Raw genomic sequence first — 57,671 nt, forward strand, 5'->3', positions numbered from 1 at the left:
GGTTTTAAACCTGCGCGCAAAGGGAACCAACTGGCACAGAGTAAATAGCGTTCTAATCTAGACAATGGAAAATCTCTCAGCACATGACGATTGGACATCGTGCTCTCCACAAATTTTGCAGTTAATGAATGTAAATACGAGACAAATTCCGGATACGGCAGCGCGCACCCGGCTTAACGCTGGAAGGCGGGGGCAGAACTCTTAAAAATTAACCTGTGTACTGATAACACCTGGGCTTGACTCCAAACGAGAGATTGGTCGTTGTTCGCAACAACAGGGGCACCATAGCCAAAGTTACAGGCAAAAGCAAATGTATCTGCTTTGTTTAAAAATTGGACATATATTAAGGTTGATGATACTTTTTATTTAGCATGTTAAATGTAAGGAAATTGTTATGAATAAGGCTAAAGTTTTTATATCGGGTTGTTTTCTACTCGCTTCATTTGCAGCCTTCACACAGACAGAAAGTAGCAGTGACTTCTGTGAAGCTGCACAATGCCAATCTGATTTCGCTAAGCTGGAACGTTTTGCACGTTATGGTAGCGGCGAAGCGGCTACTTTTGTAGCGTTAGCTTATGCAACAGGAGAAGGTGTTGAGCAAGATTTAGCTAAAGCGCGGCGTAACATTCGACAGGCTGCCCGTTGGCGTGAACCCATGGGAATGCATCAACTCGCCATTTGGTTAAGAGCGGGTGTTGTGGTGCCGCAAGATGTTGCAAAAGCAGATGTATGGTTAGATCGAGCTGTTGCCGCGGGTTATACCCCTGCTATGTATGATAAAGCACGGTTATTATTGGCGCAAAATGACGTCGAACTAGATGCTATAGCGGTGGCATTGTTAGAGCAAGCCGTGACTAAGCATTATTTACCTGCAACTTACCTATTGGCTCAGCTTTATGTATCGGGGATTGGGGTAGACTCTGATCTGGCACGTGCAGCAGAACTCTACAAGGCGGCAGCGTTAAGAGACTACGAAGATGCTCGTGCGCAAGCGAATGGTATCTTGGCCATGTTAACCGAACTTGAAACAGAAGAGCCTGCTTTACAACAAGCGATTCAAAGTACCCTAATGAGTTTAAGGGAGTTAAATGATATTGAGGTCATTCAAGTTCATGGCCGGCAATTTAATCCTGGTAATGCCTTGAGTAATATTGTGACTTCTTTAGCTCAGTCAGGACGCTATTACCTTGGTAATACCGGTTCACGTATCCCAGGTAACCTTTGCGGTCGGGGCACAGCAATGTGCACAGTTGCATACGAATACAACAGAGAAGTGAATTCCGCTTCTGCTAATTCCGTTTCAGATGTAATTAGATTAAGTAATTTCTAGTAAGTTAATCGAGTTCTTAAATATTGCAAAAAAAGCTATTCAGCAAATGTGAGTAGCTTTTTTATTTTATAACGAAGTTGCTGGAGAATTATTAGCGTTTACTTGTATTTAGATGATCAGTAGCGAGGTTTAATAACCATCTAGGATCCGGCTAATGAATGCTATTAGCCTTTTAGTAGTTAATGCGTAGTTGGAGAAAGCACTTTCTAATAGTGTTGCTCACTAGAATTTTGTAGCTTTGTTACATTTTCTGGCTGTGTTAAATTTCCGTTTTAGTTAGGAAATATCATATCGGAGAGGTCTGCTTTTATTTATGCTTATGATTTTTAAGTGTTAAATTTTTTAGTTGCGTAATCTGGTTATAGGTGAATTTTATTAATTTATTCGATTATTTCTTCTCGTTTGTCACTTTATAACGAATCTTGTAAATTTATTACGTGGCCAGTGAGTAGCGGCGCACAGAAAATAATTTTGCAGGAGAGACCAGACATGACCAATTCAACTCGTAAATTCATTACCAGCTTGGCGGTAGTATTGTTGTCGTCAAGTCCATTGCTCGCTTCTGCTGCGGGTAGTGGTTATAAAATGGCGCTAATTGAGGATGCGCCGGGCGCTGAATATATCAAGGTCGGGCAATTCGCCGATGCGATAACCCTGGCACAAGGCGCGAATGCAACAAAGACTGAACCTTTTTACCGCCAGGTAAGCCTGTGTGTATCATACAGCAGCACGGCTCAGTTCGGCTTAGCAGAGACTGCGTGTAATGACGCTGTGCAGCTTGCCGCTGCGTTACAGGCTATACCTCGCTCGGCTAAACGTGAAATGCGTGCTCTGGCGTTAAACAATCGTGGTGTGATGAATTTGATAGCAGGTGACAAAGTTGCTGCGCTACAAGATTTTATGCAGGCGGTACGTTTGGATAATTCAGAACTGACACTGGCCAATCTTGAGCGTTTAACCGTGAGTATTAACGGCACTGAAGTACAGGAAATTGCGCTGCAAGCTGCAGAGTAATCGAATGTAATAGTAATTTAATAACAAAACGCCTGGCTTAGCTGGGCGTTTTTATTATTAATCTTGCCGCAACTTCTATGGAAAAGTCGGGTCACGTTCAATTCTACTAAGTTTGCCGGGCTAGGGTTACCTTGTTTAGACGAAAGCGGCACGTTAAGCTGGTGTACTAATCGACCGGAAAACGAAGTAGCGGCAAGATGATTGAATTAAAACACTTAAAAACGCTCAGTATGCTGGCGCAAAGTGGTAGCTTACAGGCAACGGCCGAACAGCTGTTTGTGACGCAATCAGCGTTATCACATCAGTTAAAGCAGCTAGAGCAACGTTTGGGTACCAGCCTATTTGAGCGTAAATCGCAGCCGGTGCGTTTTACTGCTGCCGGGCAAGAATTACTGGCCTTAGCGCAGCGGGTATTGCCAGATGTGGTCAACACCACCCGGCGCGTGCTGGCAGAGCAGCAAAGCCGGGCAGAGTTAGTGTTGTCGGTGGAATGTCATGCCTGTTTTCATTGGTTATTGCCAGCGGTGCGGGCCTTTAAACAACAATTCCCGGCACTGGATATGCAGTTTAGCGCTGACATTGAGCATGATGCGGTAACCGCCTTACTAAAGGGAGATTTGGATTTAGTACTCACCACCGATCTACGCAGTGAGGCACAATTGGTGGTGCAACCGTTGTTTGAACTGGAACTCGTGTTATTGCTTAGCCCGGAGCATCCTTTGGCGGCTGCCGACTATATTCAGCCGGCACAGCTAGAAAACGCCACCATATTGAGTTACCCAATACCAGAAGAGCGGCAGGATTTATTCCGCATTTTTTTAAAAGACACAGCCTTTCATGGCCGGGTGCGGCATGTGGCGCAAGGTAGTCAAATTGTGCAACTGGTTGCCGCCGGGCAGGGTATTGCTGCCTTACCACGTTGGATGGCGCAGCCTTATGATAGCCAGGGGCTATTGCTGACTAAGGCTTTGGGAGCAACAGGCTTATGGAGGCCGATGTACTTATTACACCGGCCTGACAGTAAACAACAGCATGCATTGCGCGATTTTGCCAAGCAGTTGCAACAAGCGGCTCCCTGCTCTACTCGGCTGTTATAGCAAATAGGTACTGCCATCTTTAGCGGTAAAGGTTTTATCACCGCGGCTGCGGCAACTTACCTGGCGGCCTGTGACTAAACTAAACCAGCTGCACTCTGGCTCGGTGGTTTGTAGTTGAATATCATCAATACCTGCCGCATCTCTGCTGCCTTGTTCACCGCCTTTGTTCAAAATCAGTTCTACATGCCGCCCCTGGTTTTGCAAAAGCAGCGCTTCAGGTGCTTCGCGATGGCCCGTTAAGCCAATAAATTGGCTGGGATCGGCCAAACCACTGGTGCTACCATCGGCAAAAAATGCCAGTAGCTGCTGGTAGTAAACGACATAACTGGCTACCGCCTGATGAGAACCCCGCGCTAACGGAAAGGTTTTATCTAAAAAGCCTTTGGAGTAATCCATAATTTGTCTTACATGGCTTTCGTTCAGCTGATTAATCATATTAATTTCGTGCTGAATCTGCAGTTGTTGTGGGTTCGCTAATGTCGTCATCTTATCTTCCTCATCGGGTAGGGTAATCAATGGCCTCTGATAAGGCTTCTTCCTCTATGCCTTTCGTCTTTCAAAATGCACGGGTGTTGGCTGCTCCCGTGAACTGGAGTGCCAGCTCAGCCCAATCACTTAGAACAACTAAGCTCATGTGGGTCGGACTGGCGTTCAAGTTCACGGTCTTGCCGCCTACGTGCATTTCGAAATCCATTGGGCATAAAAAGTGTTTGTGTGCATTTCCTTTGTCAGGTTTTCGGCGATAGCTTTTGCTATTGCTTGAAAACTAGTCTAGATTAAATTTCAGCATAATTTCACAATAAAAATTTTACAGTGTGAATTTTACAAAATGAAAATAAACAAAAGCCTGCTACGTAAGTCACATTTTCTTGGTACTAAGATAAGAAACCTGAGAAAACGTAATAACTTAACTATTGAAGACTTATCTACTCGCTGTGTGCGCCTCAACCCCGAAGCTGCACCCTCGGTGTCTTACTTATCGATGATCGAACGTGGCAAACGGGTACCCAGTGTCGAGATGTTGGAGGTGATTGCCCAGGTTTTTCAAAAAGAACTGGATTGGTTTTTAGATGCCGAAGCCGAAGAACAAGATTTAGTCTTACCGAAGAATAGCAAAGGTGGCCTAAACGGCATGCCGCTAGAACCTGGCTTTTTGTTTAGCACGGATATTTTACAAATTGCTATCCCGGAGTTGCTGGCGCAAACCGGCACCAGTGGTAGGCAGTTTGCCCAGTTATTAATTCGGGCGCATCAGGAGCATCATCAAAACCATTTTCCGGAATTGGAGCGAGCCGCTGAAGAGATCGGGTTAAAGCGCTTACCCTTATCGGTAGAAGATTTACTGCAAATCGCCAAACAGCTGGGTTTAACCATTCGCTGGTATGACGAGGCACCGCGGGAAATTTTAGATGAGTTAGGGGTAATATCACAAAATATTGGCACGTCCTATTTTACCCCGCCCAAAACACTGTATTTAAACCACATTTTGCAGCAGTGGCCAACGCGTTTGAAATATGAATTAGCGGTGCATATTGGTCATGCGGTACTGCACAATAAAGACGGGGTAAAAAGCTCGATGGCGGTAGGCGGCGCGCATGATGATATTTTTGCCGACACCGGTAATATGGCGCCGCAGGATATTTTGCATGCCTGGCGTGATTTTGAGTCCAGCTTTTTTGCTGGTGCCTTGCTTTGCCCAAAACAAGCGTTCCGACAGTTATTAGAGCGGCGTGGCTATGAAATCGCCAGCCATTTACAGGCTGAGGTTTCAGCATCTGTCGCAATGCGGCGAATGACCGCGGTATCGCCTTACCCACACTGGCATTATTTTGATGCTTATAGCCCCGGTAAACTAAAGGCGGTATACCGCGGTAATGGTATTCCACTGCCTTGGGGCAATATGCGGCAGGTGACTGATCCTTGTCAGCACTGGGCAGTATTTCGGATGTTCGATGTAAAAGATGCGGGCAGTTCAGCACAGCTTTCTTTACTGGATGTAAATGGTGAACCCAGAATTTATTGCTGTGAGTCGACTAAGGTCAAAGATTTAGCGGGTAATAACCATGTATTATGTGCCGGTATTGATTTAAATCCGGCTATAGCAGCGCAGGGCATTGATGCTGCCAGTCTGGCTATGGAGATGAAAGCGCGCTGTATTCAATACGGTGGCGCGGCGAGCGTGCCGCAAAGTATTCAAAGTACCTTAAAACGGGTAGCCAATATTTTAAATATTAATTGGGTGAGTCGCAGTATGAGTAAGCCTGCACAACTTATTTGTGCCAGAGGTGGTAGTTGTCCAAGATCGCCAAGCTGCTATAAATGTTCAGATTAACACCCAAGCGAATGATGGAGTAGGCATGAAAAGTAATGAGCAAAATAACGAGGTCATTATCCAGGATCCTGAACAAGAGCGTGTTTCCGAAAGACTCAGTGCCAGCCAACAAGCAAAGGTGGTGGCGATCGAAAATATTATCGCCGCGCAGGCCTCTGGCGATATGCATCAATTATCGGAGCACTTGCTGGCCATGCTGGATGGTTTATCACCGGATGATTTAGCACAGCTGAGTAAAGCCCTAAATAAAGGTGAATCCGCCCAAGCTGAAAAACGTCGGCAAAAGGCGGATCAACAACTGGCCGCTGACTGGCGAGATGGCGGCTACCCGTATAAGAACCGTTTAAGCCGCAAGAGCTATGAACAACAGAAATATCACCTGCAAGTAGAGCTATTAAAGCTGCAACGCTGGGTAAAAGAAACCGGGCAACGGGTGGTGATTTTATTTGAAGGCCGTGATGCCGCAGGCAAAGGCGGTACCATTAAACGTTTTATGGAACATTTAAATCCTCGTGGCGCCAGAGTTGTGGCCCTAGAGAAGCCGAGCGAGGCAGAAAAAGGCCAATGGTATTTTCAGCGCTATGTTGCCCAGCTGCCGACTAAGGGGGAAATTTTGCTGTTTGACCGCTCCTGGTACAACAGGGCCGGTGTTGAACGGGTAATGGGCTTTTGCTCTGATGAAGAATATCAAGAGTTTATGTTACAGGTGCCAGAGTTTGAACGCCATCTGGTACGAAGTGGTATCCATCTGATTAAACTTTGGTTTTCTGTTAGTCAGGATGAGCAGCGTCGTCGCTTTACCGAGCGCGAAGCGCATCCCTTAAAACAATGGAAATTAAGCCCGGTTGATTTAGCATCATTGGATAAATGGGATGCCTATACCCAAGCCAAAGAACAAATGTTTGCTTGCACTGATACCAGCTATGCCCCCTGGACCGTGATTAAATCAGACTGTAAAAAGCGCGCCCGGGTTAATGCTATGCGTTATGTTTTACAGCGGTTACCTTATACCAGTAAAGATCCTGTTGTCGTGGCGACGCCTGATCCTTTATTAGTGGGCAGGGCCAGTATTATTTTTGAACGTGGCGAGCATGGGTTTACCTTGGATTAAGCACATGACCTGAAACAACTGCAGCCCCTTAAGCGCTTGGTTTTCTGAGGGCTAAATACCTTGTTACAACTTTGCTTAACAGCGGGTTTGGCATGGCCTTGCCAAGGGCGTAAGATTGGCCATAACAGCTAACACCAACACGTATAATAGGAAATAATAATGAAAAAAATGACCCTGGTGGCAACAGCCGTTGCCATAGCACTGAGTTTGTCTGCCTGTAGTAAGCCAGAAACGAACTCTGCCACTAGCACTGCCGCAGAAAAACCTGCTGCAGCGCAGCAAGTCGCACTAGTTTCTGGTGTTGATACGCAGTATTTTGATCCAAGCGTGGCCTTTGGTCAGGACTTCTTTTTAGCAATTAATGGTAAATGGTTAGCTGAAACAGAAATCCCGGCAGATAAAGCGACCTATGGTTCTTTCCATTTATTGGCCGATCGCTCGCAGCAAGCGGTAAAAGATATTATTGATGAAGTAGCTGCCCGTACCGATTTAGTTGCAGGCTCTGATGAGCAGAAGCTGGGCAGTTTTTATAATAGCTTTATGGATGAAGCCACCATTGAGCAAAAAGGCTTAGCGCCCTTGTCGGCGCAGTTAGAAGCGATTACCGCATTAACAGATAAAGCACAGTTACCTGCGTTATTGGCACAGTTACAGCGCGATGGTATCGCTATTCCGTTCGGCTGGTTCGTCAATAATGATGCTAAAAACTCTACCGAATATGCAGTGTATCTGGGCCAGGGCGGCTTAGGCTTGCCAGACCGGGATTACTATTTTAAAGACGACGAAGCGTCGCTGAATATTATCAACGAATATAAAACCTATCTAGCTGATATGTTTACCTTGGCAGGGCATGCCGATGCTGCCGCTGCGGCAGAGCGGGTTTATAACCTGGAAAAAGCCTTAGCAGAGCACCATTGGACGCGCTTAGATAGCCGCAATGCCGACAAAACCTATAACAAAATCAGCACCGCAGCGTTAAATACCCTAGTGGGTGAGTTTGATTGGGCTGCATTCGCTACTGGTGTCAAGCTGGATCAGGTTACCGATATTATCGTGCGTCAGCCTAGCTATTTCGAGGGGTTTGCTAAGGTGGTTGCGGCAACGGATTTAGCCAGCTGGCAAGATTACTTAACCAGCAAAACCATTAACAGCTATGCCGATAAACTGAGCAGTAATTTTGCGGAGCGCCGCTTTGCTTTCTACGGTACCACCTTAAGTGGTATTCAAGAGCAACAACCGCGCTGGAAGCGCGCAGTAGATGCCTCTGATCAGGTGTTGGGTGAGCTTACCGGTAAACTTTATGTCGAGCGGCATTTTAGCCCCGCAGCTAAAGCGCGAATGGAAACCCTGGTTGCGAACCTAATTAAAGCCTATGAGATCTCAATTAAAGAATTAGAGTGGATGGGTGAAGAAACCAAAGTGGCTGCTTTGGAAAAATTAAGTAAGTTCAGCACCAAAATTGGCTACCCGGATAAATGGAAAGATTATTCGGCGTTAGAGATAAAAGCAGATGATTTAGTCGGTAACTTTATGCGGGCTAGCCACTGGGCCTACGATGAAATGGTCAACAAACTTGGCAAGCCAATTGATAAAGGCGAGTGGTTTATGACCCCACAAACGGTTAACGCCTACTACAATCCGGTAAACAACGAAATCGTGTTCCCGGCTGCCATTTTACAACCACCGTTCTTTAATATGGCTGCCGATGATGCAGTTAACTATGGCGGTATCGGCGCGGTAATCGGTCATGAGATAGGCCATGGTTTTGATGATCAGGGCGCGAAGTACGACGGTGATGGTAACTTGCGTAACTGGTGGACAGAGCAAGACAAAGCCCAATTCCAGGCTCGTGGTGGAAAACTTATTGGTCAATATAATCGCTTTGAGCCACTACCAGGCGTTAACGTTAATGGTGCTGTTGCCTTGGGTGAAAATATTGGTGACTTAGGCGGTATGACTGTCGCCCTTAAAGCTTATCAATTATCGCTGGCCGGTAAAGAGGCGCCTGTATTAGATGGCTTCACTGGCGAGCAACGTTTTTTTATTAGTTGGGCACAAATTTGGCGCACTAAGTTCCGTGAAGAGGCATTGCGCCGGCAGTTAAGTACTGGCCCACATTCGCCTGCACATTATCGGGTAATAGGTGTATTGCCAAATATTCCGGAGTTTTATAGCGCCTTTGATATTAAAGAAGGCGACGCTATGTATCTGCCAGTCGAGCAGCGGGTTAAAATTTGGTAATGGCAAGTAAGAGCAATCGTTAGTGCAGCAAGCAATAACGGCTTATTTCTGCTAAACTGCGGCTGCGGCGTAATTTTTACGTTGCAGCCTTTTTATTTGCTTTGGTCAGACCACTATAAATATAAATATCAAGTCTGGCGCTTTGTATTCAGCAAACTTATAACCACTATAAGCAGGTCAGTTATTATGCGCATAGGCTTTTAACGCGAACTTTCTTATAATTATCCACATTCATTCACCAGAATGACGTTGCAGTGACCAGACTGCAAGCAACGACCGAGAGGACATTACTGTGCTACAAGAATATCGTGAACACGTGGCTGAACGCGCCACCCAGGGTATCCCGGCAAAACCCTTAAATGCTGAGCAAGTTGCTGCCTTAGTTGAGCTGCTGAAAAACCCACCTAAAGGTGAAGAAGACGTTATCCTTGATCTGTTAGTTAACCGCGTACCGCCAGGTGTTGACGAAGCCGCTTATGTTAAAGCCGGTTTTCTTACTGCGCTGGCCAATGGCGAAGCGACCAGCAGCCTGATTAGCCCGGAATATGCGACTGAACTGTTAGGCACCATGATGGGTGGCTACAACATTCAGCCGTTAATCAGTCTGTTAGATAACGAGAAGTTGGCACCGATCGCTGCCAAAGCGTTATCGCATACCTTGCTGATTTTTGATGCTTTCCACGATGTGACGGAAAAAGCGGATGCCGGTAATGCGTTTGCCAAGCAAGTTGTACAAAGCTGGGCCGATGCCGAGTGGTTTGAAGCCAAACCTGCGCTGGCAGAGAAAATCACCGTTACCGTATTTAAAGTATCTGGTGAAACGAATACTGACGATTTATCACCAGCGCCAGATGCGTGGTCGCGTCCAGACATCCCACTGCATGCCTTAGCCATGCTGAAAAACAGCCGTGAAGGCATTAACCCAGATCAACCTGGTACTGTCGGCCCGATCAAGCAGTTAGAAGCGCTGAAAGAAAAAGGTTTCCCACTGGCTTATGTGGGCGATGTAGTAGGTACCGGTTCATCACGTAAATCAGCGACTAACTCTGTGCTGTGGTTTATGGGTGACGATATCCCATTTGTACCAAACAAGCGCGGTGGCGGCTTTGTACTGGGTGGCAAAATTGCCCCAATCTTCTTTAACACTATGGAAGACTCTGGCGCTTTACCTATCGAAGTTGACGTCAGCAAGCTGGAAATGGGCGATGTGATTGACATTCTGCCTTTCGAAGGCAAAGTCGTTCGTCACGGTACTGGCGAAGTGTTAGCTGAATTTACTTTAGCTACCGATGTATTAATCGACGAAGTCCGTGCCGGTGGCCGTATTCCACTGATTATCGGCCGTGGTTTAACCGACCGTGCCCGTGAGTTTTTAGGGTTGGGGCATTCAGACAAATTCCGTCGTCCGCAAGCCAAAGTAGACTCAGGCAAAGGCTATACCTTAGCGCAGAAGATGGTAGGTAAAGCTTGTGGCGTAAAAGGTGTTCGTCCTGGCACTTACTGTGAGCCAAAAATGACCACTGTGGGTTCGCAAGATACCACTGGCCCTATGACCCGTGATGAGTTAAAAGACTTAGCCTGTTTAGGTTTCTCTGCTGATTTAACCATGCAGTCTTTCTGTCACACTGCGGCTTATCCTAAGCCAGTAGACGTTGATACCCACCACACCCTGCCAGACTTTATTATGAACCGTGGCGGTGTCTCACTGCGTCCAGGCGATGGTATTATCCACAGCTGGTTAAACCGTATGTTACTGCCAGATACGGTAGGTACCGGTGGTGACTCGCACACTCGTTTCCCAATTGGTATCTCGTTCCCGGCAGGTTCTGGTTTAGTGGCTTTTGCTGCTGCAACTGGCGTCATGCCATTGGATATGCCAGAGTCAGTCTTAGTGCGCTTTAAAGGTGAAATGCAGCCAGGTATTACACTGCGCGACTTAGTGCATGCTATCCCTTATGTAGCCATTCAAAAAGGTTTGTTAACCGTTGATAAGAAAGGCAAGAAGAACATTTTCTCTGGCCGTATTCTGGAAATCGAAGGTTTACCAAACTTAACGGTAGAGCAGGCATTTGAGCTTTCTGATGCGTCTGCTGAGCGTTCTGCTGCGGGTTGTACTATTAAGCTATCAGAAGCGTCTATTGCTGAATATCTTGAATCTAACATCGTAATGTTAAAGTGGATGATTGCAGAAGGTTATGGCGATGTGCGCACTATTGAGCGTCGTATTAACGCTATGCAAGCCTGGCTGAAAGATCCTCAGTTGATGTCAGCTGATGCCGATGCTGAATACAGCGAAATCATCGAAATCGATTTAGCGGATATTAAAGAGCCAGTACTGTGTGCACCAAACGATCCGGATGATGCCCGTTTACTGTCTGAAGTGGCCGGCGACAAGATTGATGAAGTGTTCATTGGTTCTTGTATGACCAACATTGGCCACTTCCGTGCAGCGGGTAAACTGCTGGATAAATACAAAGGTCAGTTGCCAACGCGTTTGTGGATCGCACCACCAACCAAGATGGATCAGGCGCAGTTAACGGAAGAAGGTTATTACAGCATTTTCGGTAAAGTCGGTGCCCGCACCGAAATGCCAGGCTGTTCACTCTGTATGGGTAACCAGGCACGCGTTGCGGAGAACTCAACGGTAGTGTCTACTTCTACCCGTAACTTCCCGAACCGCTTAGGGCAGGGCGCCAATGTGTACTTAGCGTCAGCCGAGCTGGCAGCGGTAGCCTCTATCATTGGTAAATTACCTACAGTTGCCGAGTATCTGGACTACGCCAAGCAAATCGATGCGACGGCAGCCGATACTTATCGTTACCTGAATTTCCACAAAATGCCGCAATATACTAAAAAAGCGGACAACGTGATTATTCAACAAGCGGTGTAAACGCACGTTAATCAGTAAAACGCCTGCCTTGTGCAGGCGTTTTTGTTGTTAGCCTTAATGCTTCTTTACGGAGCAAAGGTTTATTTTGTCTAAGTTAATCAATGCTTCGGTTGTCGTGGGGTGAAACGATGGAATATGAATTTCTTTATGATAGGGATAGTCGTCGTTATCGTTTGTCTCTCGCCTCAGAGCAGGCTGCATTACAACATTTTCTGATGGATGAGTTCGAGCATAATAAAGCCAGCTATCAACAACTAATCACAGCGCTGAGAGCTTTAACCGCTTATCAGGAGTGGCAGTTTTTCGGGCGGGAATACAGCTTACTCGTGCAACGACAGGAAGTGCGGATTTGTCACAATACCTTGCTGTCGAGCGAGCAATTTCAATTGCCTGAGTTGTTAGAAGATGCCGATTTACAGCTAGACGAACATCTACTGGAAAGCGAATGTGGCCTGGCTGATTTGCTGTTACTGCTGCAAGCCTGGCAGGACTTTCTGAGCAACTAGCTTGCACTGCCTGAGTGAAAAACGCACTAATATGGTGCGTTTTTTTTCATCAAAAGATAGTGGTTTTTCTTAAGTCAATGAAATATAAATAAAAATAATGTTGGCACAAGGTTTTCTTATATAAATCGGCAATCACAAAAATTACTCGATAAGGAAAACCATCATGAAGCTTGTTTGTGCCATCATCAAGCCGTTCAAACTGGATGATGTTCGTGAAGCCATCGCGGACATTGGAGTAGAAGGTTTAACGGTTACAGAAGTGAAAGGCTTTGGCCGGCAAAAAGGCCATACCGAATTATATCGCGGAGCAGAGTATCAGGTGGATTTTCTGCCAAAAGTAAAACTGGAAATTGCTACCCAAGATGATCAGGTGGAACGTTTGTTAGAAGCGATCCAGAAAGCGGCTTATACCGGCCGGATTGGCGATGGCAAGATCTTTGTTTATGACCTCGAACAGGCCGTCCGGATCCGTACCGGCGAAACCGACGCAGAAGCGATTTAAGGAGCCTTGATTATGCAAGAACAAATTTATCACTTACAGTTTGCCATGGACACCTTCTACTTCTTAATGTGTGGTGTGCTGGTAATGTGGATGGCGGCAGGTTTTTCGATGCTAGAGGCCGGTTTGGTCCGTGCGAAAAACACCACTGAAATTTTAACCAAGAACGTTGCCTTGTACTCTATCGCCTGCATTATGTATTTAGTGTGTGGTTATTACTTTATGTATGACGGCGGTATTTTCTTGCAAGGTATTGCGGAAATCGATGTTGACGCTACGTTGGCTTCTTTTGCTGAGCAAGATGATTTTACCGGTGATGCGGTGTATTCCGGCGCCTCTGACTTTTTCTTCCAGGTTGTGTTTGTGGCCACGGCCATGTCTATCGTCTCAGGTGCAGTTGCTGAGCGCATGAAATTATGGGCATTTTTAGCCTTTGCTGTGGTAATGACGGGCTTTATTTATCCAATGCAAGGTGGTTGGACGTGGGGCGGCAAAGCGGTATTTGGTTTATACGAATTAGGTGATCTCGGTTTTTCTGACTTTGCGGGTTCAGGCATAGTCCATATGGCGGGTGCGGCAGCAGCTTTAGCCGGGGTAATACTGCTGGGTGCACGTAAAGGTAAATATACCAAAGACGGTAAAATTAACGCTATTCCTGGTGCCAATATGCCGCTGGCAGCCTTAGGTACCTTAATTTTGTGGATGGGCTGGTTTGGTTTTAACGGTGGTTCGGTATTAAAGCTGGGTGATATTGGTAATGCGCATAGTGTGGCCTTAGTGTTCTTAAACACCAACGCAGCGGCAGCGGCAGGTGCAGTAGCAGCATTAATCACCTCCGTTGTATTGTTCCGTAAAGCCGATTTAACCATGGCCTTGAACGGTGCTTTAGCTGGATTGGTTGCAATTACCGCTGAACCTTCAACACCTACGCCATTACAAGCCACCATCTTCGGTGCTATTGCTGGGGTCATTGTGGTGGGTGCAATTTTATCTTTAGACAAAATAAAGATTGATGATCCAGTTGGTGCGATCTCGGTGCACGGTGTCGTCGGCTTCTTTGGCTTGATGCTGGTGCCTATTACCAATAGTGATAGCACCTTTTCCGGGCAAATTATCGGCGCCCTGACCATCTTTACCTGGGTCTTTGTCACCAGCTTTATCGTCTGGTATGCATTGAAGCTGATAGTGGGTATTCGGGTCAGTGAAGAAGCTGAGTATGAGGGTGTGGACAGCTCTGAGTGTGGTATTGAAGCCTACCCTGAGTTTGTTGCCTCGGTAAAGTAAGCAGCCTGGAGAGTGTCGGTGGCGCTCTCCGGGAGCCAGTGTTGACTGCCAATGTAACTCCGATAACGGCAAGCCAGCATTAAACAAGTTCCACCAAACGTCTATCCTTGTCCTTTGTCTTATTCTGACGCCCTATAGCTTAATGTTATGGGGCTTTTTTTATGCAGCAATTTGCTAATCACGAAGGGTGCAGAAAGTCGTATTAGGAGGTTAGCGATGGTGCTGATAATAATGGGGTTTTTAAAGCAACGTATTGGGTACTGTTTCGGGGAGTGGAAAAAGTAGCGGGCCGCAAACTGCGCGGCCACTAGTAGAATGCAACATCCTTTGCATTTGCCGTCCGTAGCAGTCATCCATTAAACATAACATCCTGTTATGTTAGCTATCCTGGCTAGGGATCCTTATTATCAGCATCATGCTGAAGCATCCATCCGTGAATCTGTCCTTCCATGTTACTCTTTCCCTGAGCTACGCTACATTCCCTGAGCTATGCTATCCAAGCGCTTGGGTGGCTCCTGCCAACTATCCCTGTAGTATGCGTGCTCGCATTGTTCCCAATATGTTGCTTCCTGCAACAAGCCACATCCTGTGGCAAAGCTGCGCATACTTGCGCAAGCTAAAAATAGTTCGCCGTCCAAGGCAGTCCTTGTAAACTCATTCATCCTGCAGAGTCATCTTCTTCCTGAAGGTGTCCGTAAGCATTCCTTGCTTGTATTCTGTCCTTGAACACTAACCAGTGATCCTGCTGGTTTGCATTTCCTTGCAACTGCTGAATTCCTGTCAGCAATCGGGCAGCTAGTGTGCTTCGATGTGGTAATTATGCGCTTTAAAAGTCGATTTAGGGTGGGTTTGCTGTAATTATGACGACTGTCACAAGATTGTAAAAATTAGGTTGTGCAATAATTATTAGTTTTATCAGTTACTTATTCATATGCCGAGTGTTTTTGTAGGATAAAAATTACGTTTTAACTACATCGTTTGTGAGATATATCTCACAAGATAATAGGGGATTAAGCTTATGCTGATTTAGCGGTATACTCTATTTAGATGAATCAACCCCAGGAAAGGCATGGCTCGCGAACAGTTAGGCATTTGTGCAGAGGCTAATTTACATGGCAGTTATCTGCTTTGTAATGCATTAGATGGACAAGAAGCAGCGCTACGGCAGAAGTTATCACGACTCCCGCAGTTATTAAATCGCTTGTCAGAACATTTCTCTGAGGCTATGTTAACAGCGGTAGTGGCTATTAGCAGCCACTATTGGGATACCCTATATCCCTGGCAACGGCCGGCCGATTTACAGGCCTTTCCAGAATTTGCTTCAGACCATTTTGCCGTGAGCCACAGCACAGCAGACTTGCTGATTCAAGTTCGCTCTGACCGCGCTGATGTGAATCATATTGCTTTGCAACAAGTCTATCAGCTTATTGTTTCTCATGTAGAAATCGTAGATCACCTGTTTGGTTTCCGTTATTTAGATGGTCGCCAACTTACTGGCTTTGTTGATGCACCTTTAAACCCAAGAGGGCAGTTACGCCGTAAAGTGGCGTTAGTTGATGCGGCGATATCCCCGGTATTTGCTGGTGGTAGTTACTTACACTTTTACCGAATATTGTTAGACCAGCAACACTGGTTAATGCTAAGTGCAGAGCAGCAAGCAGAAATTATGGGTTATCAGAAAGTTGATGGGAAAGTGGTGCCTAATTCGGACTACTATGAAAATAGTCATTTAGCTTGTTGTCAGGTGGCGCAAGAACAGGGAGCCTTATTATTGCAACAAAACATGCCCTTTGCGACCTTACAATTGCAAGGGGCATTGCAGCTTAGCTTTAGTGCTGACAGTCAGGCATTTAGTCGACACTGGGGACAGCGTTTAGGTCTTAACACTCCTGGAATTTACGATCGATTGTTAGACTTTTGCCGGATAGATTTGGCTGCAGCGTTTTTTGTACCGTCGTTAAGTTATATGGAGGCTGCCGCACGCGGTGATTTCAGCAATACTGCGTCAAACCTTTTCGAATAGTTCAGTTACTTTTTGCAAGGTAAAGTTGATATTTTTCACGCTAATCGGCGCGATAAAGATGGTATCATCACCGGCAATCGTGCCTAGTACGCCTTCTGCCTTGCCTACAGAATCAAGTAGTCGGGCAATCAACTGTGCCGCTCCAGGACTAGTGCGGATGATAATCATCACATCATTATGTTCTATATCTAACACTAACTGGCGCAATGGGCTTTTGGTGGTGGGGACGCCTAGTTCAGGAGGAAGTGTATAAACCATTTCCTGACGGGCATTACGGGTACGAACCGCGCCATATTTGCTTAGCATCCGCGACACTTTCGATTGGCTGACATTGTCAAAGCCTTCGTTCTTTAATGCATCAACAATCTCACCTTGTGACGCAAAGCTTTCGGTTTTAAGCAGAGCTTTAAAAGCATGGATTAGGGCTTCCTGGCGGCTTTGTTTAGTCATGATTTTCTGTTCAACGTTAATTCCTATTAGCTGATACTAACAAATTTAACGCAACATTGCAGTGGCTGAGTTAAAATAGGGCTGGGCAACGGTCTCTTGCCGCTTCACAGCCTATTCGCAGCATTTTGCTATAGACTTTAGGCGTAAGATATTTGTAATTTGAGCGCCATTTCAGTATTGTTGGCGCGGTCATTCTGAACTGTAAAATTGGAGAAAATCATGAAAGTTGCCGTATTAGGTGCTGCCGGTGGTATTGGTCAGGCACTGTCTTTGTTATTGAAATTAGATTTACCTGCCGGCACAGACTTAGCCTTATATGATCTGGCTCCTGTTACTCCGGGTGTGGCAGTTGATTTAAGCCATATTCCCACTGCAGTTAAAGTAACTGGTTATGGTAAAGAAGATTTAAACAAGGCGCTGGTAGGTGCAGATATTGTGATGATCCCTGCAGGTATGCCACGTAAGCCTGGTATGGATCGCTCAGATTTATTTAATATCAATGCCGGTGTGGTTAAAACTCTGGCTGAAGCCATCGTAGAACAGTGCCCGAAAGCCTTAGTGGGTATTATTACTAACCCGGTTAATACTACAGTAGCCATTGCTGCTGAGGTATTTAAAAAGGCAGGTACCTACGATGCTCGTCGTTTATTTGGTGTAACTACACTGGACGTGATCCGTGCCGAAACCTTCGTTGCCGAATTAAAAGGCAAAAACCCTGCTGAAATCACTGTGCCAGTAATTGGTGGCCATAGTGGTACTACTATTCTGCCATTATTATCACAAGTAGCCGATGTTACTTTTACTGATGAAGAAGTGGCAGCCTTAACAGTGCGTATTCAAAACGCCGGTACTGAAGTAGTTGAAGCTAAAGCCGGTGGCGGATCAGCGACTTTGTCGATGGGGCAGGCTGCAGCGCGCTTCTGTATTTCTTTAGTAAAAGGTTTACAGGGCGAAGCTGTTACTGAATATGCTTATGTTGAAGGTGCGGGTGAGCATGCGCGTTTCTTTGCGCAGCCTTTAGTATTGGGCAAAAATGGCGTTGAGAAATTGCTGCCAATTGGTACGCTGAGTGCGTTCGAAGAAAAAGCGATGAACGATATGCTGGGTACTTTAAAAGCCGATATTACCTTAGGCGAAGAGTTTGTTAACAAGAACTAAGTAGTGACTAAGTTCAATATTAGAAAAGGCGCTTAAGGCGCCTTTTCTGTGTATGTCGAGTAGGATGTTAGAGTTAATGGCTGCGCGATATCGCAATATCAGCCAGGGCTGCTAACGCAGTTTTATACTCCGAAGCGGGTAATAGTAACAGGGCTTGCTTGGCTTTCAAGGCTTCCTGCTGGGCAATCTCCCGGGTGTAGTCAAAGGCGCCGGTTTCTTGTAACGCGGCCATAATTTGCGGCAGATGTTGCATACCATTACCTTCAGTAATGGCTTCGCGGATCAGCAGCTGCTGCTCAGCTGTGCCCATTTTTAGTGCATAGATAAGTGGTAGCGTAGGCTTACCTTCGGCCAGATCATCACCAATGTTTTTGCCAAGCTCGCTGGCATCGGCCTGATAATCTAATACATCATCGATTAATTGGAAAGCGGTGCCAAGGTGCATACCGTAGGCTTTCATCGCATGTTCCATCTCGGCGCTTTGTCCTGAAATCACCGCGGCTAACTGGGTAGCGGCTTCAAACAGTTTGGCTGTTTTGCAGTAAATAACCTGCATATAGCTTTGCTCGGTGGTGTCGGGATCATTGACGTTCATCAACTGCAGCACTTCGCCTTCAGCGATAACATTGGTGGCGTCTGCCAATACTTGCATAACGCGCATATTATTAAGCGTAACCATCATTTGGAAAGAACGACTATATAAAAAATCACCTACCAACACGCTGGCTTGATTGCCAAAGAGGGCATTGGCCGTTTCTTTACCGCGGCGTAAGGTAGACTCATCGACAACATCATCATGTAGCAAGGTAGAGGTGTGAATAAACTCTACGATTGCGGCAATGCTGATATGCTGTTCACCCTGGTAACCCAGCGCACGCGCTGCCAGCACAGCCAGCAAAGGCCGTAAACGCTTACCACCGCTGTTGACAATATAGATGCCAAGTTGGTTAACCAGCGCCACGTCGGAGCTTAGCTGAGAAAATATCTGCTGGTTTACGGCCGTCATATCGGCTGCCGAGAGCCGCTGTATTTCATCGAGCGTCATCTGCTTATAACTGCTTAAGTATCTGAATGGCAGTAATTCTACACTATTGCGGCGGCGGGCTAAAATGAAATCTGGATCCTTTTATTGCCTTAGTGATCTTTTTAATAATTGTACTTGCGGCAGTGGGGGAAATTGCGTACAATTCGCGCCCTGTGAATTGAATTAACACGCCCCTTAAATTTAAAAGCGTAGGCGTGCTTTGTACGGAGTTAACTATGTACGCGGTTTTCCAAAGTGGTGGCAAACAGCACCGTGTGACGGAAGGTCAAACTCTTCGTCTAGAAAAACTAGACTTAGAAACCGGCGCAACAATCGAATTTACCCCGTTGATGATCGCTAATGGCGAAGAAATCAACATCGGTGCACCTTTAATCGAAGGTGGTAAGGTAGTGGCGGAAGTGGTCAATCATGGCCGTGGCGATAAGATTAAAATCGTTAAATTCCGTCGTCGTAAGCATTCACGTAAACAGCAGGGCCACCGCCAGTGGTTCACTGAAGTGAAAATCACCAGCATCAGCGCGTAACAGGAGTATCGACACATGGCAAGTAAGAAAGGTGTAGGTAGCACTCGTAACGGTCGCGATTCAGAAGCTAAACGCTTAGGTGTTAAGCGTTTTGGTGGTGAGTCAGTTTTAGCCGGTAACATCATTGTGCGTCAACGTGGTACTAAATTCCACGCTGGTAGCAACGTAGGTATGGGCAAAGACCACACGTTATTTGCTTTAACTGAAGGTAAAGTTCAGTTTGAAGTGAAAGGCGAGCACAACCGTAGATACGTAAGCATCGTCAGCGAATAAGCTGCATGTCTTCGAAGAACCCCGCCTGGTGCGGGGTTTTTTTATAAATTTTCCCCACTGTCTGACTTGCGTTATACTAGTGAACAGTAAAGCACAGTCAAACCAGATCACAGTTAATCAGGACGCACCTCATGAAGTTTGTTGATGAAGCGATAATTCGCGTTGAAGCCGGTGACGGCGGTAATGGTATTATCAGTTTTTTACGGGAAAAATTTATTTCCAAGGGCGGCCCTAATGGCGGTGACGGTGGTGACGGTGGTGATGTTTATTTACAAGCCGATGAAAATTTAAATACCTTGGTTGATTATCAGTTCGAAAAGTATCATAAAGCCGAGCGTGGTGAAAACGGCGGTAGCGTGAACTGTACCGGTAAACGCGGCTCTGATTTAGTATTGCGTGTGCCTGTAGGTACCCGTGCTGTTGACGTTGATACTGATGAAGTGATTGGTGATCTCACCGCCAATGGTAAAAAACTGATGGTAGCCAAAGGCGGTTGGCATGGTTTGGGTAATGCCCGATTTGCTACCAGTACCAACCGTACACCTCGCAAGAAAACTAACGGTACTCCGGGAGAGATTCGTAATTTACGCCTGGAATTATTATTGCTAGCCGATGTGGGTTTATTAGGTCTACCCAATGCAGGTAAATCAACCTTAATCCGTGCAGTATCGGCGGCTAAACCGAAAGTAGCGGACTATCCTTTTACCACCTTAGTGCCAAACTTAGGGGTAGTGCGGGTTGAATCGCACCGTTCTTTTGTTATTGCCGATATTCCTGGGCTAATTGAAGGGGCTGCGGAAGGTGCGGGTTTAGGGATTCAGTTCTTAAAGCATCTGGAACGTTGTCGCTTGTTATTACATGTAATTGACGTATTACCTGCAGATGGCTCTGATCCGGCCGAGAATGCACAAACCATTATTCAGGAACTGCATAAATACAGTACCAAATTAGCAGCGAAGCCACGTTGGTTAGTCTTTAATAAACTGGATTTAGTGCTAGAAGACGAGTTGGACGAAATTGTGCAGCACGTAACGACAGCGCTGAATTGGGAAGGCCCGGTGTTTAAGATCTCGGCCGCTTCGCGTGAAAACACCGAGCGGTTGTCGAAAGAAATTTTAAACTATATTGAGCAGTTACCTGCGGAAGAAGCTGCGGAGCAAATTGCCGATCCAGTGACCTTTAAGTGGGATGATTATCACGAAGAGGCAACGTCTTTAGAGGACGATCTGGACGAAGACGATGATTTTGACGACGATGATTACGACGTTGAAGTCATTTATCAACGCTAGGGTGTTTTGATGCATATTGCTATGATTGCTGCGATGGCAGCTAACAGGGTTATTGGTCGAAATAATCAGATGCCATGGCATCTACCGGCTGATTTAAAGCATTTTAAAGCGCTAACCCTAGGTAAACCCGTGATAATGGGGCGCAAGACTTTCGAATCGATTGGGCGCCCTTTACCGGGGCGTCGTAATATTGTGATAAGTCGTCAAGAGGCGTCTGCAAATAGCCAGGTCGAGTGGGTCAATAGCATTGAGCAGGCGCTGGCTTTAGTGGCTGATGTGCCAGAAGTAATGATTATTGGTGGGGCTGAGATTTATCGACAGTGCTTACCTCTGGCCAAACGGCTCTATCTTACTCAAATTGAGTTAGATGTTGCGGGCGATGCGTTTTTTCCGGATTATCTGGCTGCTGCAGCCTGGCATGAGCTAAGTAATGAGTATTTCGCTGCTGGCACTGACAATCCGCTAGCGTATCGTTTCTTAACGTTAGAGCGTGTCTGAAAGCCAGGAATTGACGTGCTGTTGTAATATTTGCAATCTTTCAAAAAACAAAAGGCCAGCGATAAGCTGGCCTTTTGTTTGCGTACTAACAGACTAGACCTTAAATTGGTCGACTGAACGGCGTAGCTCTTCTGCCAGCTTAGCCACTTCATGGCTGGAAGCCGAGGTTTGCTCTGCGCCTGAAGCCGTTTGCTCGGCAATCGCCACTATCGACTCTAACAAGCCGCTGATTTCAGAAGATACCTGATTCTGCTCACGGGCGGCAGTTGAGATCTGCTCACTCATATCATGAGCCAGGTGCACCGCATGCGTAATAGAATCGAGGGCAGAGGTGGCCACTTCCGTTTTGGCTACACACTCCTCTGCTTGTTTTTTACCTTTATTCATTGCTTCTACGGCGGCATGGGCACCGCTTTGTAACGCTTGAATCATCGCCTGAATTTCTTGGGTAGAGGCCTGAGTTTTACTTGCTAATGAACGGACCTCATCAGCAACCACCGCAAAGCCACGGCCTTGCTCACCGGCACGGGCGGCTTCGATGGCGGCATTAAGTGCCAGTAGGTTAGTTTGTTCGGCAATACCGCGGATCACATCTAAGATGCTGCCAATCGATGCGCTGTCTTTATGTAGTTTGTTAATAACAATGGAGGCTTGGTCAACTTCGCGCGACAACTGCATAATAGTGGCTTTGTTTTCCAGCGAAATACCTTTAACCCGCTCAGCCTCATTGTCTGCGTTTTTAATCTCCGCTAAGGCATCATTAGAGCTTTGTAATACGCCTTGTGCTGTGCTGCTCATTTCAGTGGTGGCGGTCGCTGCTTGCGTTACTTGCGATTTTTGCTCACGAATGGCTTGAGTCGTTTGTAGAGTAATAGCTGAAGTTTCCTCCGAGGCCGCGGCTAACTGGGTAGAGCGAGAAATAATGCCCTGAATTAAACTTTGCAGACTTAGGTTAACTTTGTTGATATTGCGAGACAAATCGCCAAATTCATCTTGGGTATGATCTTTTAGTTGTTGTGTTAGATCACCAGAAGCAACCACACTTAACATCGCATTAATTTTTTCAAGCGGATTAACAATGGCTTTGACAGTGCGGAAGGCGATAAAAATGGCAATTAAGATCGAAGTAAGCATTACAATAAAGATAGCGGTTAAAGCGTTGCTGACGCTACTATTGCTTTGTTGCTGAATTTCCGCAGCTGCCCTGGTGCTTTGATTTAGTAAAGCATCTAAGCGGGTTAAGGCTAAGCTAGTTTGTTCATCGGCTTGTTGCAATAATTGATCTGCTCTGGCTTTCCCTAGTAACAGTTGCGATTTTAATGCTGGTATACCTTGGTTTGCATTAAGTGTCTCAGACACAGAGAGCATTTTTTCTGCCAATTCAGCAGGCATAGCAACTTGAGCTGCCTCAGTTAGCATGATATTTAACTGGCTATTCAAATCTTGTAAGCGAAAGGCAATATCATTACTAATGGTGGTTGCCGTGCTCTCATTGCTTGTGCGGTTTAGATCTACTACGGCACTAATCAGGCTGTTGATACCGGTTTCCATTTGAGTCGCTGCTTGATAAGCGCCAGGAAAACGATTTCGGACATTGCTGATATCTGAGAAGTCGAGTAGCAACGACGCCATATCATCGGCGATACCTTCCAATTCGTCCATATCGCTGGTGATCTTTACCTGGGTGGCAACATTCGTATCCAACTGGTCAAATAACTGATTCGAAAGTGGAATAAAAGCATCGTAAGCAGCATTCACTTGCCCAGCAGCTGCTCGCAACGTTTGCTGTTGTTGTACAGCCTGATTAAGCTGCGAAGCGGCAGCTTGGTAGGCATTTTGCTCGGTCGAGAACTGTTGTCTTAGCGTGGCAATTTGCTCTCTGGTCTCAGCATTGTGTGCCTGTAAACTGATTTTACTCATCAGCACGAATTCGCTTTTCATCAGCGCGCTATTTTCGAGGGCGGGAATAGAAACATTATTGACTTCTGCGGTAGATTTACTGATGCTGCTCAACTGGGCATAGGCAGTAATACCGATAATAATCAACAGCAGAGAGATAATACTAAAGCCACCAATCACTCTTAGCTTTACGGTCAACTTCATAACAACTCCATTCCAATCATGATGGTATCTATAACCAAGTATTTTATCATTATAACCATTTAGCACTAGATAAAAAGTAGCTGTTTTATGGTTTTTCGTTATGCATTTACACTATAGCGTTGTCTGGATTCGACGCAATAGGCTGTAAGGCGGTTTCCCCAAACACAGCCAGTATCCAGTGCATGAATACCAGCAATAGGACTATAACCGTTTAATGCCGCCCAATGCCCAAAAAAAAGTTCGGGATGTGCTTTATCACGCCAGAATTCATACCAGGGGATAAGCGTATTTTGTTCAGTAATACCTGATTTAGTGATAAGTTCAAGGGCGCCGTCATGCTGACAAAAACGCATCCGAGTGCAGGCATTGATGGTAAAACGCCAGCGCGCTTCTGGTGTTGTCGCATCAGACCAACGAGCAGGTGTATTACCATACATGGTGGCAAGTAAGGCGGTGGGATTGTTTTTCAATAAGGTGCAAACTTCGTCTGTAGCAGCTATGGCTGTTGCTAAATCCCACTCTGGCGCCAAACCAGCATGAACCATCATAACGTTTTGCTGGTTGTTATGTTGCAGCAGCGGTTGCTGACATAACCAATGGATTAGCTCTGGTAAATGAGGCGCTTTTTGCAAGGCCGATAAGTTATCCGCCGCTTTAATTTTGCTAAAGCCATAGTAGCTGGCAATAAAGTTAAGATCATGATTACCGAGCACCATACGTGCACCGGTCCCTAAACTTTTCACAAAATCTAAACAGGCTAGTGAGTCTGGTCCTCTGGCGATTAGATCGCCACAAAACCAGAGTTCATCTTTTGTTGGTTGATAGTGAATATGTTGCAATAAACGGTTTAAGGGTTCAAAGCAACCTTGCAAATCACCGATGATATAGGTTGCCATCAGTTTAAAATATTTGGCATGGCCAGGCGAAACATCGGAATAGCGGTGCGAAAGGGCTGCTTTGCTTGGTCGATCATTTCATAATAACCTTGCATGCTACCTAAGGGGGTTTCCAACACAGCGCCGCTGGTATAGCTGTATGTCTCGCCAGGTTGTAACTGCGGTTGCACGCCTATTACTCCATCGCCTCGTACCTCGGTTTGCTTACCATTACCGTCAGTGATTTGCCAATAACGGCTAAGCAGTTGTACCTGCTGATTGCTATTGTTGGTGATGTTCACACAATAAGCGAACACATAACGATGCTCCGTGGGTTCGGACTGGGCGCCGAGGTAAAAACTATCGACAGAGACAGTAATTTGTTGCTCAAGGCTCATTTTTCATTTCCTGGGTAGCTAGCCACTGGGCAATTTTCACAAAATCGGCAACCGGTAGTTGTTCTGGTCGTTGTGTTGGATCAATGCCCAAAGCGGATATCTGCTCCGCTGTGGCAAAATTGCTAAAACAATTGCGAAGTGTTTTGCGTCTTTGGTTAAAGGCTTCCAAACAGACTCGGTTTAGTACGGCTGGGTCCACATTAGCCCGTTCAGACTTGGCAAAAGGGATGAGTCGTACTACTGCAGAATCGACTTTAGGAGCCGGTTTAAATGCGCCGGGGCCAACTTGTACTACGGGCATGGCCTGGCAATAAAACTGGGTCATCACACTTAAGCGACCATAAGTTTTGCTGCCGTGGATGGCTGTCATGCGATCAACCACTTCTTTTTGCAACATAAAATGCATATTTTCAATACTGTCAGCAAACTCAAACAGATGAAACAGAAGTGGCGTCGAGATGTTGTAAGGTAAATTACCGAATACTTTCAGCTTTTGCCCAGGTTGTACCAATTGCTCGAAATCGAACTTCATGGCATCGGCCTGGAAAATTTGCAGCTTGCTGGCGAGTTCTGGGTGTTGTTGCAAGCGTTCTGCCAAATCACGGTCGAGTTCCACCACAGTTAGTTTACCTGCAGCTGCTGCCACAGGTTCCGTGAGTGCACCTAAGCCTGGGCCTATTTCTACCAGATAGTCTGTCGGTTTTGGCGCTATGGCTTTTACAATACGGCCTATCACATGAGGATCATGCAGGAAGTTTTGGCCAAAGCGTTTTCTGGCACGGTGGCCTTGATGTACATTATCAGTCATTAAGTTGTCGTTCTTTGTGCTAGTTGAATCGCTTGATTAACGGCATGGAACAGGCTGCCGGGGTCGGCTTTGCCTGTAGCGGCGAGATCGAGAGCGGTACCGTGGTCGACAGAGGTACGGATTAATGGCAGGCCAAGGCTAATATTCACCGAGCGGCCAAAACCTTTGTATTTTAATACCGGTAGTCCCTGGTCATGGTACATGGCGAGCACCGCATCTGCTTCGTTAAGGTATTTGGGCTGAAATAAGGTATCTGCTGGCAAAGGCCCAACTAAATTGATGCCGGTATGGCGCAGCTCTTCTAACGTGGGACTAATTACATCGAGCTCTTCCCGGCCCAGATGACCATCTTCACCAGCGTGAGGGTTTAAACCACAAACATAAATCTTCGGGTTTGCAATGCCGAATTTCTGCTTAAGATCCTGATCTAAAATAGTAATTACTTTTGTTAACCGCTCCCGGGTAATGGCCTTCGCTACATAGGCTAAAGGAATATGCGTAGTAGCTAAAGCTACTCTTAACCCTTCAGTAGCTAACATCATTACCACATAAGGGGTGTTAGATTGCTGAGCAAAAAATTCGGTATGACCACTAAAAGGAATGCCTGCGCGATTAATAACACCTTTATGTACTGGCCCGGTAACAATGGCGGCTACTTCTGCTGCTAACACCATTTCGCCAGCCGCGTGCAAAGTATCAACCACATAGCGGCCATTGGCCGCATTGAGGGTACCCGCGATGACTGGCTCGCTTAGCGCGAAATCAGCAATCGTCAGCGTACCCGCTGTTTGTGGTTGTGCCGGTCTCTCAGGCTGGTAAGGTATGAGTTGAACTTGCATTCCCAATTGCTTGGCGCGGTCTTGCATTAACTCCCGGTTAGCGCAAACCACTAGCTCTACTGGCCAGTCTTGTTTCGCCAGCGCTAATACCAGGTCCGGGCCAATACCAGCAGGCTCACCCGGTGTAATAGCAATACGTAATGTCATTAATTATCTGCCAATACTTCAATATAGGCGTCGTCACGCAGCTCGCGCATAAAGCTTGCCGATTCTTCGTTAAAGCGCCGGTTGAAGATCATGCGGTACACCTGATCGCGTTTTTTATCAGCGGTAGCGTCTACAGTACGGCGATCTAATAACTGCACAATATGCCAACCGTGCTCGGTACGGAAAGGTGCACTTAGCTCATCTACTTGCAAGCGGTTTAATGTATCACGGAAAGCGGGTACATAGATGTCCGCCTCGTTCCAGCCGAGCTCACCGCCATTTAATTTTGAGCCAGGATCATCTGAGTGTTGTTTGGCTAGGGCAGCAAAATCGGCATTACCTGCTTTGAGGTTAGTAATCATTTCAGTTAACATGTTTTGAGCACGCTCTTCGCTGAGAATAATAGAAGGCTTGATTAATATATGGCGCGCTTTGACCTCGGTTAGCTCTGCGACATTTTCGCCGCGGATATCAAAAATAGTCAGGATATGGAAGCCCGCACCTGAACGTAACGGCCCAACTAAATCTCCTTTTTTCTTGCCTCTGATGCCCTCTGCAAACAGGGTTGGCATTTCGTTAATATTCATCCAGTCTAATTCCCCACCTTCTAGTGCGTTGGCACCGCTAGAGGAAGCAATCGCAATACGCCGGAAATCGCTACCATTATTCAGTAAATTTAGCACCTGTTCAGCACGTTCGCGTGACTCGGCAACTTGCTCGGTAGTCGCTTGGCTTGGTATAGCAATTAAAATATGACCTAACTTATACTGCTCACTGCTGGCTCCCTGTTCTTCCATGATCTTCAACAGGTTATCAACCTCTTGTGGGCTAATATAAATACGACGCTGCACATTGGCACGCATCACTTCATTAGTAATGATCTCTTCACGAACCTTTTCGCGGAAGCGTTCGTAGTTACCTTCTTCATTGATAACTTGCTGGCGAAATTGTTCTAGCGTCATATTCTCGCCTTGGGCAATATTGCGAATGGTATCGTCTAATTGCGCGTCACTGATTTGCAGACCCATACGCTGTGCCATCTGAGATTGCAAATTAATCATAATTAAGCGTTCGATGGCTTGAGTGCGAAGAGCCTGGTCTGATGGCAGGGTTTGCCCCTGTGCTTGGGCGTTACGTTTTACCCGATTCACAATTTCATCAACATCGCTTTTTAAAATCACACCGCTATCAACAATAGCGGCAACTCTGTCAATCTCGCGTTCTGCAGCAGACAAGGTGGCGCTGGCAAAGCCAAGCAAAATCAGAAAAATAAATTGTTGTAACTTCATAAGTTCCTACATTAATTAGTTAGTAAATATGGACGTCGATAACTGAAGATACCATTCGACAACATATCTGAAACACCAAATCCGGCTTTATCACCAAAACCTTTAAAGACGAATTGTAAACTAAAACCACTATCCAGACGGGCTAACTGATTCAGGTTATCAAGCGCCACCTCGAAATCGGCCCGAACTTGTCGTCTTGCGACCAAGCGTACTGCCCAGCAACAAGATTCGTATTGCAATCCCAAATTGGCGTCTATCATACGATGATTTGCTACATCCCGATAGTAACTGGCAATAAGTTGCCAGTTTTGTTTAATTGGAATAGCACCGATTAACCCGAGCTGCTGTATTTCTACTCCTGAGACTGCCCGGCTATATCTATGGTTCAATTGTAATAAGGTATTCTCACTTCCTCTGTAGTCAACGCTAGCGTTGCTCTTTACTAGCCTTTTACTATCAATATCATACTGCAAGGCGCTACTGACATACCAGCGTCTGTACCAGTGCCAAACCATTTCAGATGCCAGCATAGATTCGGTAGAGGTAAGGTTCTGCGTAAGAAGGTCGTCAGTCAGCTCAGGCTCTTTCAAAAAGAAAATTTGCCCTAAACTAAAGCGGAATAATTCATTTTCGGTGTTATCGTAAAAACGGGTAGTCCAGCCAACAGTGAGTTGATTCGCCTCGTTAATACGATCTAAACCGGAAAAGCGATTTTGTCTGAATAAACCGTAATAGTCATCTTGTAGACGCGTAGTGTCATAAAGACCAATGTTGCTTTGATCACGATAGGGGATATATAAATATTGCACCTGAGGTTCAAAGGTTTGCAATGCTTGTTCGCCAAACCAATCATACTCCCGCTCTAAGTTGATACGGGCATGTAACCTTAGCTTTGGTAGTGCTCTACTAATTTCAGATTGTTCAGTGGTTAAGCTGCTTAAACTTTGTTGCTGATAGTAGGTGTAAAGTAAGCTGGTTTCTGCCGTCATCTCAAAAGCAGGCGTAATGAAGGGCACACGTAATGTTGGCTCAAGATGCAAGCGATCAGTAGCAGTGTAAAATGCTTGCTCGTTTTTGAAATGAGCATATTGGCTATACCAACTGGCTTGCAACTTGTCACCAAGCGCTATGGGCTTGGCTGAAGCAAAACTTAACTGCGGCAAAGCCTGATAAGCTTTATTATAGTTACCCAGAATTTCAAAACCTTGTACCTTCAGATGAGAATGTACTTGCTCGCCAAAATAGCTAAGACTGGCTTCACGGTAAAGCTGAGTATCGCTTTGGTTGTTGTAATCAGAACCCAGTTCGGTGAGATAGGCATCATCGCTAACATCAGTGAAGTCAATATAGCCACGCCAATTGCTGCTAAAATCTGACCGATGAGTTAAGTGTCCCAAATAACGTTCGCCAAAACCACTGGGTTTATCATTGTCGTTGGGTAGGTACTCTAGTTGCATTAGGCCTTGATGTTGTTCAGTCAAATAACGGAATTGCGATTTGAGCTGGGTCCCTCTTTTGCTCATATAACGAGGTGATAGCGTCAGGTCATAATTTTCGGCGAGGTTAATGTAATAAGGCACCTCTAGTTCTACACCTAGGCGTTGTGAGCTACCAACCTTTGGGATTAGCACACCAGTTTTACGCTGATCATCAACCGGAAAAGTCAAATAAGGAAGATAAAATACGGGAATATCTTTGATTTTAAATACAGCATGATGCGCTTCTCCCCAGCCAGAGTCAGCAGCTATGTTGATATGTTCAGCATGGAGTGCCCAGCTGTTATCTTGCTCGGGACAAGTAGTAAAGAGAGCCTGATCTAAACTAAGCGCTTGTTCAGACGCCGTGAGTGCCGCCGCTTCACCTCTGCCGGCCTGAGCAACAAACTGATATTTTGCCTGGCCCAGTGTGGCTTGGTTATTTGCTAAGTCGGCCTTTAAAAAACGGCTACTGACATGAAGCGCATTGCTGAAGTATTCAATACCGCCATCTGCTACCAGATTTTGCTGCTCTGGATTGTAACGTGCATTAGGGGCTTGCAGTAAGGTGTCTCGGTGCAAAATCTGTACTTGCCCGGAAAAAGTAGCCTGCTGGCTTCCTTGCAAAACAACATCATCAGAAAATATGCGGATGCGCTGATCATTGCTATCAAGGTCTTTTAAAACCTCAGGTAATGTCATAGGTTGATAACAAGTCTGAATAGGGATCTGGTCAGCCCGTACTTGCATTGAGCCCATCGCTGCCCAGATTAATCCTGCTAAACTCAAACCTCGTTTCATGCCTTCTTACTCATATTGTATTAAATACCACTCTACTGACCGCAGAGTAGGGCTGTTATGATAAATCAATTTTAGAATTCCTGCTAATCCGATATAGTGCTGGTGTTAACGTGTTTTTAGCTAATTTACTGATTTGGTCTTAACTTGCCGATTTTTGGAGAATCATGGGTGTGGGGTAAAATTCTCGGTGCGCTATTTGGTTTAGCATTATTTAAACTTCCTGGTTTGATCTTAGGCGTATTGGTTGGACATTATTTTGACCAATGGTTCCAACGTAAATTAGGAAATTGGGAAGGGATACAAAGTGTCTTTGGGCAAGACGATGAGCAGGCGCTGTTTATGTACAGTAGCTTTGCGGCTATGGGACATATCGCTAAAGCTACTGGAGTGGTTACCAAAGCCCACATCAATCAAGCCAGCCATTTTATGCAGCAGCTGGGCTTAAATGCACAGCAGAAAAAAGAGGCTCAGGCTGCTTTTCGCGATGGCAAGGCTGTAAATTTCCCTTTTAAGGTGCAGATAAACGAGTTTTACCAGCGTTATAAAAAACGACCTGATGTTTTGCAACTTTTTTTAGAAATACAACTTAGCATAGCCTGCGTAGAGGGTCGGGTTGAACAAGAACAGTATAAGCTATTGCTGCAGGTTGCTGACTGCTTACAAATTTCGAAAAATACTTTGGATCAATTACTCCTGTCCTATCAAGCACAATCCCGTTTTCAGCAGAATCCTGGAACAGCTCAGGAGCAGGCTAAATCGTTATTAGCGGCCTACCAAGTTTTAGGTTGTGTGCCAGAGGTGACTGAGCAAGAGTTAAAAAGAGCGTATCGCAAATTAATGGCGCAACATCATCCTGATAAGTTAATGGCACAAGGCGTCCCTGCTGCAATGCTTGATGTAGCAAAACGCCGTACACAAGATATTCAGGCTGCCTACGAGCTAATTAAGCAGCAACGCGCTAAAAGCCGTTAGTTTGTAACCAACCTAAGATCTCCTTTATCAGCCATTGTTGCATCGGTTGGTCCTGACGGGCCTCGCTTAGATAGCGTTGACGGTATAGCGAATTTTGTTGCGCCCTGGCAACTAATTGTCTTTGTTGCGTGGTTGCTGTTGCATGCGGGTGGTCAACGGCAGTAATGAGATCTAATAGAGGTAGTGGGGTAAGAGCAACTTGTTTTAAAAGTTGGTTGTTTTGTTGCTGATCAGTTAAGTAGGCCCCCAGGTTCACTATGGCTGCCGGACGGGTAGCTAAAGCCTCTGCAACCAGTAAATTAAGTAGTGCAGCCGTTTCACCTTGCGCGATAACAATAACAGGATTTTGCAAATTACCTTGCTGGTTAAGCAATTGCCAGCGTGCCGCTAGCTGGCTTTTTTGCTGTAATAACTTTTGTTCTGGAGATATTTGTTCTGATGTTTCTGGCGCGGGCATAACCAATACATTCCAGCCTGCAGCGGGCAGGTGCAGACGTAGCGTATTAAGTAATCTTGGACTGAACGCATGTTGCTGATAATCAGGCAGAATAACTACCGTGCCTTTGGGTTGCAAGGTTACGCTACTCTCACTGAGGATGTGCAAAGATAAGCTGGCTGATTCGATTAGCTGCAAATCCAAATCTGGTGCTTGCCGCTGTAAATCAGCCCAGTTCGTGCTAGCCGTAGCGTTACTTAGTAATGTCAGAATGATTGAGACGGCTACTAAAACCTTGCGCATACGCTGCTCCGCAGTAGGTAAGTATGAAGTTATCTTACTTATCGGCTGCTGCTCATGGTTCTTAAGTTTATAATTGTTGTGTGATTAAATGCTCAGTGAAGGTGTACAGCACTTTGTTATCAAGACTAAATTTAATATAGTTGCCATGATGCTCAAGTAATCTGACAAGTTGTGAGGGCTGCATAATAAAACAATACTTGGTGGCTTTGAACTCTACCAGGGCTTTAGCCATCTCCCGCAGATGATCGTTTGCCGCTAAACGTTTCGCTTCTTGCTCATCATTACAGACATGGGCTGCATGTTGCAGTTGAATAATGTGTTCAGTTGCGGGCGTTTGTTCCTCGCTTGCCTTTGAAATGGCGGGTAGTATAAGTAGTGTTAAGACACTGAAAAATTGAATGCTAAAAGAAGTCATTTACTCGTTCCGGGAGTATTTTAATGGCGAGCTAAAAATTAGCAGCCATTATGCAACTCGGCAACAAATATTTGCAGGAAATCTGTAGTATTACAGAAATAACAAAGCCGCTGAAGCAGCGGCTTTGTTTTACGTAGCTAATATGCGGATTAACGCAGTACTGGCTCTTTAATTTTTGCAGTCACTTTAGCTTCAATACGCTGGTTAGCCGCATGAGCTTCACGAGTGTTACCTTGAACACGCAGACGAGTTACACCAAAGCCTTGTGAGGTAATGCGTGAACTGTCGATGCCTTGAGCAGTTAACAGGTCCGCAATGGCTTTAGCACGACGCTCAGATAAGCGCATGTTGTAGTCTGGGTTACCGATGTTCGAAGCATGACCTTCAATAAATACTACCGCTTCTGGGAAACGTTTCATAAAGGCAGCTAACTGATTCACTTCAGTACGGCCATCAGCAGAAACTACGGCAGAGTCGAAAGCAAAGCGAACTTCGATATCAACGTCACCTACACGGTCCATTTTCTCGGTATAAATAGTACAACCCTGAGCATCAACTTTATGAGCCGCTGGTGTGTTAGGGCACTTGTCTTGGCTATCTGGCACGCCATCACCGTCAGAATCAACTACCACTGGAGCTGGGGCAGGAGCTGGTGCTGGAGCAGGGGTAGGCGCTGGTGCAGCTGCCGCACCAAAAATCCAGGTCGCACCTGCTTTGATTGCGCCATCATTCCAATCACCATTGCTGATACCACGATAAGCGTTACCTTCAACAAATAATGCTACATTGTGGTTAATGAAATGACGGTAGCCAATACCAATGTTTAAGGCGTCAGAGGCGATATTATGTTCAAAATGTTTCCAACCACCCACTAAATAGATATTTGAGTTGGTCAGATGATACATCGCGTCAATACCAAAGCGATCGCCTGTTACGCGAGAGCTTTGAGTTAATGAATCAAGGCTTTGACGAGCATATTCAGCACGAACGCCCCACTTTTCATTTAGGCGGTAACCGATTTCCAGACCAACGCCCCAACCATTGTCTACGTTATTCCACAACGCAGACTGACCTTTGCGCTCATCAGTCCAGTAGCTTTCGCCAAATAACGAACCAAAAACCTTTTTTTCCAGGTCTTGAGCCGAAGGTGCGCTAGCAAAAGCTTGAGCGCTTAACAGCGGTAATGCAGCCAGGACTGCTATAGCGGTTGTTTTAAGTTTCATCCGTTTCTCCTTAGATTCATCCAACTTAGCAAACTTGTGTAAGTTTACCATATTGTTTTGAGGTATTATTAGTTTTGCATGCATTTTAGCGATTATTTTTAAACCAGCTTATATTAGCCTAGTTAACTGAATGTTGTGTTAATAAAAATCAATTTTGATAGCTAAAAGGGGCAAAAAGCCGAAAATATCTGACAAATACCAGTCCCAGGATGGTGCAAACGTAAACTAACAGCATGTAATTGTAATCTGTTCACTGTTTTCGTGGCTTTGTCGGCATAAAATTTATCACCAAGGATCGGATGACCAATAAATTGTAAATGAACTCTAAGCTGATGTGAGCGACCTGTTACCGGTTCAAGTTGTAAGCGGCTCTCAGTGGCAGTTCTCGACAGTACCTTAAAATTAGTAAGGGATGGTTTGCCGTATTGATAACAAACTTTTTGTTTTGGTCGGTTTGGCCAGTCACAAATTAACGGTACTTCAATACTACCACTATCGGTCAACACCTGCCCCGATACTCTCGCATGATACACTTTAGCGGTTTGGCGTAACTGAAATTGCCGATTTAAGTTACGCTGGGCCTCTTTGTTAAGCGCCATCACCATCACTCCCGACGTTGCCATATCTAAACGGTGAACCACCGAGGCAGTAGGCCAGACGCGTTGTACCCGATACTGCACACTATCGAAGTGTTCAGGTGCTTTACCTGGTACGGATAACAAGCCACTGGGTTTATTCAGGACAACGATATCATCGTCCTGATATAGAATATCCAGATAGGGTGTCATTGGCGGTTGATAGTCTAGTAGCATAGTGTTAATCGTGACTCACGATAATCAAGCGGATGGCATCCAGCTTTAACCTGGCTTTTTGCAGGTATTCGGCAAGCTGCTGTTGTTGCTCGGTTAAGTGATCAATTTCTTCTTGCCGTACTAGTGGGTTTACTTCACGTAGTGCTTGTAAGCGTTCAATGTCAGCACTCAAAGCCTGCTGCATTTGCTGTTGAGCTTGCTCAACGATAGCGGCTAATTGTCCTAGCGCTTGCTGTTCTGCGCCTGCCAATAATGGGTGAATAAAGTTTTGTAGGGCATTCACCAATTTGGTCGCAGTTTGTCGGCCTACCGGTCTTAACTGGCGGTTAAAATTATCGAAAGGGACTTTGGCTGCCAAGTCTTTGCCGCTTTTATCCAGCAATAAGCGCAGCGGTGTTTGTGGCAAATAGCGACCTAATTGCAGTGCTGCCGGCGCAGTGCCCTCAGCAATGTAAATCAGTTCGACAAAAAAGCTGCCGACCGGCAGAGCTTTATTGGGAAGTAACGCAACAGCGCTATTGCCTAACTGGTCATTGGTTAAAATATCCAGGGTGCCGGTAACCATTGGGTGATCCCAGCTTAAAAACTGTATATCTTCTTCTGCCAGAGCGGTGGCACGATCAAAGGTAACCGTTGTACCTTCATCATCCAACCCTGGGTAGTTCATCTGCAGTTGTTCAGAGGGACGCAAGATAATACTGGTGTCAGAGCGATCTTCCTGAGCTACACCCAACAAATCCCAGGCTTTAAACATCAGCATGGGCAGTTTCACGTCCTCGTCCATCCTGTTAACGTCCTGGCATAATTGCAGTGCCTTGGCGCCACCACTGGAATTGAGCTCTAACAGCTGATCCCTGCCTTGTTCCAGTTGCTGCTGCAGTTGTTGTTGCATTCGTGCACATTCAGTAATCAATAACTGGCTTTGTTCGGTTGGTCCCTGATAATCTGCCAGTACGCTCTCTAACTCGACTTTTTGCTGTTCAAAAATCAACCGGCCAGTTTGGCAAGTGCGGGCAAAAGCGTTTAAGCCATCCTGGTACCAGTTGACTAGAAGTTGCTGGGCACTGTCGGTGAAATAAGGGATATGAATTTGAATATCCTGCTGCTGCCCGATCCGATCCAGACGGCCAATTCTTTGCTCTAATAAGTCAGGATTCAGTGGTAAGTCAAACAACACTAAGTGATTGGCAAACTGAAAATTACGACCTTCACTGCCGATCTCTGAACAAATAAGTACCTGCGCACTGTACTCTTCCTGGGCAAAGTAAGCAGCGGCTTTATCGCGCTCGACAATACTCATACCTTCATGAAAAACGGCAGCCCGAATACCTTCGCTTAACCGTAAGGCTTCTTCTAAAGCTAAAGCGGTAGCTGCCTTGGCACAGATCACCAGAAACTTGGCACGCTTATGGGCTTTTAATTGTTCTAACAAGTAATTGACGCGAGGATCAAATTGCCACCATTGGCTTTTCTCGCCTTCAAAGGCCTGGAAAACCTGCTCTGGAAATAAATTAGCATGGATCTTTGCTGCCAGTGGCGCGTCTTTATTTAATGAGCGCTGCACTTTTAAGGCGTTTTGATACTGCTCTGGCAGCGTTAGCGCAACAGGCTTGGCATGGCGCTGTGGGAAGCCTTTAATATTACTGCGGCTGTTGCGGAATAAAATCCGCCCGGTGCCATGGCGGTCTAACAATTTTTGCAACAGTAATTCACGGCTCTCGGCTGGCATTAGCGGAGCTTGTTGTACTGTGGCTAATAACGCCTGACTATCTGCATCGGTCAGCAATTGCTGCAGTTGTGCCGTATGACTGTCGTCCAACGCCGGCTCGGTTAATAAATGGCGCGCTAACTCAGCAATATGCTGATAGTCCTGTTCTTGTTGCTGGAATTGCTCATAATCGTAAAAACGTTCAGGATCTAACAAGCGCAGCCGGGCAAAGTGACTCTGATGGCCCAGTTGATCTGGCGTGGCAGTTAATAAAATGAGTCCGGCAGTATCCTGTGCCAATGCTTCAACGCGTTGATATTCAATACTGGGTTTTTCCGGATGCCAGTGTAGATGGTGTGCCTCGTCAACCACTAATAAATCCCAATGGCTGCTAACTGCTTGTTCATGCCAGCTTTTTTTCTTCGCCAGAAATTCCATGCTACACAGCACCAATTGCTCGGTATCAAAAGGGTTATCAGCATCGAGTTGCGCTTGCTGGCAGCGTTCTTCATCAAAAATAGCAAAACGTAAATTAAAGCGCCGGAGCATCTCAACCAGCCACTGATGTTGCAGTGACTCAGGTACGACGATTAAGACCCTGCTAGCCAGCCCGGTTAATAGCTGTTGGTGAATAATTAAACCGGCCTCGATGGTTTTACCCAGGCCTACTTCATCCGCCAGCAAGACACGAGGCGCGTGGCGCTGTGCTACGTCTCTGGCGATATGCAATTGATGTGGGATCAGGCTAACCCTGCCCCCAACCAGTCCTCGTAGCGTGCTTTGTTGTAATTGTTGTTGCTGCTGCCAGCTTTGATAGCGCAGCGGGAAATGTTCAAAGCGGTCAATCTGGCCGGCGAATAGCCGATCTTGTGGTTTGTTAAAGCTTAAAAAGTGGTCTAAGAACGTTTCTCGTAATACGACTTCTTCGCCGGTATCCAGGCGGATACCATGATAGCTTAACAATTGCTGTTGTTCGGCGATGTGTTGTACCAGTAGCGTAAAGCCCTCGGCACTTTTTACTTCATCACCGACATTAAAACTGACACGGGTTAAGGGGGCTTCTTGTTGGGAGTACAGGCGGGTTTCACCGCTGGCCGGAAATAATAATGTAATCATGCGGCCTTCTTGTGCGATAACAGTACCTAAGCCTAAATCCGACTCTGTATCACTGATCCAGCGTTGTCCCAATGCGAAATTCATTCTAAACCCTAACAGTCAAAAAACGGGGCGTCATGGTACAGCGAATTCGGTTAGGTTGCATCAGTCTGCGACAGGTTTTTCTTTGTGGTTCGCGCCAAGTTGTCATTTTAGTGTCATCCTCAAGCGGCATGGTATCCAAGGAACTTTCAAGAAACTGTCATTTTAGTGTAGCAGTCTGTCAAAGTTGCACTAAGCTGAAGTTAGCTACTTTTTTTGCCAGCCGAAACTAAAAGGAGTGCGTATGGCGCGTAAAAAGTCTAAAGAGAAGAAAATCTACGTCCTTGATACCAATATTCTGCTACATGAACCCTTCGCTTTTCTTAACTTTGAAGAACATGATGTTGTGATCCCAATGACGGTGTTGGAAGAATTGGATCATATTAAAGACCGTAATAAAGATGTCAGTCGCGATGCGAGAGTAGCCATCCGGGCACTGGAAGATGTGCTAAAAGACGCCACGCCAGAGCAAATGTTGCATGGGGTAGCGTTACCGGCACAGCATGATGAACGCCCTGGTGGTCATATTTTCATTATTAATGATCACCATCTAAAAGACGAAATACCGGGTTTACCCGGTGGCGAAAACGACCATCTCATTATCAATACCGCGTTGTATCTACAGCGCGAAAAAAGCCCACTTAAAGTTATCCTGGTCACTAAAGATATTAATATGCGCCTGAAAGCCAAAGGCGCAGGCTTAAAATTAGTTGAAGACTATCGTACCGATCAGCTTATTGATGATGTGCGTTTCTTATATAAAGGGTACTACAAGTTTCCCGGAGAGTTCTGGTCGCTGGTGGGCGACTGCCGCAGTGTGAATGAGGGCCGTGATACAGTGCATTATATCAGCCGTAAAGTGCTGCCTAATGCCTACATTAACGAATACTTGGTTGATGAAGCCGAAAGCTTCGCCGGTAAGGTATTGGCCATCACTGACACCGAGCTAAAAATTCTGGATTTTGGTTACGAGCGTTTAATGCATCGGCATGCCTGGGGGATTCACCCTAAAAATATTTATCAGGCGATGGCGTTGCAGGCGTTGTTAGATCCGCAAATGGACTTAGTGATTTTAACGGGGCCAGCCGGTTGTGGTAAAACGCTGATCGCTCTAGCGGCAGCTTTAGAACTGGTGATTGAGAAAGGCATGTACGACAAGGTAATAGTCACCCGCAATACGCCCGAAATTGCTGAATCTATAGGCTTTTTGCCTGGCTCAGAAGAGGAGAAAATGGCTCCTTGGCTGGCGGCGATTACCGATTCGTTAGAAGTATTGCACAAGACTGATGAGCACCCACACGCCAGTGTTAATTACATTATGGAAAAGGCGAATATTCAATTTAAATCGGTTAACTTTATGCGAGGCCGCAGTATCCAAAATGCCATAGTCATTTTAGATGAATGTCAGAACCTCAGCGCGGCACAGCTTAAAACCATTATTACCCGCTGTGGTGAGGGGACCAAGCTGATTTGTTCCGGTAACTTATCGCAAATCGACAGTAATTATCTAACAGCGGTAACATCTGGTCTTACTTATATCGTGGAGCGTTTTAAAAACTTTGAAGGTAGCACCACTATTAATCTGAACGGGGTGGTACGCAGCCGTTTAGCTTCCTTTGCAGAAGCAAATTTATAGCAAGACTCTTCAGGAAAGCTTTGTGATTTTGGCGGCCTTTTTTGTTAAGATCGACTGACAGAAATTCAAAGTGCTACCGGCAATCGCCGGTAGCTGAGAGTAACGAATGAAACTATCTCGCCGATTACAAACCTCTACCGCTGTGTCCGCCATCGACTTTTTAGCCTCTGCGGTACCTGAGTTAAGCAAAGGCAGGTTAAAAGATGCAATGAGCAAAGGTGCAGTGCAATTGCTTGGTAAACCTGTCAAGCGTTTAAGGCGCTCACAACAAATGCTAAAACCAGGTGACAGTCTGGCATTGCATTATGATGATGATATTTTACAGCGGCAATCGGAACCGGCAGTGCTGTTACACGATGAAAAAGCCTATAGCGTATGGTTTAAACCTGCAGGCATGTTATCGCAGGGAAATGAGTGGGGTGACCATCTAAGTTTACTGCGTTTTGCCGAGCAGTTTTTCACGCCATTACGACAAGTTTTTTTATTGCATAGGCTTGATCGTGAAGCCAGTGGTCTGGTGATGTTGGCTCATTCTAAGCAGGCAGCAGCAGCTTTAAGTAAGTTGATTGCCGAACAGCAGATTAGCAAAATCTATCAAATTCGCGTCAAAGGTGAGCTTAGCAGTGTCTTGCAACAACAGGGGGCTATTAGTATTCCTCTGGATAACAAGCCTTGTGAAAGCCGTTTTACCCTGCAAGCTTATGATGCTACCAGCGATAGCAGCTTATTGACAGTACAATTGATTACGGGGAGAAAGCACCAGATCCGGCGTCATTTTGCTGCAATCGAACACCCAGTGTTGGGCGATCCACAATATGGCAAAAACAATAAAAACGCCGCTGGTTTAGCCTTGCAAGCAATAGGATTAAGTTTTAATTGTCCATTGCGTCGCCGCCGGCAAACCTTTGAGCTGCCAGCGAGCTTAATGTTAACCCACTGCTAGAGCTGCCACTAAACGATGTGCTAGCTCGCAACCTCTAGTGCTTGGTCGTTAAGATACAACACCAATTCACCTAAACGACAAGCATTTAGCATGTCAGAACGTAAATCCTCTACCTGCCATTCGCAAGGACGCGGGTGAAGTGCCGAGAACGTTAGCTGCCACAGTGGTTCTGTTGTCGGTTGCGCTTCAGCTAAAGCCCAACCGAACCAAATAGCTTCGGTCAGGGCATTTAGGTCATCTTTATGCCAAGTGTTTCCCAGTAGTTCCTTAAGCGGTAATTCAACTGCCAGGATGGCGGGTTCTACGCCTAATGCCGTCAATTTTTGTTGGAATGAGCTAATGGCCGCTTGTAAACATAATTTGGGTTCTTCAGCCGTTTCTGCGGACACGGCCAGCCACAACATTTCTGTACCACTATAACTGGCTTTCACCGCCGAGCTGTTAAGTTCCTGCTCTATACCTTGCAGCAATTCGGCCACTATCCGGCGGCCAAATTGCCGCTGCAAAGCCGCCCGAAATCGCGGCAGTATGACTAATAGCGTAACAGGTTGCTGCACAGCGACAGCTTTTGCTTTTTCCTGAAATTGACTCCATTGTCTTGGTGCGGTTTCAGGTGCTGGCGTGGCAAGGGCTGAGCTGGGTTTGTGTCGATACAGCTGCCAAAAGATAAAGGTGATAAAGATCATCAACACCAGGACGGCTTGTAACATAACCTGACGCGATTCAGCGGTCGCCAGAGCTTGCTGTAATTCAACAGCAAAACTATCCTGCTGTTCAGCATCACTTACCTGGTTAAGGCCGGCTTTTAATTCCAGCATATTATGTTGGATTTGGCCCGCCAGTTCTTGCCGGTTCAACTCGGTCACTTTTTCTTGCAGCTCATACGCTGTTTGCCAGTCCGCAGCGGCCGCCGCTAAGCGGGCTGCGCTAGTGAAATAGCGCAATTGTAGAAAGGTGGCGGCAGAGTCAATATCGTCAGTCAGTTCTCTTTTGATAGCGCTTGCTTCGCTGTAACGTTGTTGCTCAATCATCAATTGCACTAAGGCGAGTGAGGTTTCTATCACCATACCGCGCGAGTTTATTTGCCGGAAATGCTGTAATGCTTTCTGATAATACTCTTCAGACTCACTATATTCTTTACGCAACATTGCAACCCGGCCCAAGCTGTAATAGGCGGTAGCAGTACGTGACATATTTTGTTGTTTTTCGGCAATCGATAACGCTTGCTGCAGCAAGGTATCCGCTTTGTCTATCTGGCGGGGTTCCTCCAAATAGCTTTCGGCCATATAAACTAATACCGCACTATAGTTAGTCATACGGTCTAGCTGTAAATAGCGCTCGGCTGCTGCTGAGAAATGCTCTAAGGCGTCAAGGTGCTGATCCAGTTTGCGATGTGCCATACCAAAACGAAAGTGAATCGACGCCAGCTGTTCTTCATCTTTTAGGCGGGTGGCAAGTGTTAAACCTTGCTGTAAATAGGCAAACGCCAGTTGATACTGATTATTTTGTAAGGCGATGCGGCCGTTTAAGATAAGTGCGTTTAGCTCTCTTGAGTCACTATTAATTTCTTTTGCTAATGCCAGGCTGCGTTGTGCATATAGCTGGGCAGTTTTTAAATCGCCTTGTAAATTATAAGCCGAGGCAAAGCTATTCAAAACATCGTTCAATAAGATCCGCGCCGTGGGTTCATTAAGTGAGCTGAGTTGTTGTTCTGCCTGGATAAGTTGTTGAATAGCCATCTCGGCATTTTGATAAAAAATGCCATAAATTTGGGCTTTGCTGTATAAACTCAGCGCCAGCATATAAGGTGTGTTAGCATTCACTTCGGCTTTTTGCACCGCATCTAAAGCCGCTTCACGATTACCGAGCGTTTGATAACCCTCTGCCATCACCAGGTAATCTTCTACTGTTAATTCACTTTGTGCCCTTCCTTGTAATTCGTTCACAATTTGTTCAGCAGAGCTGGTATTACTTGCAGCCTCAAGTAAACGAGCTGAGAGAGTGCTGGCGGCGCTAAGCGGCATACTGCAGAATAAAATGGCCAGTTGAAAGCTAGAAAATAGGCATAAACTTAAAAAACGCATAATGTTGCTCTTATTATTATCGGCAGCTGTTTATCCCCACAGCTGGCTTAGGCCAAGCTTAACGATCCAATCTGCTGGCAATAAATTCTGTAATGTTATTGGCGATTTTCGTTACCATCCTTGCCCTAGCCTCGGCAGTGGCCCACCCGGTATGGGGGGTAATAAGCAAGTTTGGTAAATTACAGTTTAACAAAGCGTCCTCCGCAGTCGGAGGTTCCTGTGCTAAAACATCTAAACCAGCTGCTTTTAATCGCCCTTGTTGTAGGGCGGCAATAAGGGCGGCGGGCTCTATTAACGCACCGCGAGCAGTGTTGATGATAATCGCACCGGCTTTTAGCCAACTTAGTCGTTCGGTATTTAATAAATGCCGGGTTTCTTCAGTTAATGGGCAGTGCAATGATACAACATCGGCCGCCGCAAAGGCATCGCGCAGTAACATTCTGCCGGGCCTGGGCGATAGCGCATCAGGTCGTTCAGCAACAATGACTTCCATACCAAAGGCTTCAGCTAAACGCGCTGTTGCCTGACCAAGGGCGCCATAACCGACAATTACCATTGTTTTGTTTGCCAACTCCATAAGGGGATAATCCAGCAAACAAAAGCTTTTACTATTAGCCCACTGGCCAGCGCGTACCGCCTGGTGATAACCCAAAAGCTGGTTAGTCAGGGCAAGTAGCAAGGCGAATACCTGTTGTGGTACCGCTGTTTCGGCATAATTACGTACATTTTTAACCAGGATCCCTGCCTGAGCTGCTGCCTTGATATCGACATTATCGGTACCAGTGGCAGCAATCATAATAGCTTTTAAACGCGGTAGCTGCTGCAAAGTGGTGGCATCTAAAACACATTTATTCACTATGGCAATATCAGCATGTTGTAAGCGTACTACAACATCTGCCGGGTCGCTGTAATCATGTAGCGCTAATTGGCAATTCGCTTGCTGCAATGGGCTAAGGTCGGCATCGCCTAACGTCGCCGCATCTAAAAATACTAGGTTATAACGCATAAATTGTCGTCAGTTTTAGCAGGCTGTAATTCAGCAGTAGGTTAGTGGGGGTAGTTTTATCACAGCTTTCGCTAAAATGCAGCATATCTTGATGCGACTATAGTAGCGTTAACGGCTGAAAGATAGTGTTACATTTTTGCAAGTAACTTGAGCTTTTAGTTTGGGTTGTAGATGATAAGGTAAGCAAAAGAATCAAGGAGTGTGCTATGCATATAGAGGTTAACACTATCGAAAAGGCTTATGCCACCGTAACGGCGGTACGCGGCGTCAGTTTTACTATCGCCTCGGGGGAGATTTTTGCTCTGCTGGGGCCAAATGGTGCGGGTAAGTCATCCATTATCCGCATGCTGGTGGGAATGACTCGACCCGATAGCGGTGTGATAACGGTACATCATCAAAAGCAGGAGTATGATCATGTTCCCAGGCGTTATCTTGGCTATTTACCGGAGGACCGGGGGTTATATCCAGATAAGAGTGTTGAAAAGAACCTACTCTATTTAGCGCAGCTGCATGGCTTGTCTAAGGCCGAAGCGCAGCAGGAAATGAGCCATTGGCTGGAGATTTTTGAGCTTAGCGACCGCCGCAAAGAAGATTTAAAACAGCTATCCAAAGGTAATCAACAAAAGGTACAACTGATTGCCGCTGTGATCCATAAGCCGGCGCTGGTTATTTTAGATGAGCCTTTTTCCGGGCTTGATCCTATTAATCAGGAAAAAGTGGTGGGCTTTTTAAAAACCTTGCGTGAGAAGGGTATGACAGTCATTCTCAGTGCGCACCAGATGGCGATGGTAGAAAAACTGGCTGATCGGATGTTATTAATGGCGAAAGGGCAAGTAGTGTTAGCTGGCACCTTAGCAGAAATTCAACAACAAGCGCAGCCTCAACCAGAAGTAGTGGTTGAGACCGAACAAGCGGTAAGCAGTGAGCAGCTGGCAGTACTTTTACCTGAGATGGTTTTTACCCAACATACTGCAACGCGTTTTAGTGTCTTTTTACCCACGACGACACAATTGTCGGGTTGCTTACAACAATTGCTTAGTCAGTTCAGTATACGCAGTGTCTCCATGCAGAATCCAGATCTGCACCAGCTCTATTTAGCCGCTATGGCCGCACATCAACAGGAGGTTCAGCCATGATCTCACGGCAAAGTCTAATTGTTGCAAAATGGGAGTTCTTACGTTTTTTTAAATGGAAACAACAGTTGATTTCATATTTGCTGATGCTGGGTATTATGGGAGCGGTTTTCGCTTGGAGCTACTTTGTTGATGAAAGCCGCTCGGAATACCGCATAGCTGTACCAGCGCATTACACCTTAACTAATACCGCGCAGTTTCAGTTTCAGCGGCCAACGGTATCGTTAGATGAGCAGCTGAACCAGCTTCGAAGCAGTGAAACCTGGCATGCCGTAGTCGCCGAGGACGCTGAAAGTATTGTGATCCATACCGCCGCCGGGAAAAAATGGCAGCAATTGTTAGAGCAAGAGCTACAACAGTATTTTCGCCAGCAATATGGTTTAGCACAGGGGTTAAGTCCGGAACAGCTGGCAAAACTATCGGAACCAGTAACCCTTGAAATGCGCTATCTGGATGACAACTATAAAGGAAGTGACAGGCCAGAAAAGGCCGTAGCGCTGGCAGTATTATTTATGCTGTTAATTGGTTTAAGCACCGCTTTTGGCCAGTTATTGATGAGTATTACCGGCGAAAAACAACAGCGGGTAACGGAACAGCTTTATGCCATAGTCACCCCCCAGCAATGGATTGATGGCAAGGTACTGGGGCATAGCTTAAGTGCCATGAAAGCCATGTTTACCACGAGCTTAGTGATGTTGCTGGGTATCGTAGTCGCGCTTTTGTTTTTGGCAGATAAACCCCTGGCGCTGGATTGGCTCAATTGGGGAGTCATTGCCTGGTTAGTGCCTTTTGCCTTACTAGGAGTGTTGTTATGTGCCTGTTTTATGGCGGCGATAGCAGCCTCTATTGACGATCCTAATACCAGCGGCAAAGGGGCGGTAATGATGATCACTTGGTTGCCGCTACTGTTTACCTATTTAGTGATTGATAGCCCAACCGGTTGGGGTATGACGCTGTTAAGCTGGTTGCCGGTAACGTCCTTCGCTGCGATGCCGGTTAGACTAGCCATGGTAGAACTCCCCTGGTGGCAGCCGTTGTTATCATTGGTGCTGTTGATTGCAACCTTGTACTGGATGCGCCGGGTAGCCGGGAGAATTTTTTTACGAGGGATGCAAATGTATGGGAAGGAACCGAGTTGGGCTGATATTATGCGTTGGGCCTTAAGTAGCAAGACTGAATAAGTTGTGACGAGCACAGGCGCTTTGTTGAACTATTCAGGCAAGGCTCAGCCTGATAAGGCACAATGTTATAAAGCATATGGTATGCGGGGTAGTGTTTTACTACCCTCGCTCTTTGTCGCTCAGTGTTAACGCTGTGCTACAGCACTTTAGATGAGGTTGTTATGTTTGATTCATCCTTCCGTCAGCAGGCCTCGGCCTGGCAGCGGCAATTCCAGCTGCGCCAGCAAGGTAGCTTTTTACAGCGGTTGCTGGCCTGGTTGGTGCTGGGCGTCATGTTGCTGGTCGGCGCCTTTTTCTTACTGTTTGCCTTAGTGCTCAGTTGGATCCTGATCCCAATTATGCTTTATCGGCATCGTCGTCGGATGCGGCAGTTTCGCGAGCAGGCAGAGCGCTATCAGCAGCAATCACCCCCTGCTGGCGGCACAGTGATTGAAGGCGAAGTGTTACGTAAAGACGAAAGTGACAAACGTTAAGTACTTAACGAGGTTTGTTCTATCAACGCCATCAGGCTGGCTTGTTGGCCAGCTTACTTTTAATAAAGTCGCTGTGTTTAATAAACAATAAGTTAGCCACGTTACGCAACATAGCTTCTTCATTCGGATCGATAGTGCCATCGGCATAAGCAACTTGCCACAGCTGATCAAGCACGGCCAAACGCTCAGGCTCGCTCAGTACCTTTAATTTGGAGGTGTAAGCTTGTAAGCAGGTAGCGTCTCCTGCCAACTTGAGCGCTTCACTAAAAATGCTTTCAGCTTGTGCTGGTGTTAAACCATATTCCCTGTTTAAGTAATTTAATACTAGACTATGCTCCTGCTCTGCGCTGTTAAAATCGGCATCAGCAAGCTGTAACATCAGTACCACAGCCATAAATTGCGATTCGCTCAGCCCCAGCTGTTGCCACTGTTGTGTGCGAGCGCCAGCGGGCTGCCAATCATTACTGGCCCTTTCCAGCAGGTTTTTAAGAAAATTGAACATTGTTATTCCTTCTGTAATGCAGTTAAATTTCAACTACAGCTTGGATCTGCAAAGCAAGCCTATCATGTCGATTGTTAACCACAAGCGCTTGAATTTAATCAGACCTTACCCCACTAAAAGAGTTCGCCAGAACATTGTTGGAGCCATCACTTGCCGTTACTTATTTTAACTATACTTGCCATTTTGATAATCGGTTTTGTGCTGGGCCAGCCTTACTTTCGGAAGTGGCAGCGTCAAAAAATTAAGGCGAAACCTTTTCCGGAAGCCTGGCGGCGTGTTCTAAAGCAGCGTATGCCGTATTTTCGCGCCTTACCCGCGGATTTGCAGCTACAGCTTAAAAAACATATTCAGGTATTTATTGCTGAAAAAGACTTTATTGGTTGTGAGGGTTTAACGGTGACGGATGAAATGCGAGTCACCATTGCTGCGCAGGCTTGCTTATTGCTACTTAATCGGGCTGACTACTATTACCCGAAATTACAACAAATTTTACTTTATCCGGCAGCTTTTATTGTGCACGGTCATAGCCCGGATGGGGCTGGCGTGGTGCACGAGCAGCGGCGGGTGCTGTCTGGAGAGTCTTGGGGGCAGGGCAAGGTGATTCTTAGCTGGGCTGATACGCTAGATGGTGCTGCTCATCCGGGAGATGGCCGTAATGTGGTGATCCATGAATTTGCGCATCAGTTAGATCAAGAGAAAGGGCAAGCTACCGGCGCGCCGTTGCTGGAGCGTAGCAGTGATTACCAGCAATGGTCTGGAATTATGGCGGCAGAATTCAGTGCTTTACAACAACAGGCAGCTAAGGGTGAGAGCAGCCTATTCGATTACTATGGCGCGACTAACCCAGCCGAGTTTTTTGCCGTGATCTCGGAAGTATTTTTTGAGCAGCCGCAACAACTCTCCCAAGGGCACCCTGCTTTATACCAGCAGCTTAGCCAATTCTATCGGTTAAATCCGCTAAGTTGGTCATAAAAAGTGATCTAATGCCCGTTTTACCGCATACTTAACAGCCTAACAAGAACAGTTCTTATTTAGCTAAGGATGCTTTATGCGCGGTTTCAAAGTCACTCTCTGCTTAAGCGGCATGGTGTCAGTTATCTTAATGGCTTCTATGTTTGCCAGCGCACAAGACCGCGTGCCTGTGAGTGTAGTGATGCCGCAAGAGCGTGCGTTGTCGCAGCAACTGCAATTAAGTGGCAGTCTTACCGCGAAACATAATGCCAACCTATCCAGCCGCACCGCAGGCTTAGTGGCTGAGCTATTAGTCGATGCAGGTGCTGTTGTGACTCAGGGCCAACCCTTGTTGAAGCTAGATACCGCGTTAGCAAGTCATCAATTGGCGCAGCAAAGTGCTGCGCTTAATGCTGCAAAGGTGCTGCAAGCGGAGCGGCAACGTTTGGTAGTAGAAGCAGAGCAACTTACCGCACAGCAACTCTTTCCAAAGACAGAGCTGGCGCTGCGTCAAGCTGCGCTAGCCGAAGCTGAAGCTATTTACCAACAAGCCCAGGCCAATTTACAGCAGCAACAAGAGGTGGTTAGTCGCCACACACTGACTGCACCTTTTAGCGGTGTTATTGCCACGCGCAGCACAGATGTCGGTGAGTGGGTTGCTTTGGGTGCCCCGGTAATGCAGTTAGTTAGTTTGACCCCCTTGTTGTTAGATGTACAAGTACCGCAAGAATACTATGGTGCCCTGAGTTCATTGCGGCGTATTGACGTACAGGCTGACATTTTACCCGAGCAAAAACTTAGCGCCCGCTTATTGGCAACAGTGCCTGTAGGAGACAGCAGCAGCCGTAGCTTTCTGGCCAGGCTTGAAGTAACCGATGAGCAGCAAGCATTACTGCCAGGGACTTCGGCCAGCGCCACTTTTTATTTTGAACGTGCACAGACTAATGTGCTGGTAGTGCCGCCGGATGCGTTGCTGCGCCACCCCGATGGTAATTTTAGCTTGTTTGCAATTCGCGATGACAAAGCGTATCGCCACAATGTTACGATAGGACGCAGCACTGAGCAGGGGGTAGAGATTCTGACAGGCTTACCCAGACAACAAGCTGTGGTAGTGCGCGGCAATGAAACGTTGCGGGATGGTCAAACCGTAAATATTGTCGGTCGCAATAGCAGCTTGGGAGACTAAAGCATGCTGGAAGCTGGAATTCGCCGTGGCACCATCCTCACCGTTACGGTGTTAATTATTTGTGTGTTGGGTATAGTGGCAGCACTGCGTATACCGGTACAAATGATCCCGGATCTGGAAGTGCGCACCATTAGCGTAGTTACAGGTTGGCCGGGAGCTACACCGCAAGACGTTGAAAAAGAAATTTTAATTGAACAAGAACGCTATTTACGCACCTTACCCAATTTAAAACGCATGGTGTCGCGAGCCAGCACGGGATCGGCCAATATCGAGTTAGAGTTTCCTTTTGGTGTCGATGTTAATGAGGCGCTAATTCGCGTAAGTAATGCTTTAAGTCAGGTTTCATCCTATCCGGAAAACGTTGATCAGCCCCGTCTGTTTAGTAGTTCTTTCTCTAACAATGCCTTTATGTATTTCCGATTGATGCCGCTAAGTGGTAACCCCCTTAAGCTTGATATGGATATGCTGCGCGACTACGCTGAAGACTACGTCAGACCGCAAATGGAGCGCGTGCCGGGTGTATCAGAAGTCGGTGTGAGTGGCGGAGCTGAGCGACAAATTCAGGTGTTAGTTGATCCTGCCCGGCTGGCGCAACGAGGCATTAGTTTAACCCAGGTAAGGGATGCGATTCGGGCACGCAACCGTGACAGCTCTGCCGGCGATATTGACAGCGGCAAAAGGCGCTATCTGCTGCGGATGGTTGGGCGTTTTGATCGGTTAGAGGAGCTAGAGGAATTAATTCTTACCCAGCAAGGTGATAATCAGGTACGGCTTAAAGATGTTGCTACCATAGTGATTGATCACTTTGAAGTAAGAGAGCTTGCCTTCGCCGACGGTGAACAAACGCTCAGTTTGTCGGTGCGGCGTGAGCCCGGCTCGAACGTCATTAATATTAAGCAAGGCATGTTACAAGTAGTCGAGCGAATTAACCGCGATATGCTGGCATCTAATGGCTTGCAGCTCATGCTAATTAGCGACGATGTCCGTTATGTCAAAGATTCCATTATCAACGTCTGGATCAATTTAGTATTAGGTGCTTTATTAGCGACCTTGGTGATGTATTTATTTTTACGCTCAGGTCGGGCGACCTTAGTGGGCGTGATCGGAGTGCCAATTTGTACAATAGCGGCATTTTTAGGTTTATTGGCTTTTGGTCGCACCATTAATGTCATTTCGCTGGCCGGTGTTGCTTTTGCCATTGGTATGACGGTAGACAACACCATAGTGGTGCTGGAAAGCATTGAGCAGGCCCGACGTCGTGGCTTGGATCGCATCGAAGGGGCAATCAGAGGCGTACGTGATGTCTGGCCCGCAGTGCTCGCTTCAACGCTGACTACGGTACTGGTTTTTATGCCCATTTTATTTATTGAGCAAGAAGCCGGACAGTTATACTCCGACATTGCTATCGCCATTGCGGCGGCTATTATTGCCTCAATGTTAGTCGCGGTATTTGTGGTGCCTGCGGCTATTGCCCAGCTTGGATTTGGTCAAAGTGCGGTCATGCATGATACTGAGCAAGCCGCAGCGCCCAGAGGCATCTTGCGCTTAGTGCAAAGGCTAATTAGTCAGGCGTCAAACCGCCTTCTGGTGCTGGTGGTGACGGTAGTCGTAACCTTGGGCGCAGCCTGGTATTTATTGCCTCCGGCGGAGTATTTGCCGGAAGGTGAAGAACCCAAAGCCTTTTCATCGATGATTGCACCCCCTGGCTATAATTTATCCGAGATGGCAACTATTGCAGAAGAACTCAGAGCCTATCTCACAGCGCAGGTGAATGCCGATCCCGCCTTATTTGATCGCAAAGAAACGCTTATGCCATCTCTGAAATATTATTCACTTAGTGTGTCAGTAGGCCGTATCCGCGTATTAAGTGAGCCGACGCGGCCAAAAGATATCAGTGCCATGATGGAAGCGATGACGACATTGTTCCGGCAATACCCCGGCATGCGGGCTTTTTCTGCGCGTGGTTCGATTATTAGTAGTAACGATGGTGGTACCCGCGCGGTTGCGCTGGATATTTCCGGACCAGATTTAGCCAGCCTTTATGCCACGGCTGATGCGGCCTATGTTGCTGCAGGGCAGTTATTTGACAGCCCCCAGCTTAATTCTGAACCCTCATCGTTATCGTTGGATCAACCCTTGATTGAAATCCGGCCAAACTGGCAACGCTTAGCCGAGTTGAATTTTACGGCTGCTGACTTTGGCTTTGCCGTATCTTCGCTTAGTGACGGCGCCTTTGTCGATGAGTTCTTCCTTGCCGATGATAAGGTTGATATCTTTCTTTTCAGCCAGGCGGGTGCCCAACAAAGCTTGGCGCAATTAGCACAAACACCGGTGTTAACGCCAAGTGGCGCGGTACTGCCGCTTAGTAGCCTGGCAAGCTTAGTAGAAGTGGCCGACAGCGATACCTTACGCCGGGTCGATGGCCGGCGCACGGTAACACTCTATATTGTGCCGCCGCGCTCAGTGGCGTTAGAAACGGCGGTGGATATTGTACGGCAACAGTTAGTACCCCAATTACAGCGTGAAGGTGCTATTGCCAGTAATGTAAACTTAGATATATCGGGTGCCTCGGATCAGCTAGATGAAACTAAGGCGGCGCTTGGCAGTAACTTTGCCGTAGCTATCGTGCTTATTTATTTACTGTTAGTGGCTATTTTTAGTCATTGGGGCTACCCGCTGTTTATCTTAGCTACAGTGCCGTTAGGATTAGCAGGGGCACTGGTTGGCTTGGCTATGGTAAATGGCGTCAGCAGTTTATTAGCTCCGCTAGGTTTGGGCGGTTTTCATCAACCCTTTGATATGATTACCATGCTGGGTTTTTTAATTTTGTTGGGGACTGTGGTGAACAACCCGATCCTGATTGTCGATCAAAGCCGACATAATTTAAAAAGCGGCCAAATGTCGGTAATAGACGCTGTGCTGCAAGCCGTTGCTACGCGGTTAAGACCGATCTTGATGTCTACCGCCACCACCATTTTCGGTTTAGCGCCACTGGTACTGATTCCGGGGGAGGGCACAGAGTTGTATCGCGGCGTAGGGATTATTGTATTGTGCGGTTTACTTTTTTCTACCCTAATTAGTTTAACCTTTCTGCCGGCGTTGTTGGTAACGATGCTTACTCGGAAAAAAACAGCATTTTAACTAATTGCGCTAATAATAATACGGCTACCAAGGGCACAATATAACGGCTGAGCTTAGCCGTTTGTTCTTGGTCCCGACTGCCAAACTTTTCAGCCAAGATCACCAGTACAAAAAGTGCGGCAAATAACAGCGCTAAAATAATCAGTAAATTTGTCATAGGATGCTCCGTGGCATAAGTACCACCAAGCTTACTCTGTTTAAACATTTGTTTCAAAAAACCTCGTCATTACTGTGCGCCAAAATTAGCGCATGCTATGCTGAGCATAGTTGTACAGTCTGGTTTTATCCCCCTAATTTTTCCTCAGTAAGGACATTCAGATGTTGTTAGCCATAGTCGCATTAATTGCCGGTTTAGCGCTGCTGGTATGGAGCGCTGACCGTTTTGTCGACGGTGCCGCCGCCACCGCGCGTTATGCCGGTATGCCGCCCTTGTTAATTGGTATGCTCATTGTCGGTTTTGGTACCTCAGCCCCGGAAATGGTGGTCTCTGCCATGGCCGCCAGTGACGGTAATCCGGCGTTGGCGCTGGGTAATGCCTACGGCTCCAATATCACCAATATAGCGCTTATTCTGGGGTTAGTGGCGCTGCTGAGCCCGATTGCGGTGCACTCGCAGGTACTGCGCAAAGAATTACCCATTTTAATGCTGGTAACGCTGTTCGCCGGTTGGTTGCTGTTTGATCATCAGTTAAATCGTTTTGATGCTTGGTGTTTGCTGGGCGTGTTCTTTGTATTAATGGGCTGGTCAATCTGGCAGGGCATGCGTAACCCGCAAGATGCCTTGGCCACCGAGATGAATGATGAGCTGGCTGACAGCACTAAGATGACCTTAAAGCAGGCTATTATCTGGCTATTGGTCGGTCTGGTGCTGTTAATTATTGCCTCACGGATGCTGGTTTATGGTGCCGTGTTTATTGCACAAGGTTTAGGCGTGAGTGATTTGGTAATTGGTTTAACCGTGGTGGCTATTGGTACTTCGCTGCCTGAGCTGGCCTCATCGTTGATTGCCATTAAAAAGGGTGAGCATGATATTGCGCTAGGTAATATCATTGGTTCTAACCTGTTTAATACCTTGGCGGTAGTGGGTATTGCTGCAGCCATTGAGCCGATGGCGGTAGATGTGGTGGTGTTAACCCGTGACTGGACCCTAATGGCGGTATTAACCGCAGCCGTGTTTGTAATGGGCTACGGCTATAAAAAGCAGGGCCGGATAAATCGCGTAGAAGGCGCAATTTTACTGGCGGTATTTATTGGTTATACCGGTTATTTGGTTAGTACCGTTATTGCGTAACGCCTGACGATTTTTAACCAATAACTACGTTTAACCAATAAAAGAGGATAAATGGCCGAGCCGCGCAAAGAACTCGACAGTGGTTACTACCTGCAGCACTTTAACGAGTTGCTGCAGTTTGTTGCGACACATTATCAGGGCGTATTAACTGCGGATAGCCTGGCCTTCTTAGAAAATTTTACCGCCTTAAGCGCGGCCGCCCAGCAATTGCTGGTGCGCATGCTTAACCGAAAAGGGACGGTATTTGCCGACACCGAGCTTAACTACGGCGAAATTGGCCAACCACAGCCGGTGTTGGACGAACTAAACCAGGCTGGTTTTATTGCGCCGCTAACAGAGCCTGATCTTGCCGATTTTTGGCTACGCTTAACTAAAGACACCCTATGGCAATTGCTGCAGCTGGCGCAAGCTGAGCTAGCAGAGACTAAGCCAGTAAAAACTGAGCTCGTAGAAACTGAGCTTTTAGAAAAAGGTATAGCGGATGCCATTAGCATTAGAAAAAGCCAAACCAAGCCGCAACTGCTGGGCGCAGCGCTAAAGCTACCCGTTAACTGGTTGGCATTAATAGCTCAATTGCCACAGCGCTATATAGTACTGCAAAGGCAGGACGCACTTAACTATATTTATTTCCTCTATTTTGGTCGTATCGAAGCCAACTTATCGTTATTTACCCTGCGTGATTTAGGTATCCGCCAAACCGGCCAGTTTAAGCAGCAATTTAGCCCGCGTTTTACCGAGCCTGCTCAGGCGCTATTAGCGTATCAGCTGGCTAAAACGAAACCGGCGATTATCGAGTTTGGCAAGCAGTTAAAAAAGCAACCGGATAACGCCGAATCTTTGCTAAGCCAATGGCTTACGGAGGTGGCAAAGTGGCCACTGCCAGAGGATAATGCCTTACTGCTAAAACGCAGCGAACGCAGTTATCAGCTGGGCAAACTGGCCGAGCAGTATCAGCTGACTGATCTCGCCATTGCCTTTTATCAGCAAAGTAATGGCTTCCCCGCCAGTGAGCGCCTGGCCCGCTTGTATGCCCAGCAGGGGAAAACCGAAGGTAATCAAGAACGCTGCCGGCAGTATTTGCAACAACTGCTGGACGATCCCAGCTGCGACGAAGAATGGCTATTTGCCGAAGATTTTTACCGGCGTAAGTTTGCTGATGACAGCCGTGGCGCTAAATCAGGAGAGCGGCGCCGCTCGCAATTAACGCAATTACTGCACGAGGCACCGCAGGTCGGTATCGACGAGCTCTATCTGGGCAAAGCTGAGCAGGGCTTAATGGCGCATTATGTGGCACAGGGCTACCGGGTATTTCATAGCGAGAATAATCTCTGGCTGGCGCTATTTGGCCTTTGGTTCTGGCATGAATTATTCGAGCATAACGACAGTACCTTGCACAATCCCTTTGAACGGCGGCCACGCAACTTAGCCGCCGGTGGCTTTTATCAGCAGTTTGCCAGCGCCATAGAACAAAAGCTTAGGCAGCTGGCCATGCCAACTGCCACCAGCACCATGCTGGCTGCGTTAACCGCGCATTACGGTAAAGCCAATAGCCTGTTTTATTGGCATACCGATTTGGCTGAGCAGCTATTACCGCTATTGCAATATGCACCCAAGGCGAACGGCGACAGCGCACTTGCGCCCATACTGTGTAATATGGCGCAGGATTTTAAGCGCCATAGCAGCGGTTATCCTGATTTGCTGCTGATTAAAGATCAGCAACTGCAGTTTATTGAAGTAAAAGCGCAGGGTGATAAAATACAGCGTCATCAGCTCGCGCGGCTATTAGCATTACAGAACGCCGGCTTTAACGCGCGCATTGAAAAGCTGCAGTGGATAGTTGATCCCAACCGGCTTTACGTGGTGCTGGATGTAGAAACCACTGGCGGCAAAGCCGGTACCGATCGTATTACCGAAATAGGTGCAGTAAAAGTGCAAGGCGGTGAGGTGCTAGATACCTTTAACACCCTGATAAACCCCGAGCGGCTTATCCCGTCTTTTATCAGCCGCTTAACTGGTATTAGTAACGCCATGGTAGCCGGTGCGCCTAAGTTTGCCGATATCGCCGCACAGCTAAGCGAGTTTTTACAAGGTGCAGTCTTTGTTGCCCATAACGCTAAGTTCGATTACGGCTTTATCCGCAGTGAGTTTGCCCGCTGTGAACTGCCGTTTGATATGCCGCAGCTTTGTACGGTAGTGAATATGCGCCGTTATTATCCCGGTCTGGCATCCTATAGCCTAGGCAAGCTATGCGCCGATTTTGAGATTACGCTTACCAACCACCATCGTGCGCTGGCAGATGCTACTGCCACTGTGGAATTATTAAAATTGATTAATGTCAAACGACAGCTGTTGTAGCACAAATTGCGGTATCGATGGCAGCGTTATCGTGCCGTAGGCAATTGGCCGCAAAATAATAGGAGATGATGTGAACCCGGAGTTCTGGCAGGAAAAATGGCAAAAAAGAGAGATAGCCTTTCATCAGGCTGCGGCCAATCCATTACTGGTAAGTTGGTTCAATCAACTGGCAATCGCGCCCGGCGCTACCGTTTTTCTGCCACTGTGTGGTAAAAGCCTCGATATACACTGGCTATTGGCGCAGGGGTATTCGGTCGTGGGCGCTGAGTTAAGCGAAATCGCCGTGCAAGAACTGTTTGCTGAATTAGGGCTAACACCCAACGTCAGCAGTGCGGGTAACTTGCAGCTTTATCAAGCTGATAAGCTGCAGGTATATGTCGGCGATATATTTGAGTTATCAGAAAATCTGCTCGGCCCAGTTGCCGCCATCTATGATCGTGCCGCGCTGGTAGCCTTACCTGAGGCTATGCGACAGCGCTATGCAAAGCACCTGATAACCATCAGCCAGGCTGCGCCACAACTGGTTATTTGCTTTGAATACGATCAAGCACAGCTGCCCGGCCCGCCGTTTTCTGTTGACAGCCTGGAGATGCATAAACTCTACCGCAATGTTTACACGCTTAATTGCTTGGAAAAGTGCGAGGTGCCAGGTGGGTTGAAACGGAAGTGCCAAGCCAGCGAGCTTAGTTGGCTGTTAAATCCAAAAGAGGCAGAGTCAACATTTAGCTTTTAGCGAGAGAGCTCATTAGTCATTAATGGCGCAATTCAACAGTGAGCGCTGCATCTGCTATCTGTTTCGTGCTTATTTGTGTTAGCGTTGCAAGAGCAGCATTGACTGAAACGCTAAGGTATTTTCGACTATGTTTAGAAAAATGTATGACAAACTTCCCACAGTAGTGAAGTATTGGCTTGGTATTTTGGGGGCGGCGTTTCGACATTGGTTGGGCAGCCAGGCGTTTATTTATGCTGCAGCCTTGGCCTTTTTTACCGTGTTTTCTATTGCGCCTATTCTGGTGGTGGTGGTAGCGCTGGTAGGCTTGGTGATGGGCGAGCGTGCAGTGCAGGGAGAACTCTTTGCGCAGCTTGAAGGTACTCTGGGTGCAGAAGCCGCCGGCGTGGTACAAACCGCAGTAGCTAATTCGCAAATAGATCAAAGTGGTATTATGCCGGCGTTGATCGGGATCCTCGCCACCATAGTCGGTGCTACCACGGTTTTTGCGCAAATGCAGCAGTCGTTAAATCAGATCTGGGATGTCGCGCCTCGGCCCTCCAGAAACAATCTGTGGGCCTTAATTAAAAGCCGTTTACTCTCACTGACTATCATTCTGGCCATCGGTTTTATTCTGATGGTGTCGCTATTTTTATCTGTGGCTTTACGCAGTATCATGGTGTTTGCCGAGGAATGGCTGCCAGTGCCGGGGTGGACCATGGTGGGCATGGAGTTAATCCTATCGCTGCTTGTCATCACGCTATTGTTCGCCGCGATGTTTAAGATCCTGCCCGATGTACGACTGTCCTGGCGCGATGTGATGCTGGGAGCCTTTATCACAGCAATATTGTTTACAGTGGGCCGCTCTTTTATTTCCATCTATCTGGCATATACAGCGACCACATCGGCCTATGGCGCCGCCGGTTCGTTGGCTTTATTGCTGCTCTGGGTGAATTATTCCTCAATGATCCTGCTATTCGGAGCGGCTTTTACCCGAGCGCACTTAGAAGGTAGAGGTAAGCCCATTCGCCCTAAGAGCACCGCTGTGTGTGTGCATCGGGAGTTAATCGAAGATGCACCACAGCGCTAACGCTGCGAGGACGCGGCGTAAATCGGTCTCGCCATAGACTATTTCTATAATCTGCTGCTTAGCTGGGCAATCGTTGATTAGATACAAGAGGCACTATCCTATACTGTTATCTGCTGGCGACTACGCTAGAGTAACAAGGGAGAGTAAATGACAACGCTAAAACGCGGTTTTTTCGGTTGGACATGGTTTGTTATCTGGCGTTTTTTGCTGGTACTGCTGTTATTGTTGCTGGCACTTTTAGTGACACTGCGCTTTGTGCCGCCACCGACCTCGGCCTTTATGTTACAAAGCCCTTATCCGGTTCGCCAGCACTGGATCAGTATTGATCAACTGCCAGCACATGTCGCACTGGCTATGGTTGCCTCCGAAGATCAGCGTTTTCCCGATCACTTTGGTGTTGATATGGTCGAGCTTCGGAATGCGTTTGAGCGCTTTGATGACGGCGGTGGTTTACGTGGTGCCAGTACCATTACCCAGCAAACGGCGAAAAACCTCTTGCTCTGGCCGGGGCGAAGCGTGGTTCGCAAAGGGTTGGAAGCCGCCTTGGCGCTAAGCCTGGAAGTGATTTGGGGTAAAAAACGGATCCTGGAAGTGTACTTAAATATCGCGGAGTTTGGTCAAGGCAT

50 protein-coding genes (2 of these 50 cut by a window edge) are annotated in these 57,671 nt (G+C 46.7%); 30 read left to right on the top strand and 20 right to left on the bottom strand.

Annotation, left to right across the window (positions count from 1 at the left end):
• On the bottom strand, positions 1-98 hold the start of the coding sequence (locus IE163_RS02580; protein WP_189429847.1) for a GreA/GreB family elongation factor. 295 nt of this gene lie to the left of the window's left edge; 98 of the gene's 393 nt are visible here — the first part of the coding sequence; the start codon lies at positions 96-98; the stop codon falls past the left edge of the window.
• 296 nt (positions 99-394) lie between these two features.
• On the opposite strand from IE163_RS02580, the gene IE163_RS02585 reads away from it, so the two are divergent.
• The 3 genes from IE163_RS02585 to IE163_RS02595 all read left to right on the top strand — a co-directional run bounded on the left by IE163_RS02585 (position 395) and on the right by IE163_RS02595 (position 3,441).
• Positions 395-1,330 (top strand): tetratricopeptide repeat protein, encoded by a 936-nt coding sequence (locus IE163_RS02585; protein WP_189429849.1) that lies wholly within the window; start codon positions 395-397, stop codon positions 1,328-1,330.
• Between the two features lie 489 nt (positions 1,331-1,819).
• The gene (locus IE163_RS02590) at positions 1,820-2,344 is read left to right on the top strand and encodes a hypothetical protein (RefSeq protein ID WP_189429850.1); all 525 of its coding nucleotides are present in this window, start codon (positions 1,820-1,822) and stop codon (positions 2,342-2,344) included.
• A gap of 197 nt (positions 2,345-2,541) precedes the next feature.
• Entirely contained in the window at positions 2,542-3,441 is a 900-nt protein-coding gene (locus IE163_RS02595) for a LysR substrate-binding domain-containing protein (RefSeq protein ID WP_189429852.1), read from the top strand.
• Here the strand turns inward: IE163_RS02595 and IE163_RS02600 are convergent.
• Positions 3,436-3,927: an aldolase/citrate lyase/malate synthase family protein gene (locus tag IE163_RS02600; protein ID WP_189429854.1), complete on the bottom strand. Its 492-nt coding sequence runs from the start codon at positions 3,925-3,927 to the stop codon at positions 3,436-3,438. The genes IE163_RS02595 and IE163_RS02600 overlap by 6 nt on opposite strands.
• 343 nt (positions 3,928-4,270) lie before the next feature.
• On the opposite strand from IE163_RS02600, the gene IE163_RS02605 reads away from it, so the two are divergent.
• The 8 genes from IE163_RS02605 to IE163_RS02640 all read left to right on the top strand — a co-directional run bounded on the left by IE163_RS02605 (position 4,271) and on the right by IE163_RS02640 (position 16,327).
• Complete coding sequence (locus IE163_RS02605; RefSeq protein WP_189429856.1) at positions 4,271-5,773, top strand: DUF3612 domain-containing protein; 1,503 nt, start codon at positions 4,271-4,273, stop codon at positions 5,771-5,773.
• 25 nt (positions 5,774-5,798) lie between these two features.
• Positions 5,799-6,884 carry a polyphosphate kinase 2 gene (gene ppk2, locus IE163_RS02610; RefSeq protein WP_189429857.1) on the top strand — a complete coding sequence of 362 codons (1,086 nt, stop codon included), beginning with the start codon at positions 5,799-5,801 and terminating at the stop codon, positions 6,882-6,884.
• A gap of 159 nt (positions 6,885-7,043) precedes the next feature.
• Positions 7,044-9,125: a M13 family metallopeptidase gene (locus IE163_RS02615; RefSeq protein ID WP_189429859.1), complete on the top strand. Its 2,082-nt coding sequence runs from the start codon at positions 7,044-7,046 to the stop codon at positions 9,123-9,125.
• 292 nt (positions 9,126-9,417) lie between these two features.
• On the top strand, positions 9,418-12,015 hold the full coding sequence (acnB, locus tag IE163_RS02620) for a bifunctional aconitate hydratase 2/2-methylisocitrate dehydratase (RefSeq protein WP_189429860.1): 2,598 nt from the start codon (positions 9,418-9,420) through the stop codon (positions 12,013-12,015).
• A 128-nt stretch (positions 12,016-12,143) separates the two neighbouring features.
• The gene (locus tag IE163_RS02625) at positions 12,144-12,521 is read left to right on the top strand and encodes a YacL family protein (RefSeq protein ID WP_189429862.1); all 378 of its coding nucleotides are present in this window, start codon (positions 12,144-12,146) and stop codon (positions 12,519-12,521) included.
• 163 nt (positions 12,522-12,684) lie between these two features.
• Positions 12,685-13,023 (top strand): P-II family nitrogen regulator, encoded by a 339-nt coding sequence (gene glnK / locus IE163_RS02630; protein WP_008609277.1) that lies wholly within the window; start codon positions 12,685-12,687, stop codon positions 13,021-13,023.
• Between the two features lie 12 nt (positions 13,024-13,035).
• A complete protein-coding gene (gene amtB, locus IE163_RS02635; RefSeq protein ID WP_189429863.1) occupies positions 13,036-14,304 on the top strand; it encodes an ammonium transporter AmtB in 1,269 nt (422 codons plus the stop codon).
• A gap of 1,069 nt (positions 14,305-15,373) precedes the next feature.
• The gene (locus tag IE163_RS02640) at positions 15,374-16,327 is read left to right on the top strand and encodes a Dyp-type peroxidase (protein WP_189429865.1); all 954 of its coding nucleotides are present in this window, start codon (positions 15,374-15,376) and stop codon (positions 16,325-16,327) included.
• Here IE163_RS02640 and argR read toward each other — a convergent pair.
• The gene (gene argR, locus IE163_RS02645) at positions 16,310-16,777 is read right to left on the bottom strand and encodes a transcriptional regulator ArgR (protein WP_189429867.1); all 468 of its coding nucleotides are present in this window, start codon (positions 16,775-16,777) and stop codon (positions 16,310-16,312) included. The two genes, IE163_RS02640 and argR, sit on opposite strands and share 18 nt — an antisense overlap.
• Before the next feature lie 219 nt (positions 16,778-16,996).
• Between argR and mdh the strand changes: the two genes are divergently transcribed.
• Positions 16,997-17,935, top strand: coding sequence for a malate dehydrogenase (gene mdh, locus IE163_RS02650; protein ID WP_189429869.1), 939 nt, complete (start codon positions 16,997-16,999; stop codon positions 17,933-17,935).
• Positions 17,936-18,008: 73 nt separating this feature from the next.
• Here mdh and ispB read toward each other — a convergent pair whose 3' ends face one another.
• Positions 18,009-18,980, bottom strand: coding sequence for an octaprenyl diphosphate synthase (gene ispB, locus IE163_RS02655; protein WP_189429871.1), 972 nt, complete (start codon positions 18,978-18,980; stop codon positions 18,009-18,011).
• 215 nt (positions 18,981-19,195) lie between these two features.
• On the opposite strand from ispB, the gene rplU reads away from it, so the two are divergent.
• The 4 genes from rplU to folA all read left to right on the top strand — a co-directional run bounded on the left by rplU (position 19,196) and on the right by folA (position 21,564).
• Positions 19,196-19,504 carry a 50S ribosomal protein L21 gene (gene rplU, locus IE163_RS02660; RefSeq protein ID WP_189429872.1) on the top strand — a complete coding sequence of 103 codons (309 nt, stop codon included), beginning with the start codon at positions 19,196-19,198 and terminating at the stop codon, positions 19,502-19,504.
• 15 nt (positions 19,505-19,519) lie between these two features.
• The gene (gene rpmA / locus IE163_RS02665) at positions 19,520-19,777 is read left to right on the top strand and encodes a 50S ribosomal protein L27 (RefSeq protein ID WP_189429874.1); all 258 of its coding nucleotides are present in this window, start codon (positions 19,520-19,522) and stop codon (positions 19,775-19,777) included.
• A gap of 131 nt (positions 19,778-19,908) precedes the next feature.
• Positions 19,909-21,066: an Obg family GTPase CgtA gene (gene cgtA, locus IE163_RS02670; RefSeq protein WP_189429881.1), complete on the top strand. Its 1,158-nt coding sequence runs from the start codon at positions 19,909-19,911 to the stop codon at positions 21,064-21,066.
• A gap of 9 nt (positions 21,067-21,075) precedes the next feature.
• Complete coding sequence (folA, locus tag IE163_RS02675) at positions 21,076-21,564, top strand: type 3 dihydrofolate reductase (protein ID WP_189429883.1); 489 nt, start codon at positions 21,076-21,078, stop codon at positions 21,562-21,564.
• A gap of 93 nt (positions 21,565-21,657) precedes the next feature.
• Here the strand turns inward: folA and IE163_RS02680 are convergent, their stop codons facing one another.
• The 7 genes from IE163_RS02680 to lptD form a co-directional block, all read right to left on the bottom strand.
• Entirely contained in the window at positions 21,658-23,667 is a 2,010-nt protein-coding gene (locus tag IE163_RS02680; RefSeq protein WP_189429885.1) for a methyl-accepting chemotaxis protein, read from the bottom strand.
• 98 nt (positions 23,668-23,765) lie between these two features.
• Positions 23,766-24,563 (bottom strand): symmetrical bis(5'-nucleosyl)-tetraphosphatase, encoded by a 798-nt coding sequence (locus tag IE163_RS02685; protein ID WP_189429886.1) that lies wholly within the window; start codon positions 24,561-24,563, stop codon positions 23,766-23,768.
• Complete coding sequence (apaG, locus tag IE163_RS02690) at positions 24,563-24,940, bottom strand: Co2+/Mg2+ efflux facilitator ApaG/CorD (protein ID WP_189429887.1); 378 nt, start codon at positions 24,938-24,940, stop codon at positions 24,563-24,565. Before apaG ends, IE163_RS02685 begins: the two co-directional genes overlap by 1 nt.
• Positions 24,930-25,748: a 16S rRNA (adenine(1518)-N(6)/adenine(1519)-N(6))-dimethyltransferase RsmA gene (rsmA, locus tag IE163_RS02695; RefSeq protein WP_189429890.1), complete on the bottom strand. Its 819-nt coding sequence runs from the start codon at positions 25,746-25,748 to the stop codon at positions 24,930-24,932. Before rsmA ends, apaG begins: the two co-directional genes overlap by 11 nt.
• Positions 25,748-26,734 (bottom strand): 4-hydroxythreonine-4-phosphate dehydrogenase PdxA, encoded by a 987-nt coding sequence (pdxA, locus tag IE163_RS02700; RefSeq protein WP_189429892.1) that lies wholly within the window; start codon positions 26,732-26,734, stop codon positions 25,748-25,750. Before pdxA ends, rsmA begins: the two co-directional genes overlap by 1 nt.
• Entirely contained in the window at positions 26,734-28,023 is a 1,290-nt protein-coding gene (surA, locus tag IE163_RS02705; RefSeq protein ID WP_189429894.1) for a peptidylprolyl isomerase SurA, read from the bottom strand. Before surA ends, pdxA begins: the two co-directional genes overlap by 1 nt.
• Positions 28,024-28,034: 11 nt before the next feature.
• A complete protein-coding gene (gene lptD / locus IE163_RS02710) occupies positions 28,035-30,299 on the bottom strand; it encodes an LPS assembly protein LptD (RefSeq protein WP_189429902.1) in 2,265 nt (754 codons plus the stop codon).
• A 168-nt stretch (positions 30,300-30,467) separates the two neighbouring features.
• On the opposite strand from lptD, the gene djlA reads away from it, so the two are divergent.
• The gene (gene djlA / locus IE163_RS02715) at positions 30,468-31,271 is read left to right on the top strand and encodes a co-chaperone DjlA (RefSeq protein WP_189429904.1); all 804 of its coding nucleotides are present in this window, start codon (positions 30,468-30,470) and stop codon (positions 31,269-31,271) included.
• Here djlA and IE163_RS02720 read toward each other — a convergent pair.
• The 5 genes from IE163_RS02720 to rapA all read right to left on the bottom strand — a co-directional run bounded on the left by IE163_RS02720 (position 31,258) and on the right by rapA (position 37,368).
• Positions 31,258-32,010, bottom strand: coding sequence for a DUF3530 family protein (locus IE163_RS02720; protein ID WP_189429906.1), 753 nt, complete (start codon positions 32,008-32,010; stop codon positions 31,258-31,260). The two genes, djlA and IE163_RS02720, sit on opposite strands and share 14 nt — an antisense overlap.
• Positions 32,011-32,077: 67 nt before the next feature.
• On the bottom strand, positions 32,078-32,425 hold the full coding sequence (locus IE163_RS02725; RefSeq protein WP_189429908.1) for a hypothetical protein: 348 nt from the start codon (positions 32,423-32,425) through the stop codon (positions 32,078-32,080).
• A gap of 149 nt (positions 32,426-32,574) precedes the next feature.
• Entirely contained in the window at positions 32,575-33,648 is a 1,074-nt protein-coding gene (locus IE163_RS02730; RefSeq protein ID WP_189429910.1) for an OmpA family protein, read from the bottom strand.
• Between the two features lie 161 nt (positions 33,649-33,809).
• Positions 33,810-34,460 (bottom strand): RluA family pseudouridine synthase, encoded by a 651-nt coding sequence (locus IE163_RS02735; RefSeq protein ID WP_189429912.1) that lies wholly within the window; start codon positions 34,458-34,460, stop codon positions 33,810-33,812.
• A 4-nt stretch (positions 34,461-34,464) separates the two neighbouring features.
• Positions 34,465-37,368, bottom strand: a complete 2,904-nt coding sequence (rapA, locus tag IE163_RS02740; RefSeq protein WP_189429914.1) for an RNA polymerase-associated protein RapA — start codon at positions 37,366-37,368, stop codon at positions 34,465-34,467.
• Positions 37,369-37,609: 241 nt separating this feature from the next.
• On the opposite strand from rapA, the gene IE163_RS02745 reads away from it, so the two are divergent.
• Both IE163_RS02745 and IE163_RS02750 read left to right on the top strand, forming a co-directional pair.
• Positions 37,610-39,001 carry a PhoH family protein gene (locus IE163_RS02745; RefSeq protein ID WP_189429916.1) on the top strand — a complete coding sequence of 464 codons (1,392 nt, stop codon included), beginning with the start codon at positions 37,610-37,612 and terminating at the stop codon, positions 38,999-39,001.
• Between the two features lie 106 nt (positions 39,002-39,107).
• Entirely contained in the window at positions 39,108-39,944 is an 837-nt protein-coding gene (locus IE163_RS02750) for an RluA family pseudouridine synthase (protein WP_189429919.1), read from the top strand.
• A 20-nt stretch (positions 39,945-39,964) separates the two neighbouring features.
• On the opposite strand, the gene IE163_RS02755 is transcribed toward IE163_RS02750, so the two are convergent.
• Together IE163_RS02755 and IE163_RS02760 are read right to left on the bottom strand one after the other, a co-directional pair.
• Positions 39,965-42,028 (bottom strand): tetratricopeptide repeat protein, encoded by a 2,064-nt coding sequence (locus IE163_RS02755; RefSeq protein WP_229833404.1) that lies wholly within the window; start codon positions 42,026-42,028, stop codon positions 39,965-39,967.
• Positions 42,029-42,086: 58 nt separating this feature from the next.
• Positions 42,087-43,034: an NAD(P)-dependent oxidoreductase gene (locus IE163_RS02760; protein WP_189429921.1), complete on the bottom strand. Its 948-nt coding sequence runs from the start codon at positions 43,032-43,034 to the stop codon at positions 42,087-42,089.
• A gap of 206 nt (positions 43,035-43,240) precedes the next feature.
• Between IE163_RS02760 and IE163_RS02765 the strand changes: the two genes are divergently transcribed.
• The 3 genes from IE163_RS02765 to IE163_RS02775 all read left to right on the top strand — a co-directional run bounded on the left by IE163_RS02765 (position 43,241) and on the right by IE163_RS02775 (position 45,821).
• Positions 43,241-44,170 carry an ABC transporter ATP-binding protein gene (locus IE163_RS02765; RefSeq protein ID WP_189429923.1) on the top strand — a complete coding sequence of 310 codons (930 nt, stop codon included), beginning with the start codon at positions 43,241-43,243 and terminating at the stop codon, positions 44,168-44,170.
• Positions 44,167-45,348, top strand: a complete 1,182-nt coding sequence (locus tag IE163_RS02770) for an ABC transporter permease (protein WP_189429925.1) — start codon at positions 44,167-44,169, stop codon at positions 45,346-45,348. Before IE163_RS02765 ends, IE163_RS02770 begins: the two co-directional genes overlap by 4 nt.
• 161 nt (positions 45,349-45,509) lie before the next feature.
• Positions 45,510-45,821 carry an FxsA family protein gene (locus IE163_RS02775; protein WP_189429927.1) on the top strand — a complete coding sequence of 104 codons (312 nt, stop codon included), beginning with the start codon at positions 45,510-45,512 and terminating at the stop codon, positions 45,819-45,821.
• 31 nt (positions 45,822-45,852) lie between these two features.
• Here IE163_RS02775 and IE163_RS02780 read toward each other — a convergent pair whose 3' ends face one another.
• Positions 45,853-46,323: a tellurite resistance TerB family protein gene (locus IE163_RS02780; protein WP_189429930.1), complete on the bottom strand. Its 471-nt coding sequence runs from the start codon at positions 46,321-46,323 to the stop codon at positions 45,853-45,855.
• 150 nt (positions 46,324-46,473) lie between these two features.
• Between IE163_RS02780 and IE163_RS02785 the strand changes: the two genes are divergently transcribed.
• From IE163_RS02785 to IE163_RS02795, 3 genes are all read left to right on the top strand, one after another.
• On the top strand, positions 46,474-47,295 hold the full coding sequence (locus IE163_RS02785) for a M90 family metallopeptidase (protein ID WP_189429932.1): 822 nt from the start codon (positions 46,474-46,476) through the stop codon (positions 47,293-47,295).
• Positions 47,296-47,371: 76 nt separating this feature from the next.
• Positions 47,372-48,460, top strand: a complete 1,089-nt coding sequence (locus tag IE163_RS02790; RefSeq protein ID WP_229833405.1) for an efflux RND transporter periplasmic adaptor subunit — start codon at positions 47,372-47,374, stop codon at positions 48,458-48,460.
• Between the two features lie 3 nt (positions 48,461-48,463).
• On the top strand, positions 48,464-51,601 hold the full coding sequence (locus IE163_RS02795) for an efflux RND transporter permease subunit (RefSeq protein WP_189429934.1): 3,138 nt from the start codon (positions 48,464-48,466) through the stop codon (positions 51,599-51,601).
• Here IE163_RS02795 and IE163_RS02800 read toward each other — a convergent pair.
• On the bottom strand, positions 51,576-51,758 hold the full coding sequence (locus IE163_RS02800) for a hypothetical protein (protein WP_189429937.1): 183 nt from the start codon (positions 51,756-51,758) through the stop codon (positions 51,576-51,578). The genes IE163_RS02795 and IE163_RS02800 overlap by 26 nt on opposite strands.
• A gap of 161 nt (positions 51,759-51,919) precedes the next feature.
• Here IE163_RS02800 and IE163_RS02805 point away from each other — a divergent pair, with 161 nt between their 5' ends.
• From IE163_RS02805 to mtgA, 5 genes are all read left to right on the top strand, one after another.
• The gene (locus tag IE163_RS02805) at positions 51,920-52,891 is read left to right on the top strand and encodes a calcium/sodium antiporter (RefSeq protein ID WP_189429946.1); all 972 of its coding nucleotides are present in this window, start codon (positions 51,920-51,922) and stop codon (positions 52,889-52,891) included.
• 51 nt (positions 52,892-52,942) lie between these two features.
• Complete coding sequence (locus tag IE163_RS02810; protein ID WP_189429948.1) at positions 52,943-55,246, top strand: exonuclease domain-containing protein; 2,304 nt, start codon at positions 52,943-52,945, stop codon at positions 55,244-55,246.
• 70 nt (positions 55,247-55,316) lie between these two features.
• Entirely contained in the window at positions 55,317-55,979 is a 663-nt protein-coding gene (tmpT, locus tag IE163_RS02815) for a thiopurine S-methyltransferase (protein WP_189429950.1), read from the top strand.
• Positions 55,980-56,106: 127 nt separating this feature from the next.
• A complete protein-coding gene (locus IE163_RS02820; RefSeq protein WP_189429952.1) occupies positions 56,107-57,045 on the top strand; it encodes a YihY/virulence factor BrkB family protein in 939 nt (312 codons plus the stop codon).
• 147 nt (positions 57,046-57,192) lie between these two features.
• On the top strand, positions 57,193-57,671 hold the 5' portion of the coding sequence (mtgA, locus tag IE163_RS02825) for a monofunctional biosynthetic peptidoglycan transglycosylase (RefSeq protein WP_189429954.1). The gene runs 211 nt beyond the window's last position; 479 of the gene's 690 nt are visible here — the first part of the coding sequence; it begins with the start codon at positions 57,193-57,195; its stop codon lies beyond the right edge, outside the window.

The organism is Alishewanella longhuensis (assembly GCF_014653435.1).
GTDB classification, from domain to species: Bacteria; Pseudomonadota; Gammaproteobacteria; order Enterobacterales; family Alteromonadaceae; genus Alishewanella; species Alishewanella longhuensis.

Excerpts from the sequence above, each read along its gene's own strand:
- IE163_RS02585 (WP_189429849.1), top strand. The coding sequence starts at position 395 with ATGAATAAGGCTAAAGTTTTTATATCGGGTTGTTTTCTACTCGCTTCA.
- IE163_RS02590 (WP_189429850.1), top strand. The coding sequence starts at position 1,820 with ATGACCAATTCAACTCGTAAATTCATTACCAGCTTGGCGGTAGTATTG.
- IE163_RS02595 (WP_189429852.1), top strand. The coding sequence starts at position 2,542 with ATGATTGAATTAAAACACTTAAAAACGCTCAGTATGCTGGCGCAAAGT.
- IE163_RS02600 (WP_189429854.1), bottom strand. The coding sequence starts at position 3,927 with ATGACGACATTAGCGAACCCACAACAACTGCAGATTCAGCACGAAATT.
- IE163_RS02605 (WP_189429856.1), top strand. The coding sequence starts at position 4,271 with ATGAAAATAAACAAAAGCCTGCTACGTAAGTCACATTTTCTTGGTACT.
- ppk2 (WP_189429857.1), top strand. The coding sequence starts at position 5,799 with ATGAAAAGTAATGAGCAAAATAACGAGGTCATTATCCAGGATCCTGAA.
- IE163_RS02615 (WP_189429859.1), top strand. The coding sequence starts at position 7,044 with ATGAAAAAAATGACCCTGGTGGCAACAGCCGTTGCCATAGCACTGAGT.
- IE163_RS02625 (WP_189429862.1), top strand. The coding sequence starts at position 12,144 with ATGGAATATGAATTTCTTTATGATAGGGATAGTCGTCGTTATCGTTTG.
- glnK (WP_008609277.1), top strand. The coding sequence starts at position 12,685 with ATGAAGCTTGTTTGTGCCATCATCAAGCCGTTCAAACTGGATGATGTT.
- amtB (WP_189429863.1), top strand. The coding sequence starts at position 13,036 with ATGCAAGAACAAATTTATCACTTACAGTTTGCCATGGACACCTTCTAC.
- IE163_RS02640 (WP_189429865.1), top strand. The coding sequence starts at position 15,374 with ATGGCTCGCGAACAGTTAGGCATTTGTGCAGAGGCTAATTTACATGGC.
- argR (WP_189429867.1), bottom strand. The coding sequence starts at position 16,777 with ATGACTAAACAAAGCCGCCAGGAAGCCCTAATCCATGCTTTTAAAGCT.
- mdh (WP_189429869.1), top strand. The coding sequence starts at position 16,997 with ATGAAAGTTGCCGTATTAGGTGCTGCCGGTGGTATTGGTCAGGCACTG.
- ispB (WP_189429871.1), bottom strand. The coding sequence starts at position 18,980 with ATGACGCTCGATGAAATACAGCGGCTCTCGGCAGCCGATATGACGGCC.
- rplU (WP_189429872.1), top strand. The coding sequence starts at position 19,196 with ATGTACGCGGTTTTCCAAAGTGGTGGCAAACAGCACCGTGTGACGGAA.
- rpmA (WP_189429874.1), top strand. The coding sequence starts at position 19,520 with ATGGCAAGTAAGAAAGGTGTAGGTAGCACTCGTAACGGTCGCGATTCA.
- cgtA (WP_189429881.1), top strand. The coding sequence starts at position 19,909 with ATGAAGTTTGTTGATGAAGCGATAATTCGCGTTGAAGCCGGTGACGGC.
- folA (WP_189429883.1), top strand. The coding sequence starts at position 21,076 with ATGCATATTGCTATGATTGCTGCGATGGCAGCTAACAGGGTTATTGGT.
- IE163_RS02680 (WP_189429885.1), bottom strand. The coding sequence starts at position 23,667 with ATGAAGTTGACCGTAAAGCTAAGAGTGATTGGTGGCTTTAGTATTATC.
- IE163_RS02685 (WP_189429886.1), bottom strand. The coding sequence starts at position 24,563 with ATGGCAACCTATATCATCGGTGATTTGCAAGGTTGCTTTGAACCCTTA.
- apaG (WP_189429887.1), bottom strand. The coding sequence starts at position 24,940 with ATGAGCCTTGAGCAACAAATTACTGTCTCTGTCGATAGTTTTTACCTC.
- rsmA (WP_189429890.1), bottom strand. The coding sequence starts at position 25,748 with ATGACTGATAATGTACATCAAGGCCACCGTGCCAGAAAACGCTTTGGC.
- pdxA (WP_189429892.1), bottom strand. The coding sequence starts at position 26,734 with ATGACATTACGTATTGCTATTACACCGGGTGAGCCTGCTGGTATTGGC.
- surA (WP_189429894.1), bottom strand. The coding sequence starts at position 28,023 with ATGAAGTTACAACAATTTATTTTTCTGATTTTGCTTGGCTTTGCCAGC.
- lptD (WP_189429902.1), bottom strand. The coding sequence starts at position 30,299 with ATGAAACGAGGTTTGAGTTTAGCAGGATTAATCTGGGCAGCGATGGGC.
- IE163_RS02720 (WP_189429906.1), bottom strand. The coding sequence starts at position 32,010 with ATGCGCAAGGTTTTAGTAGCCGTCTCAATCATTCTGACATTACTAAGT.
- IE163_RS02725 (WP_189429908.1), bottom strand. The coding sequence starts at position 32,425 with ATGACTTCTTTTAGCATTCAATTTTTCAGTGTCTTAACACTACTTATA.
- IE163_RS02730 (WP_189429910.1), bottom strand. The coding sequence starts at position 33,648 with ATGAAACTTAAAACAACCGCTATAGCAGTCCTGGCTGCATTACCGCTG.
- IE163_RS02735 (WP_189429912.1), bottom strand. The coding sequence starts at position 34,460 with ATGCTACTAGACTATCAACCGCCAATGACACCCTATCTGGATATTCTA.
- rapA (WP_189429914.1), bottom strand. The coding sequence starts at position 37,368 with ATGAATTTCGCATTGGGACAACGCTGGATCAGTGATACAGAGTCGGAT.
- IE163_RS02745 (WP_189429916.1), top strand. The coding sequence starts at position 37,610 with ATGGCGCGTAAAAAGTCTAAAGAGAAGAAAATCTACGTCCTTGATACC.
- IE163_RS02750 (WP_189429919.1), top strand. The coding sequence starts at position 39,108 with ATGAAACTATCTCGCCGATTACAAACCTCTACCGCTGTGTCCGCCATC.
- IE163_RS02755 (WP_229833404.1), bottom strand. The coding sequence starts at position 42,028 with ATGCGTTTTTTAAGTTTATGCCTATTTTCTAGCTTTCAACTGGCCATT.
- IE163_RS02760 (WP_189429921.1), bottom strand. The coding sequence starts at position 43,034 with ATGCGTTATAACCTAGTATTTTTAGATGCGGCGACGTTAGGCGATGCC.
- IE163_RS02765 (WP_189429923.1), top strand. The coding sequence starts at position 43,241 with ATGCATATAGAGGTTAACACTATCGAAAAGGCTTATGCCACCGTAACG.
- IE163_RS02770 (WP_189429925.1), top strand. The coding sequence starts at position 44,167 with ATGATCTCACGGCAAAGTCTAATTGTTGCAAAATGGGAGTTCTTACGT.
- IE163_RS02775 (WP_189429927.1), top strand. The coding sequence starts at position 45,510 with ATGTTTGATTCATCCTTCCGTCAGCAGGCCTCGGCCTGGCAGCGGCAA.
- IE163_RS02780 (WP_189429930.1), bottom strand. The coding sequence starts at position 46,323 with ATGTTCAATTTTCTTAAAAACCTGCTGGAAAGGGCCAGTAATGATTGG.
- IE163_RS02790 (WP_229833405.1), top strand. The coding sequence starts at position 47,372 with ATGCGCGGTTTCAAAGTCACTCTCTGCTTAAGCGGCATGGTGTCAGTT.
- IE163_RS02795 (WP_189429934.1), top strand. The coding sequence starts at position 48,464 with ATGCTGGAAGCTGGAATTCGCCGTGGCACCATCCTCACCGTTACGGTG.
- IE163_RS02800 (WP_189429937.1), bottom strand. The coding sequence starts at position 51,758 with ATGACAAATTTACTGATTATTTTAGCGCTGTTATTTGCCGCACTTTTT.
- IE163_RS02805 (WP_189429946.1), top strand. The coding sequence starts at position 51,920 with ATGTTGTTAGCCATAGTCGCATTAATTGCCGGTTTAGCGCTGCTGGTA.
- IE163_RS02810 (WP_189429948.1), top strand. The coding sequence starts at position 52,943 with ATGGCCGAGCCGCGCAAAGAACTCGACAGTGGTTACTACCTGCAGCAC.
- IE163_RS02820 (WP_189429952.1), top strand. The coding sequence starts at position 56,107 with ATGTTTAGAAAAATGTATGACAAACTTCCCACAGTAGTGAAGTATTGG.